Origin of the sequence: Paenibacillus filicis (assembly GCF_038070315.1) — a bacterium.
In the GTDB taxonomy this organism is placed as follows: domain Bacteria; phylum Bacillota; class Bacilli; order Paenibacillales; family NBRC-103111; genus Paenibacillus_G; species Paenibacillus_G filicis.
Map to the genome: position 1 here is coordinate 401,888 of NZ_JBBPCC010000001.1, position 57,671 is coordinate 459,558.

Genomic DNA, 57,671 nt, shown 5'->3' on the forward strand with positions numbered 1-57,671 from the left:
GACTTGTAGCCCTGATCCAGCAGCCACTGATACGCCGTTACAGCATCGTTCAGCCCATCGGGATAAATGTTATTTGGCAGCCCGCGATAATCGACAAGCAGCGCCTTGTAGCCCGTCACTTTCAGCAAGGGAACCGGCATCGCGCGGAACGTGCCCAATGTCGCCCGGTTATAGCCGCCACCGTGCAGGAACAGCACGACTTTGTCTTTGTTGGAATCTTCTTTGGACATCCATTCGCTCGGCACGCCGTTCGCATCCACCGGGGTGAATTGGAATTCACTGTTTTTGCCAAAAAAACGGTCGTTGATTGTCTGGTTGATCTTATCCGTCTCTTCCTGGTTGTGCTCGAGAATAGACTTGCCAAACGTATCGACGAAGTTTTCGATACCTGTGATCTTAGGAACACTGAGCAGTTGCAGAACCTGCAGCTTATCCGCCCACTCCGCCGCTCTGTCCGACATCTCCGTGACAAATAGCAGGTTATTTAAGAGGTTCAGCGGCACATAGGTCTTGGCAGGTGTGCCATGGAGCAGCGGAGCGGCCTCCAGCTCGACCGGCAGGCCGTTGATGACGGCGTTTTTGCTGCCAACCGTGACCTTCACTTGATCCTTACCCTTAGTCAATATGACGCTTGTATCCGCCGGATTCCACTGGATATGCTCGTCGTCATTGGCTATGCCCAGATGAACGAAAATTTCGCGCAGTGGAATGAATAAAACACCATCCACTTTAATCGGTGTGTCCTGCACCTGGAAGAAGTCTCCATTATCGATCATTCTGGCTTTCGTGTACGTGACAATGTTTTCTTCGGCAAAACCAGCGGTTGTCAAACTAAGCGACAAGAAACAAGCTAGAAGTACACGAACCGTCTTCTTCATCATACACACTCTCTTTCTTCAGCATATTGAGCTGCATTCGACAAAGATTGCAGCTGTGCTTACAGAAAAGAGTATACCGGTCCACACTAATGTCAGCCTAAAGTCAATCTTAAAATTCTCTAAGGATTCTGCGGAAGCTTGATAACGAAAACCGTCGCTTCCTGCTCCGTCTCCTCTAGACGGATCGTGCCGCCCATCTTCTCGGTAATTTTCAGCGCGATGGACAAGCCGAGTCCTGTGCTGCCTTCCCCCGACCGGGATTCGTCCCCTGTCACGAACGGGTCGAACACCGTCTTCCTAAGCTCGGGCGGAATCCCCGTCCCTGTGTCGGCAATTTCGATGACGGCATGTGCTGCCGAACGCTTTAGTTCTATGCGGAGTCTCGTACCGGAGGGATTATGTTTTAACGCATTGGAGATCAGATTCAGGATGACCCGTGCCAGCGGCTCGGGATCGTAGACGGCATAGATGTCCTCATCGGGTATATGAACCTGCAACGAGAAATTCCGCTGCTCGATATCTCCATATACCCCCGCTACGACTTCGCGTAAATACTCGCCAAGCTCATGCCGTCCCAGCTTGAAATGATAGTCCGGCGACTCCAGCGTCAGCAGCTCCAGCATGCTCCGGATCAGCCGGGTTACCTGATTCGATTTTTTGTAGACATAGTTCAAATACCGCTTTTGCTGCGCTTCATCGCCGGCCCGGCCTTCGAACAAAGCCTGTGCATATCCCTGGATACTCGTAATGGGCGTATTCAAATCATGTGACAGATCGATAAGCATGCGCTGCTTGCTTTCCTCCAGCTTCTGCTTCTCCAGTGTCGTCTCCTCGATAACCTCGGCCATCTTGTTGAAGGTATCGCGGATTTGGCCGAACTCCTTCTCGGCCTCGATCGATATCCGGGCCCCGTAATCGCCAGACATCAGACGCTTCAAGCCTTGCGATAACGCCAGCAGCGGCTTCTTCATCCGGCGTGAGATCCAGTAGCTGTATAGGAAGATCAGGAACAGCAGTGTCCCGAGCCAGAGGAGGAAGTAAATCCCGAGCCGCTTGGCAACATGGTCCACGAACACTTTATCGTTCACTCTGATGCTCAGCATGACCCGTTCCCGAGGAATTTTGAGCAAGAGGTAGCCGATATCTCCCTTGTCCTCAAGCGGGGTCATCGAAGCAAAGTATGTCTGATTCGCCCGGTTTTCAAGCAGCACATACAACTCCGCATCCGTATAATGAAGCTGGGAATCCCGCTTCACCCCCATGGAGGAGACGACATTCCCTTGCGAATCGAGCCGTTCCAGCCACCCTCCCTGATCAGTCAGACGCTGAATATCCGCGCGGTTATCCTGCAGATCGGTATACATCCAGGCTTCCAGCTTCAGCTGGTTGTCCACCTGCCTGCTCTTATCGTTGAATATCGTAAAATCAGCGAGGACAATAACAATGAAGAGAAGCAGCAGCAGCACAAAGAGAAGATGAAAGATGAAAAAATCAAAAATCAGCGAAGTATGGAGCTGCTGCTTCCTTCTAAGATTCCACAGTCGTATCAAGCTTGTATCCCAACCCTCTGATGGTTTTGATGTAGACGGGTTGCCTTGGATCTCCTTCAATCTTGTCCCTCAGATTGCTGATATGCACCATAATCGTATTGTCATCATATGCGTACTCGTCCCCCCAGATCAGCTCGTACATTTTCTTCCGAGTGAAGACCCGCCCCGGATTTTCCATGAACATGACGATAATCTTATATTCGGTGGAAGTCAGCGATACGGATTTACCCGACCGGTATAGCGTGCAGCTATCACGGTCTAAGTCAAGCTCCCCAATCGTGATCCGGGCCTCGCTTTGGGAATGGTCTTCGAATCAAATTGATGCACGCGGCGCAGCAGCGCCTGGACCCTTGCCGCAATCTCAAGCGGGTTGAAGGGCTTGGCTATATAATCGTCGGCCCCCAACCCCAATCCGAGAATTTTGTCATGATCGCGGTTCCTCGCGGAGAGGAAGAGGACAGGAAAGTGGTGAGTCTCCCGTATTTTCTTGATCAGTTGAAAGCCGTCCATCCCGGGCAGCATGATATCCAGAATCGCACAATCGATCTTTTTGGTCTTGATCTGGTCCAAGGCTTCCTGGGCATTGCGGGCTTCGAAAATCCGATATTCCTTCTCCAGATACAGACGCAGCAGCTCCGTAATCTCCGGCTCGTCCTCCACAATAAGAATGCTGTGTCTCATCCTTGAGCCCTCCTTCAAGTATGCCGGGTTAAGCAGCATTAACCCTTTTGCCGCAACAGCCAAGCTTTTTACCTTATTGTACCAAACCAAGCTGATCACAATCTAACGTGAATCTTAAGGTTATCTTAAGAGCGAAAAACAAAAAAACGCCCGGAAACCCGGGCGTTTACATGCCTCTTGCCTTTGCGGCGCCTTACGCATATCTAAACTTCTACGCGTATGCCAATCGCCCTTGTAGCCGTAGTCTGCACGCCTTAGACAATGACAGCCGTTCCGCTGGCGGCAACCATCAGCATGCCTTCGCGAATGACCTCATAATCAATATCGATGCCGACAATGGCATTGGCTCCAAGATCCGAAGCTTTCTGGGTCATCTCCGCAAATGCCTTATCTCTCGCCTCCTGAAGCTTGCCTTCATAAGCGCGCGAGCGTCCCCCTACGAGATCGGTAATCGAAGCCTTTAAGTCCCTGAGAGCGTTAACTCCCATAATGACTTCGCCAGTTGCGATACCCAAGTACTGCTTAATCGGGGCACCTTCAATAGTTGGTGTCGTGGTTATAATCATATATATATCCTCCTCGAATGATTCTCTCTATATAGCGGTACACTTTTTGAGATTCAGTGTTACTCTTCTTCCACCTTAAAGCCTTCCTTCTCCAGTAATGGAACCACACCCTGTTCGCCCAGCATGTGCAGCATGCCAACTACAACCATATACGTTTCTTTTTTATCACTATTCAGATACCCTTTAATCTTCTCGGCCATTTCGACGTTGCGGTCAGCTATCAGGCCTTTATAATATTCAGCATCCCAGCCTTTAGTGGTGAACTCCGTCAAGGCGTGTTCATCGCCTTCGATCCACATCTTATTCAGATCATCGATCCCAATATCCGGAGAAGGAGGAGTCACCGATTTCGGATCCAGGTTTTGAAGCAGCAGCCTTTCCTGCAGAGCGTCGGAGAAGCTGTTGTTCATTTTCATCTGAGATTCCATGGTTTCCAGTGAAACAACCGGCTTCTTCGCTTCATTGGCCTTCTCAATCAAGTAATTGTCAATCCCTTTTTCCGGTTTGTAGCCTTCTTTGGCAACTTGAAGGTTCATGATCTGTTGCGTGACGAACCACGTCTTGAAGATATCGAAGCTGTTTTCCGGAATGCCATTTGCTTTCAGGACTGCTGTAACTTTATGATACGTTTCTACGGAGATATGATCCTGCAGTTTGGTTCCGTCTTTATAAACACCCCAGTCCAATACCTGTTTTTGTAATTCTTCGGGGGCGACCGTCGACACGTCGACCTCTACGCCCAAGTGGTCCGCAGCTTGGAACGCATTCTCAATCTCAGGACGCAACGGGTACATGCCTTCAGGTACATGATGGATGGAACCAAGCAGATATACCGTGTTTCCTTTATTCTCTACCTTCCACAGAAAGCCGCGGCTTCCACTAGATTGCTGCTTAGAGGTAAGCGAAACCTGACGCAGGGATTGGTTCCAGCCCACTTGATAGCCTACCGTTTCAGCGACAAAGCGGAGCGGCACATACGTGACATTCTGGATGAGTTTTGGGGCTTCTTCCAGCTTGATGGCTTGGCCGTTTGCACTGGCATTTGTGCTGCCAATTTGAAGGGTGAACGAGAGATTCTCTTTGGTTCCGCTTACGGTCCGAGTCGCTTCATCCCAATTCACTTGGACATTCAGCTTTTCCAGGATCGGACGCATCGGAACGAGTGTCACCCCATTTTCTAGGATCGGTTCGGTCGGGCCGAACTGGATTTGATCGTCGTTGAGCCGTATGGACAAGGGATTCTCAGCTGCTTGAGCAGAAGAGAACGCAGAAGCCGAAGCCAACAACGATAGGGAAAGAACTAAAGCGCTCATTTTTTTCATCTGCATGTAAGCTCCCTTCTAGTGAGAGGATAAGGACAGTTTTCTTGAAGACCCCCTTGCAAGTTGCTCGAGGTATTATCCTCAACTCCTATCCTACCAGCCTCATTGAAACGGAGCCTAAACGAATCGATGAACATCCGCTTAATTTTTCTCTTGCCGTTTAGGTTCTGTTAAAGTAAACCCGAGAACGATGACTGCGGCGGACCAGAGCTCTATTCCGGGTGCTGAGAATACGGAAATCGGCCGTTCCTTGGCTGATTCGAACTTGATGATCGAAGTGCTACTGTTTCTCTGCCTTAAAGCCTTCCTTCTCCAGCGTTCGAACGATACCGTAGTCGCCCAGCATGTGCGAAAATCCAACGACGACCATATGCGTTTGTTGCTTATCACTGTTCAGATAGGCTTTAATCTTCTCGGCCATGGCTAAGTCGCGATTAGTCAGCAAGCCTTTATAATATTCGGCATCCCAGCCGGAAGATTGGGTGGATTCAGCCAGGGCGTCATAATTGCCTTCCTTCCATATTCTAGCCAGATACTCTGCCGATACATCCGGAGCAGGGGGAACGACAGAATTAGGGTCCAGATTTAGAAGCAGCAGCCTTTCCTGCAGAGCATCGGAGAAGCCATTATTCAGCTTGTAATTGGAGTCCGCACTTTCCAGTGAAATAATAGGCTTACCGGCTTTATTGGCCTTCTCAATCAAGTACTCATCAATACCCATTCCCGGTTTCAAGCCATCATTTGCAGCATTTAGATTACTAAGCTGTGTGTTCACGAGCCAAGGCTTGAATTTATCAAAGCTATGTTCCGGCATTCCCTTTGTTTTCAAGAACGCTGTTAGTTTTGTATACGTTTCTACGGAGATATGATCCTTAAGTGTGGTTCCATCATTGTAAATACCCAGTTCCACAATTTGTTTTTGTATGTCCACAGGATCTATTGTCGACAAGTCGACCTCTACGCTTAAATCATCAGCAGCCGTGAACGCATTCTCAATCTCCGGGCGCAGCGGGTACATGCTTTCGTCGGCCACATGGATGGAACCAAGCAGATAAACGGTATTGCCTTTATTCTCTATCTTCCACAGAAACCCGCGGCCTCCTTCGGATTGCTGCTTGGAGGTAAGGGTCACCTGACGCAGCGACGGATTCCAGCCCACTTGATAGCCAACCGTTTCAGCGATAAAGCGGAGCGGCACATACGTGACATTCCGGATGAGCTTAGGCGCTACTTCCAGTTGGACGCCTTGGTTGTTTGCCATGGCATTCGCGCTGCCAATTTGAAGAGAGAAGGATAGGCCTTCTTTGGCGCCTCTGGCGGTCTGGGTCGCTTCATCCCAATTCACCTCAATATCCAGCTTCTCCAGAATCGGACGCATCGGGACGAGCGTCACCCCATTCTCTAGGATCGGTTCTGAGGCTCCGAACTGGATTTGCTCCCCATTCAGCCTGATGGATGAAGGCTTCTCTGCCGCTTGAACGGAAGAGAATGCAGCAGTGACTAAGAATAGGGATAGCAATAAAGTACTTATTTTTTTCATAATGTATAAGCTCCTTCTTATTGGAATCATATAAAGCCGAAATAAAACGAATGCTGTTATGGTTCATGTTGGTTCTTATTCTGCTTGTGCAGACGGTTGGGGAATGAGCAGATGACCCAGCACTTCAAACAAGTAGCTCTTAAAGCTCGGTTCAAAGCTGCCCGGGAAATGCGGGTCCATCTCCTCCCCCATGATTCTTCCCGTCTCGCTGAAAGCCAGTTCTTCCAACGGTTGTCCCATCAACTGATCGAATAACCCCTTCAGAGTAAGGGCATGCTCCTGTACAAGCGGATGCCCCGGCTCCAGCCCTTGCTTATGCATAACGAGCAGATCATTAAGCCCTATCATGAGCTCACTTTCCAAGCTAGGACCACTCTTAAATATAGATTGTACGAATGCTTCCGGCAGCCGCTCGGCGATCCATTCCTTCATCTTTCCCTCGTGTTGAATGGAATGAATCATCAGCATAATGAGCTCGGGGTCCATCGTATGGTTTTCCTTCACGATCGCTCTTACGCGTTCAATCGTAGCCACCACGTGCTGGATATGCTGCTGCCTCTGCAGAAGCAGTTCATACTGCATGTCCAATGAAGTCAGATAATCCTGATTGTCCTGCTTCAAATACTTGCCGATCTCGTCCAAGGAATAGTCTAGATATTTTAAGTTCAAGATTTGATGGAGCCGGAATAAATCCTCATCGGTATAAATCCGATGCCCCTGCTCATTGTAGGCGCTTGGCTTGAGCAGTCCCTTGCGATCATAATAGCGCAGCGTGCGTTCCGTCGTTGAGGTCCGTTTGGCGAATGAACCAATGGTATAATACGTCTTACTCATCCTTCTCAGCTCCTTTCTAGCGCCAGCATAACACCTGACGCTGCGTCAGGCGCAAGTATTCTTTTGATTTTGCCGCTCACAGAGAGTCATAGCCAAACCTGCCCAGAGGTAAGCGTCACCTGACGCAGCGACGGATCCCAAGCCACTTGATAGCCTACAGCTTCAGCGACAAAGCGGAGCGGCACATACGTGACTTGCTGGATGAACTTTGGCGCTGCTTCCAGTTTGACCGCTTGGTCGTTTGCCATGGCACTTGTGTTACCAATATGAAGGAAGAAGGAGTGAGCTTCTTTGGCGCCGCTGACGGTTCCTGTTGCTTCATCCCAACTCACCTCTACACCCAGCTTCTCCAGAAGCGGATGGATCGGGACGAGCGTTGCTCCATTTTCTATGAACGGTTCGGACTGGCCGAACTGGATTTGTTCGCCGTTTAGCCATACGGACAAGGGCTTCTCTTCTGCTTGAACGGAAGAGAATGGAGGAGTAATAAACAATAAGGACAGTAATAGAGCACTCATTTTTTTCATAGGCATAAAAGCTCCTTCCAGTTATTGAATCGGTCACTTCAACAAGAAAAGAGCCATAAAACCAAAATTCTCATATCGAATGAAGTTGTTAAGACAACATTCCATGGAGAGATTCTGGCATGACTCCCTGTCTGATTAACAAGCTTCCGAATATGTTGCCAAATCGAAATTCTGTTCTCTGGAGCAATGTACATACATCGCCTTCTTTGACATCAAAGGTTGAGTAGAAATCATCGGTATTAGCAGCAACAACATTGACCCTAACTTTATTGGGCGCATGTGCATCGATGGTTAACAGCAATTGTTCCAGTTCAGGACGAGTCTTCTGTCTCCAGATGGTTGCCCATGATTGGTAGAACTCCGTAAGATTTGCATCTGGCAATTGTTTTGTCGCTTCAAGAGCAACCTTGAGTCCGCTAATGTCTGCAATATTTTCAGGTACAGTTGTCATTTGACTTCGAATGTCTTGTAGTCTTCTCCCGTCCACCACTTCACCAAATTTCCAAACTCATCATAAGCAGCTTATTTCGGTAAATTCCAATCATGTTGTTAACCATGCCCGTAACTTCTTGCTTGGCTTCTTTTCCAAAGTATGTCTCACCATAATAGTTTCCAACCACATACTTGAATCCTGAATTTACGATATTATAAACCGTTTCTTCAGTTGCTGTCATTTTCTCTTGACCAGACAGCGCTCTGCTCAATTGAATGGATGCTTTTACAAAATCATTGGATAGCATAGATTCAGGTGCAGGGGCTTCGATGTATAGGGCGTTTTTTGTTGCATCTTTCATGTATCTTTCACATCTCCAACACTATTGCTCGTACATGCGATGCAGAAATCATAACAGCTGCACCTAAAGTCATGAGACCGAGCGTTTTCATTCTTTTCATTGCTTTTTATTCCTCATAGTGTTAGTTCTATGAAGAGAGTTGGGTTATGGTACAGGAGCCACCTATTTGATCTACCTAATGTGGAGGTTCCACATTTCCTAATCTTACTAGCCTCACTGAAACGGAGCCTAAACGAATGGCTGAACAATAGCTTAATTATGTTCCCGGCAGTTTACGTTCTGTTCAAGTGATTATGCTACGGCATCGGACTTCTTATTCATCCACGCATCGGCCAGGTACAATCGCCTCGGAGACCACTGCCGTTAACGTATCGAGATCATTTTTCTCTTAAACAATCCGGGCAAAGGCTTTATACTGAAAAGGCAAAAATAATAGGTCTTGCAGCATACGGACTATCCATGAAGGACGGTATCTGCGAAAAAGCCAGAAAGGAACCTAGAGTGAACACGATCCAATTGACCCGTAAAAGCTTCTCACGCAAGCTGATCGCCAGTCTCGCGGTTATCATCTTGTTCACCTTTGCCGTTTCCGGCTACATTTCATACAAAATTCATCTCAACCTGTTCACCGAGGAAATCAGTGAGCAGTTCTCCAAGACCAACGAGCAAGCGGCGGCTCGACTTGATTTGCAAATTCGGGACATCTACAGGATCTCGAACTTCATCGTCTTCCACCCATATGTTCAACAGGTACTCGAACGCTCGGCCCAAACTGATCTTCGGGAAACGTACACCCAGCTGTCCGATCAGGATGAGCTTAATAAGCTGCTTTTTCAGGTCAAATACGACGAGCCGAAGCTGGCCTCCATGTACTTGTACGATACCAAGGATAATGGCTTTATTTTCGGCAGCAGCAATGCGTACTCCACACATCTGACCAAAGAAGCGTTCCTGCAGATCAAGGACTCCCTTAAGGGCTCATTCGGGAATCTCATCTGGTTCCCGCTGCAGTTGCCTAACCAAAACCTGGATTCGGGATACCAGACATTTTTTGTTGCGGCCCGGCAAATGAAGACTGTACAGCAGAATCCGTACGGCATCATGGTCATGCTGTTCGATCAGACTCTCATATCCGAATATTTGATCGACTTGGTAAAGGATGCACAAGCAAACGTGTTTCTCTATGATAAAATGGACCATCCCATCTACAGTGATATGGCCAATCTGGATGCGGCACCGCCGCCTGGCGACGTGACGAACCATAATGTTGGTGACGTGGACGGCAAACCGTATTTATACGCCAAGAGCCGCTCCGGCGTCGTTGACTTTACGTTAATTAGCCGGGTTTCGCTAGACTCGTTGCAGTCACGAAGCGGCATTATTTTTCAGGTGAATCTGCTCATCGGCCTCGTCAGCCTGCTTCTTGCCGGTGTCCTGGTCACCTTGGCCAGCAGCCGGCTGCTGCGCCCTCTCCGTGAGCTCGTTCAGGGAATGACTCGTATGAAGCAAGGCAACCTGCAGACCCGGTTGGCGGTGCGCACGGACGATGAGCTTGGCATCATGGCACGCAGCTTCAACTCGATGGCTGAGCACCTGGACACACTCATTAAGGAAGTGTACGAGCGTCAGCTCAACGAGCGGGAAGCGGAGCTTACCGCCCTGCAGGCTCAGCTAAACCCCCATTTTTTACATAATACACTCGATACGATTTACTGGATGGTTTACCTGAAGGACGATCGGGAAACGGCCAAGCTTGTCGTGTCCTTGTCCGACATGCTGCGCTATGCGCTGGAGCCAGCCGAAACCGACACCACGTTGCATCATGAATTTACTCAAATCCGCAACTATTTGACGATTCAAAATCAGAGGTTCGGACACGAGCTTGAGACGATTGTTCACCTCGAGGAGGGAATCGAATCTGCTCCGGTGCCCCGCTTGATCTTACAGCCGCTGGTTGAAAATGTGTTCGTCCATGCCTTCACTGACATGCCCACCGCTCAGGTGCTTGTGATCCGCGCTTACCGGGGGACGGCGACGAACCCCGATACGGACCAAGCGGCACCGGCGATCATTGTCGAGATTATCGATAACGGCAAAGGCATGGATGCGGAGCAAATAAGGTCGGTGCTTAGCCATGCTTATGCTCCACGGGAAAAAGCCGATCTGGATGAGGTCACTTCCGCAACAGACAATCGAAAGCGTAAACAAATAGGGATCCGAAACGTCATTAGACGACTCAACCTGCTCTATCGGGAGCCCTACGGGCTGCGCATCGAGTCGAAGCCGGGAACGGGTACAAAATTCCGCATGTATTTGCCGCCAGGAGGAAAAGCAGATGATAGGCAGAATCTTGATTGTTGATGATGAGCCGCTTATCCGCAAGGGGCTCACAAAGTTGATCGAATCGAACGACCTCGGCTGGAGCGTGGTGGGAGAAGCCAGCAACGGTCAGGAGGCGCTGGAGCAGCTTGAAGAGCTGAACCCGAACCTGGTGCTTAGCGATATTCGGATGCCGGTGATGGACGGGCTCGAATTGACCCGGCACCTCTCGGAGCGCAGCCGCGAGACAGCGGTCATCATCCTGACCGGCTATCGTGACTTCCAATACGCTCAAGCGGCGCTGCGATACGGCGTAGAGGAATTTTTGCTCAAGCCGTGTCCGGAGGAGGAGATATTCCGCGTGCTTCAGCTAGCCTACAGACAGTTGCGAATGAAAGTCGAGCAGCGGCAGCGTGAGGAAAGAGATCGGCGCGATCGGGAGGATCATGCGCTGCGCTCGGCCCTCCTAAGGCTGCCTCAGCCCGCCGGTGAGCCGCCTCAGGCGATGGAATGGCTGCAGGGTCAGGACTTCTGGCTGGTGAGCGTGGAGACATTTCAGCCAGAAGACAAGCTGTATCTGGCCGAGGATATGGACCTGCTGCAGTTCGCAGTGGGCAACATCGCAGCAGAGCTAATGGTGTCCCGTGGCAGCGGACGATGGATGACGGTGGAGTACGGACGGTTGGCGTTTTTTCTGGAGCCGGACGATGGTGATGCGGTGTTCTTCACGAATCTACGGGAGACGGTACTCCGCTTGCTGGGGCTTCCCCTCATCGCGTTGCGGCTCGGCACGGTAAAGACCTCATCGGATGCGGAGAAGTTGTTCAGAGTGCACGGAGCCGCTTCATCACTCCGGCAGACTTCCCATAGCAAGAACGAACAGATCGACGAAGCAAGGGTACGGGCAATTCACGCGGAAATTACGTCGTTCCTGCTGCTTGGCAAACATACCGAGCTCGGGGCTTTCTTGCGGCGCAGCTTTGAAGACAATTCCACGGTTACACTTGCTCAGCGGAAGACGGATGCACTGTGTCTGTCCATGGTGATCCGCGAGGTGCTGCGCAAGGAGTTCGACGCGGAGCAGGATGTGGGCGACATCGGATCCGAGCTTGGGGAGCTCCGGCTGCTGCCGTCGTATGTTGCGGTCGACGAATGGGTGTCGGGGCGAATCGCCACGCTAGAGCGAGCAGCGGCGCATTGGCTGGAGGAGCGAACCAGCGGACTCGCCGAACGAGCCATCCGATATATGGAGCAGCATTACATGGAGGAGTGCAGTCTCACGGCGGTATCCGCTCACGTACACCTGAATCCAAACTACTTCAGCAATCTGTTCAAGAAGCAAACCGGGGAAAGCTTCAGCGGCTATTTGGCAAAACTCCGTGCCGACAAGGCCAAGATGCTGCTCGCCAACACGGATATGAAGATTACCGAGATCGCCCAAGCGGTCGGGTATGCGGATTCGAACTATTTCGCCACGGCGTTCAAGCAGTCGGTCGGCCGCTCGCCGAGCGAATACCGCAAGCTGCATCGCAGTTGAACATAACTCCCTTTTCGGAGAACGGAAAGGGAGTTTTTCTTATTCCCAAATGCCCGTGCCCTGCTATACTTCCTGTAGAAATTCAAGATATATCCGTAGAGATCGAAGGTTTCCCACGGTTAGCTCACTTTATAATGAAGAGGTGAAGAAACAGAGAGGAGCAACAACGTCATGGCAACCGCCCCGATGACTACAAGACCTGCCGGGACGCAGAAGTCACCCCCATCTGGCGACGAACTGCAGCACAGCGCAAGACTAGCCGCACGCCGCCGAAGAATGAAAGCGAACATTCCGTTGATGCTGCTTTTCATTCCCGGACTGCTCTACTATGTCCTATTCAAGTATATCCCGATGGGCGGCCTCATCATTGCCTTCAAGGATTACAACTTCTTTGACGGCGTGTTTGGCAGCCCATGGGTCGGCTTTAGCAATTTCGAGACAATCTTCAAACAGCCTCAGACGCTGAATGTCATCCGTAATACTATCGTGCTAAGCCTGCTGAACGTATTGGTCGGATTCCCGTTCCCGATTCTTCTTGCGATCCTGCTGAACGAAGTTCGGAAAACATGGTACAAAAAAACGATTCAGACCATCGTATATTTGCCTCACTTTTTCTCTTGGGTAATCATCGGAGGGTTCATCGTAACCTTATTCTCTACAGAATCCGGTACGATCAACCACCTGCTGAAGGAGTGGCTGGGTAAGCCGTTCCCGTTCCTATTCACTCCCGGTTCCTGGATAGCCATCTATGTAGGCTCGGGAATCTGGAAGGAAATGGGCTTCAGCGCCATTATCTACTTGGCGGCGCTCACCTCCATCGATCCGAGCTTGTACGAATCGGCCAGTCTGGACGGGGCCAACAAGCTTCAGCAAATCCGGCACATCACCCTACCAGGCATCAGCACGACGATCGTGCTGCTCTTCATCCTCGCGATGGGACGCATCATGGAGGTCGGCTTCGATCACGTCTATGTCCTGCAGAATGCAGTCGTCTCCAATGTGGCGGATGTCATCAGCACCTTCCTATACAGGGTCGGCCTGCAAGGAGCACAGTTCAGTCTCACCGCCGCCATGGGCTTGTTCGAATCGATCGTGGGCCTGATTCTGGTGCTCAGCGCCAACGCCTTAGCCCGCAAGTTCGACCGGGGACTTTGGTAAACTAGGAGGAACAACCATGAGAATATCCACAGGAGAAAGATGGTTCTACGCCATCAATAACATCGTTTTAGCTCTGCTAGGGCTTACCTGCTTGTTTCCGCTGATCAACACGATCGCCGTCGCTTTCAGCGATACATTAGCCATCGAATCAGGACGCGTCACCTTCTATCCAATCGGCTGGAATACGGATGCCTTCACCTCTTTGTTTCAAGGTACGAGGATCGTATCCGCCTTTCAGAACAGCGTCATCATCACCGTGGTCGGCGTCATCCTGAGTATGCTGGCAACGATCATGACCGCTTATCCGATCTCCCGACGTATTTTTTACGGCCGCCGCTTCTTCACGCTCGCGATGGTTTTTACGATGCTGTTCTCCGGCGGCCTCATTCCAACGTATCTCGTCGTAAAGTCATTCGGCATTATGAATACTTATCTAGCCCTCTGGCTACCGGCGCTCGTGAGTACGTACAACATGCTGGTCATGAGAACCTTCTTCGAGAACATCCCCGAAGAGATTGACGATGCCGCCAGAATCGACGGCTGCTCGGAGATCGCTTACCTGATCCGCATCGTATTGCCGTTGTCCCTGCCGGTGATCGCAACCTTGACCTTGTTCTACGGCGTGGGCTACTGGAACATGTTCATGAACGTACTGATCTATATTCACGATACGAGTCTCTTCAACTTGACTGTGCTCGTGCAGAATATGATCCAGAGTCAGAATCTGCTTCAGGAGCTGGTTAACAGTGGCGTAACGTCGGGGGTTCAAGCACAGGTCGTGCCTGAGTCATTAAAAGCAGCCGGTGTGCTGGTCGTCGTATTGCCCATGCTGGCGGTCTATCCATTTGTCCAGAAATTTTTCGTAAAAGGCGTCATGCTAGGTTCCGTCAAGGGCTGAGCTGAACTCATACAATCCAATAAAATGAAATGGAGTGGGTCTACACGATGAGAGAGAAACAATGGATGGCTGGGATGATGGTGTTCACACTGGCAGGAGGCACGCTGCTTGCCGGCTGCTCGAGCTCCAAGTCCGGGGCAGGTACAGAGCCTGGAACAGACGGAGCTCAGAAAGAACCGAAGAAGGATATCACGGTATCGATCTACGACCGGGGCAATGTGTCGCCTAATGAGGGAACGATCGAAAACAATCGTTGGACCAAATGGGTAAATGAGAACGGACCGGCCAACGTGAAATTCGTGGCGATTCCGCGCACCAAGCCGGAAGAGAAGATTAATGTGCTGTACGCATCCGGAAGCGCGCCGGATTTGCTGTTCGAGTACTCCCCGAATGTTAAGGATCCGCTTCAGCAGCAGAAACAGTTCATGCCGATTGATCAGTTGATCGACAAAACCAGTACAGAATATAAGAAGGTGCTGCAAGAATATCCTGCTCTAAAAAAAGCAGGCATGAAAAGCGATGGAAAGCTGTATTATTTTGGACGAATCAACTGGGTCGAACCGAACCGCGGCGTTTTGATCCGGACAGATTGGTTGAAGAAGCTGGGTCTCTCCATGCCGAAGACGACCGATGACTTGTACGAGGTTATCAAAGCATTTACGGAACAGGATCCTGACGGCAATGGCAAGAAGGATACGTATGGCATCTCGCTAAGCGGCAATTCTTCCTTCAGCTTGAAGCAAATCTTTGGGGCCACCTCCAAGTGGGTGGTGAAGAACAACGAGCTCGTGCTCGATTGGGACCGCCAGAAGGCGTATTACACCATCGTCAAGCGATTGTATGATGAAGGACTGGTCGATAAGGATTTTGCCACAGACACCAACGGAGCTAAGTCTAAGCAGGACTTTATTACGGGGAAGACCGGTATCTACGGCATTCTCACCACGGATATTGTGAACGATACCTTGCTCGGGACCATCGATCCGCTCAAGAAAAACGTGCCCGAAGCCGAGGTAGCGTTCTTGCCGTACCCGAAGAGCCCGTTTGGCTCCTTCGTGCCGACTTTAAAAAATCCGGTTCAGATGACCGCCGCTGTCAGCGCGACAGCGAAAAACCCGGATGCCGTTATGAAGTACATCGATTTCATGCTCAAAGAGCCTACAACGAAAGCGTTGGAGTATGGAATAGAAGGAACGCACTATAAGATAACCGATGGGTGTGCGGAAATTATCGACGCCAAAAAATCGAAGACAGAAGTTTCCGACCTCACAGTCGATATGAGAATGCTGGAGAATAACGGAAACAGCTTCAATGCATGCAAAGTACCGCTTGTCGCATACAAGAGCGACCCGCGCAAAGACGAATACCAGAAAGCATATGAGTCGTTCCGGGATACTTACTTGACGTTCGACCGAAGTTACCCGGAACTGACCCACTCCGAGCATATGCCATCTTCACCTAAGGACCTTAACACCATTGAAGCCAATTCAGACAAAGCAAATGGCGATATTTGGTTAAAGGCCATTGTTAGCGGTGATAAGTATTCCATCGACCAAGCATTGAAGGATACTCAGGATACTTGGTCCAAGTCCGGCGGCAAGCAAGTGGAGGAGTGGTACAAGAAGTGGTATGAGTCTGATCGCTCTAATTCGATTCTGGCTAATGATATTTTCGACATTGCCAAGAAACAGAACGCGGAGTATAAACAAATCGTGCAAAGCCTAAAATAAGCGTTAGGAGATGGGGGAAGTCCCCCATCTCCTTTTATGTCACAGCTCCATACCCGGTCTTTCGCCTCTTGTTCAAAACGTTCTCCAACCGCGTTGTTAACCCGCAGCATGACTTTACCAAATCGAAACTCGGTCCTCCGGAGCCATGTACATCGCATCGCCTTCTTTGACATCAAAGGTCGAGTAGAAATCATCCGTGTTGGCAATAACGGTGTTGACTCTCACCTTACTCGGCGGATTAGGATCGATGATTAGAAGTAATTGCGCAATCTCAGGACGAACCTTTTGTCTAAAGACGGTTGCCCAGGATTGATAGAAATCTTTCAAATTGGCATCCGGCAATTGTTTGGCCGCTTCCAGCGCAACCTTGATGCCGCCAATATCTGCGATATTTTCGGGTACGGTCCTTTGTCCATTGATGGTTTGGCCCATATACTCGACTTTATTGTATTGGTCAACAAAAGCCTTAGCTTTTTCTTCGAATTTCTTGTAGTCTTCCGCTGTCCACCAATCGACTCTATTTCCAACCTCATCGTATTTGGATCCGTTAGTATCAAAGGCATGAGAGAGCTCGTGCCCAATAATCGCACCTATGCCGCCATAATTCCAGCTAGCGCTTTGATTTTTATCATAGAATGGCGCTTGAAGAGCTGCGGCAGGAAGCGAAACGGTGTTGGCCAGCGGTCGATAGGTCGCATTCGCCGTATTGGCTGATATGGTCCACTCATTCCGGTCCATGGGTTGATCCATTTTTGCAAGATCGTTTTTATTGAGGATAGCCTGGATGACTGTATGATTCTCATATAAAGACTTATTCTCATCCACTTTAAACGACGCATACATGTCACTCAGCTTGTCTGGATAGCCGATTTGGATGTTGATGTTATCCAGTTTTTTAATGGCTCCTTGTTTGGTGCTCTCAGACAGCCAGTCATTGTTAAGCAGCTTCTTTTTGTAAATTCCAATCATGTTTTCAACCATATGCTTAACATCCTGCTTGGCTTCTTCTCCAAGGTAGGTTCTGCCATAATAGTCTCCGGCAACATCTTGGAAAGCCGCATTTACGATATGATAAACCGTCTCTTCCGTCGGCGGCATCTTATCTTGACCACCTAGCGCCCGGCCCAGTTGAGTTGATTTTTCTACAAACTCATCGGACAGCATAGAGGCGGATTTTAATACAAAGGTGGCATACGTCCAGCTTTTGATTTTTTCCCAATTCTTTTCGTTAATAAACTTATCCAGATTTTCAAAGTAATCCAGTTTCATCAATGAAACCGTCTTTGGTTTTTTACCGGTAGCATCTACCACAAATTGTTCAAGGTCGATATTTTTACTATAACCCTTTAACTCTTCCATTGTTTTTGGATTGTAGAACGTCTCAACTTTAGTTTGATCTTCAGCGCTCATGATAAATTGCGCATATTCTTTTTCAAAATCTACAGCTTCGCCGGCAATACGATCCGCATCTTCTTTGGTTTCTCCTACCATCGTAAGCAGCTCCGCCAGCATGTTCTTGTACACGCCTAACAGAACGGGGCCTTGAGGATTCTCTGATGTAAAGAAGCTCTTATCAAGTGGCGGCTTAGGAGAGTTCATATATAGAATCTCTTTATTTGCATCCTTCATGTCAGACAAGATAGCGAAAGTAAAGGGCAAAGAGAGGCCTCTATCATAAAGATCTTTTTGATTTTTTGCAAAATCCGCCAAGCTGTTTATCGATTTTATTTTTTCGATATCCGGCTTAATCGCTTCATAGCCCTGTTTGCTGAGTGTTTCCCGATCTGCAGCAAGCTTATAGAATTTAATCATGTTGCCGATCTCGTCATCCGTTCTGTCGCGTCCATCAGCCGCCATTTTGGCCATATCCTTGGACAGCTGCTTCTGTACGGTATCACCGAGGTCGCTAAAGCCGCCCGCTATGACTTTATCTGCCGGCAATTGCGTGGACTCCAGCCATTTCGCATTGACAGCTTCATAAAAGTCGTCTTGCAGCCTCGCCTGCTTGGAGATTAGGTTAACCTTGCGCAGCGATTGGTTCCAGGCTACTTGGTAGCCGATCGTTTCAGCAACAAAGCGAAGCGGCAAATACGTGACATTCTGGATGAGTTTTGGCGCTACTTCCAGCTTGACGGCTTGGCCGTTTGCTATAGCATCCGTGCTGCCGATTTGAAGGGACAAGGAGAGGCCATCTTTGGCGCCGCTAACGGTTCGACTTGCTTCATCCCAGTTCAATTGGACATCCAGCTTCTCCAGAATCGGGCGCATCGGGACGAGTGTCACCCCATTTTCTAAGACGGGTTCAGACTGGCTGAACTGGATTTCCTCGCCGTTCAGCCATACGGATAAGGCTTTATCCGCTGCATGAACTGAAGGGAATACCGTGGCAAGTAAGGATAGGGAAAGAATGACAGCGCTCATTTTTTTCATCTGTATAGTAGCTCCTTCCAGTGGGATGATAAAATTGTGTCGAGATCTGGGGCTTTTTGTGACTCGAATCCTTTTCTCACCTCCTATCCTACCACCCCCATTAAAACAGAACCTAAACGGATAGTTGAACATCAGCTTAATTTGGGCCCCAGCCGTTTAGGTTCTGTTAAGGTGATCATGCTATGATGGAAATGGGTGAAAATGATGACAAGTCTATCCGATATTAAAATCGCCATCGTCGACGACGAGCCTTCGATTGTCACGATGCTGCAAATGGTGCTTCGCAGGGAAGGGTTTTATCAGCTGTACGCAGCTTCCACCTGCGCAGAAGCTCTCGAGTTAGCGAAGAATGAAACCCCTGATATTATTCTGCTCGACATTATGCTTCCCGACGGCAGCGGACTGGAGCTCTGCTCCAAGCTCCGCGAATACGGGAATCCGCATATATTATTTTTGACTGCCAAGGCCTCAGATCTTGACGTGCTGAGGGGCTTCGCCATGGGCGGGGACGATTATATTACGAAGCCCTTCAATCCGCTGGAGGTGGCCGCGAGAATTCAGGCGCGCATACGCCGACTGGATCCTGAGGCTCCAGCCGTCAGTCCGGTGAAGCGGCCCGAACCGGGCGTGTACCGATACGGCCGCTTCACCGTCAACGAGGCGGAGGGCGAGCTGATTGTGGAGGGACAACCCGTTCCTTGCCCGGCGCAGGTGTTCCAGCTGCTGCTGCACTTCTGCAAGTATCCGGGCATCGTATTTTCCAAAACACAGCTCTACGACAAGGTGTGGGGAATCAACGGGCAAGGCGATGACTCGACCGTGATGGTACATATCCGGCGCATCCGGGAGCGGATCGAGATCGATCCCGGCAATCCGAAGCTGCTGCTTACCGTACGCGGACTTGGCTACAAGCTGGTGAAGGAGCCGCAGGAGCAATGAAGATCCAGCGGCGCATGGCCTTCCACTTCACGTATCAATTGATTTTCTACGCCGTCCTGATTGTGGCCATTACACTGGTTGCCTGCGTCATCTTTTTCCAGAACATGACGAATAATGAGATACGCCGGAACTTTCCGGTGGGTGTCGTGCAGCAGATTGCACAAGAAGCTCAATACAAGAATGGGGAGATTAAGATCTCCCCTGAATGGGACAAGCTCATCGAGGAAAAAAGAATGTGGCTGCAGGTGGTCAGTGCCGAAGGAGAAATAATCTACGCGGTCAATACGGCTCTGCATCCTGAGCTGCCGGCCTCCTACTCCATCGCCCAACTGCTCGATATTCAAGAGACGCGGTCGCTTGACACGTATGCTGTACACACTCAGCTGAATTTTTCTTTCCAGGAGCCGCTTCTGTATATGCTGGGCTATCAGAATCCTGACCTGGACCAGCTCATGGCCTGGTTCAATGCTTACGGACAGCAGGGAATCGTGCGCAGCGACGCGGTTCCCCTCTTGATGCAGCTGCTGCGCGAGAACGGCAGCTATCTGCAGGTGATCGATTCCGAGAGCCATATCGTACAAGACATCGGCCATGGGGCATACGTTCAGAAGGAGTATAGACCGCTGGATATTCTGGCCATCCAGCAATCGCCGAGCAACTATGACACGAATATTGTCACCCACCGGGACAAGCTGAGCGGAATGACTTGGATCCTTTATACGGCCCAAGCGGCAGGAGCACCTCTAAAGCATCCTGTGATGGATTCAGCCTCACGTGGACTTGCCTGGTTTGCAGGTCTGATCCTGCTCTTGGCTCTGCCGCTCTCCATCTGGCATGGCTACCGCTACGGTCAGCCGCTGATTCTGTTCGCAGGCTGGTTCGAACGTATGAGACGGGGACAGTACGACCAGGTGCTGACCGCTAAGGACATACGCAAGGTATTCCGACGCAACGGCGCGATGCGAATCAGCTACAGGCTCTATAAGGAAGTGATCGAATCCTTCTATCAGATGACCCATCAATTGGCTGAGACGGAGAAGGAACGGGAGCGACTGGAGAAGGCGCAAGCGGAGTGGATGTCAGGAATCTCACATGATCTGCGAACCCCCCTGGCCACGATTCAAGGCTATGGGTATATGCTGGAAAGCTTGCCTGAGCAATGGAGCAAGGAAGAGATGCGCGTCATGGGCGCGACGATTCGGGAGAAGGGGGATTATATGCTGGAGCTGATCTCGGATTTCTCCTTGATTCATCAGCTTAAGCAGGGTGATTCCATCATGAAGATTCGAGAGATTGACTTGGTCGAGCTGGTGCGCTGCTCCGTCCTGAAGTACGTCAACGACGCGACGATGTCGGAGTATCAGTTTCACTACGTTGGGGAGGAGCGTCCCCTGCTGGTACAGGCCGATGAAACCTGGCTGCAGCGGCTGATGGACAACTTGCTGTCCAATGCCGTCAAGCATAACCCGCAGGGCGTGATCGTCACCGTCTCCGTCGGCAGGATGAACGACAAGGCCTACATCCGAGTCATCGATAATGGCAAAGGAATGGACAAGGAAACGCTGCAACATTTGTTCAACCGCTACTACCGGGGCACGAATACGGAAGAATCGACGAATGGCTCCGGGCTCGGGATGAGTATCGCCAAGAGCATCGTGGAGGCGCATGGCGGCGTCATCCAGATTCAATCCAAAGTGTGGCAAGGCACGAAAATTGAAATCCAACTGCCCTGCTGAGCGTTTGCCTGGGAATGAATTTCCCTATAAGCGCTCAGCGGAGCAAATCATGTTTGCAGCGTGTTATTCCTTCTCATGGTTGCGCAGACGGCCGTGGCTTCTTTAGTGATCATGCGCCACCGTGATCACGACATTCCCCTTTTTTCGCCCGGTTTCCACATAGCAATAGGCTTCGGGAATTTGCTCCAGCGGATATCGCCGGTCGATGACCGCCTGGAGCTTGCCCGCCTCCACAAGTTCTTGGAGGATCACCATGTCCTTCGCAAGCACCTTGACGATTCCCTGCCCTTGAACGGTCAAATAGATTCCACTCGGCTTCAAGGCTTTCTTGCCGATGGATTTCGATATTTTCCCCAGCGCGTCGAAGACGACATCGTAGCGTACTCCGCTTTCCGTAAAATCCTCTTTCATATAATCGATCACATGGTCGGCTCCCAAAGATCTCACCAGCTCTGCATTCTTGCCACTGCACACCCCGGTTACTTCCGCTCCATAGTACTTGGCCAGTTGGACCGCAGCCGTTCCCACCGATCCGGATGCTCCATAGATCAGAACCTGTTGTCCCTGCTGGATATGGGCATTCCTAAGAAAACCGAGTGCCGTCGTTCCGCCAAAAGGAATAGCCGCTGCCTCCTCGTAGGTTGTGTTAGACGGCATCCTCGCCAAGATTCCTTCTTCAGACATGCAGATATACTGGGCATGCGCTCCGAAGCGCATCCCGCTAAGCGCATAAACCTTGTCGCCCTTCTTAAACTTCGTGACTTCCCGGCCTACGTCCTCTACTTCCCCGGCCAGTTCAACGCCCAGAATGGGGTTGCGCGGTCTGCGGATACCGAGGAAAAGACGCATGGGAATCCAGAAGGTGAGCGGGCTATTAAACGCCCTCACCCGGCAGTCCCCGGTAGCAACGGTGGTGGCATGAATTTTGATCAAGACTTCTTTAGCTTTAGGCATGGGCTTCGCGACCTCACGAAGCTTCACGACGTCCGGTGACCCATAATTCGTACATATCATCGCTTTCATCTAGATTCCTCCATAGGTCGATTTGCACTTAGTATAGCTACCTGTACGGGAGGATCTATAGCTACTAAAGTATGGTTTTGCAAATCTCAGAGTAAACCCAGATTTCGGGCACGCGCTACGGCCTCCGTTCGCCGTTTGACCTGCAGCTTGTCGAAGATGATCCGGTTATGCCCTTTGACCGTGGTCAGTGCAATGAAAAGCCGTTCGCTAATCTCACGGTTCGAGAGCCCTTGAGCAATCAGGTTCAGAACCTCCAGCTCCCGCTCGCTCAAAGGCTCGATCAGCGAGTCGAGGATGGACTCCGTCCGTGACCCAGTTCTCGGCTGGGCAGGCTGCGGCGGGCGACCGCCAGATGCTATCTCATCCTTGGGCTCAGCAGCTTCGAACGCCGCGAGTACCTTCTTCAAATAGTCCGGCATCGATCCGTTGGTCAGCGCTTCGCCGAGTGCTCTATACATCGGAGCCCCTTCGTCGAGAAAGATACGGATCAAGCCGCCGGGATCAGCTTGGGCGAGAACATCCCTCAGCACTTGTGCAGCCTCTGCCGTCTCGCCATGCGCATGCAGCGCGACCACCCTCAAAGCCATCGCCTGAAGCCGCTCGTCCCTCCACTCGTTAGTCTCCGCTTGCCTGAGTACCGGCTCCACCGCCGTAAGCGCCGCAGACGGATCTGCTTGTGCCAGATAGATGCGAGCAGAGGCGAGAGGCAGATCGTACTTCTCCGTCAGATGAGCAGCAGCAGCCAGGTTGCCCTGACAAAGCAGCACCTGAGCTCGGACATCCGCGATAGGACGGAACTGGTTTGCAAAATTCTGCTGCCGAGTGACATAGTCCGCTTGGGCTATGCGGGCTGCCGCGCCGCTCACGTTTCCCTGAGTCAGCTCCAGCCGGGCCATGAAGACTTCGCCAGCCACCGCTCTATCGATCTGTTCCAGCTGCTCCGCTAGTTGAATGGACAGCCTGGCATACCCTTCAGCCGCAGGCAGATCATTCCAGGCATAGCTGATGCGGGCCAGGCCCAGATAGGCCTCGCAGGCGGCTGGCAGCGGCGGATCTCCGGCCAGCTTCAGCACACGCCGATAAGTCTCGGCCGCGGCATGGAGCTGAAGCCCGCCTTCCTGAATAAGACCAAGGCCCAGCGTGGCCATCATCGTGATGATGACATGCCCGATCCGCTGGCTGATCGTTAAGGCCTCGGCATAGGCCTGCCCCGCCGCCGCACGATTTCCCTGAAGCTGATAAGCATACCCCATGGACCAGGTAATGGCCGTCCGGACAGGCAGGTTGTCCGGGTGCAGGCAGGCCAGGGCGCGACGCGACTCCGCCAGGATGATCTCGGCCTGGTGCCGGCTGACAGCCAGTGTCGCACGAATAGCTGCAAGATGGCCCAGAAGATCTCGAGTCTTGTCGTCCCTCTCCGTTGCTTGCAGGGATAGCTCGGCAGCCTGCAGACTCTGCTCAAGACCGGCGGTCTGCCCCAGCATCAGCCGTCCCGAGGCATAGATCACCTGCAGCGCTGGCCTTGCCTGCCACTCCTCCGTAGGGAGCGAGTCCAGCCAGCTTAATACCGGGGCTAACGCTCCTCTGAAATGCAACGGAACCCCAGCCCCCTCCACCAGACGAGCGGCGCGAGGAATATCAAGGGCCGCAGCTGCATGGTGGAAAGCCTCCAGCTCCTGTCCCTGGCCTTCGTACCACTTGCTCGCACGAGCATGCAGCTCGGCCACGCCTTGCTCCCCTTCTCCTGTGGTCAGGTCCAGGCTATGGCGCAGCCGCTGCCGCAGCAAGCCAGCGAAGAGATGATGATACCGGTACCATCGCCGCTCGTTATCCAGCGGGACGATGAACAGATGGGCTTGCTCGAGAAGCTCCAGGGCTTCTTGTCCGGAACCGGCGCCGATGCCGAAACCAACGAGACGCTCCCCCGAATCCCGGCCCATCACGGCCTCACAGAGCGGACCGCATAGCCGGTCGAGGATAGACGTTTGCAGCAGGAAGGACTGGATGCCTTCAGATTGCCGGCCCACTACTTCTTCCATCAAATAATCCAGGACAAAGCGATCGCTCCCTGCGAAGGATTGAATGAAGCCGGAGGCATCCGGCTGCTCCTTGATGGATAGCGCAGCTAGTTGCAGACCGGTAATCCAGCCTTCCGTGCGGGCTTCCAGCAGAGCGATGTCCGCCGGCAAGAGGCTGAGCCCCATCGCTCTGCCCAAAAACTCCGCCGCCTCCGGGTAGGTAAACCGCAGGTCCGCCGCGCCCACCTCCGTCACCTGGTCCCGGACACGCATGCGCGCCACCGGCAGACGCGGCTTCTCCCGGGTCGTGATGACCAGATGCATCTGCGGCGGCATGCGCTCGAGCAGCAATGCCACAGCCTTATCGATCGCTTCGGCCTTGATCTCATGATAATCATCGAGGACGAGAAGGAAAGGGTCCGGAACCGCGCAGATTTCATGAAGCAGAGCCGTGAGGATCGATTCGATAGGCGGCGGCTGAGGCGAACGCAGCAGCGCCCATACTCCTTCATCCCGCACGGATCCGATCTGCTGCAGGGCTGCCACAAGGTAAGTCAGGAAACGTGCGGGATCATTATCCCCTTCATCCAGCGAAACCCAGGCCGCCGGGCGGTGGCATTGGGCAAGCCACTCGCTTGCCAGCGTCGTTTTCCCGAAGCCGGCTGAAGCCGCGATGACCGTCAATCTGCGGTCTATCCCTTCGTTCAACCGCTCGATTAGTCTCGGCCGGGCCACGACCTTGGACCGGGACCTTGGGATAAAAAGCTTCGTCGATAAAATGGGCGTGGACATCATCATACACCACCGTTCTTGGCCGTCCAGACAACGGCTGGATACGTGTTATCTTGTACCGCTAGGTTCGACAAGGTACATACGATTTCCTGTTGGTTCCGTTTCCTTGCCTGTGACCGTTAAACACGAGAAGCCTCCCTTGGCCATACATAGGGAGGCTTCTCGATATTCCGTCTGCTAGGTTATTTTAACCAGACTGTAGTTTTTCTTTCCCTTGCGGATAATGATGAACCGTCCGCCGATCGCCTGCTCTTCCGTGACTTCCAGCGCGACATCGCTCACACGCTCCCCGTTCATGGAGATCGCACCATTTGTAATATCCTCGCGCGCCTGGCGTTTGGAAGGCTCGATGCCCAGATCGACCAGCCAATCGATGATATTCTTGGATTCCCGTGTCGCCTCGAAGGTCGGCATCTCCTTGAAGCCCTGCTCGATCTCATCGGCCGTCAGCGACTTGATGTCGCCGGTGAACAAGGCTGCGGTGATGCGCTTGGCCTGCTCCAGCAGTTCCTCGCTGTGAACGAATCTCGTCATCTCCTCGGCCAGCGTCTTCTGCGCCTCGCGCTTGTGAGGCTCCGTCTGCACCTTCTCGGCCAGCTCATCGATTTGCTCTTTGGAAAGGAACGTAAAGTATTTCAAATACTTCACGACATCGCGGTCGTCGGTGTTGGCCCAGAACTGATAGAATTCGAATGGCGTCGTTTTGCTCGGGTCCAGCCAGATCGCGCCGCCGGCTGATTTGCCGAACTTCGTGCCGTCGGCCTTCAGCATCAGCGGAATCGTCAAGCCGAAAGCCTTGGACTCGGAGCCTTCCTTCTTGCGGATGAGATCGAGGCCACTCGTGATATTGCCCCATTGGTCGGAGCCGCCGATCTGCAGCTGTACGTCCTCATGCTGGTACAAGTGCAGGTAATCCAGCGCCTGCAGGATCTGATAGGAGAACTCCGTAAAGGAAATTCCGCTATCCAGCCGGCTCGCGACGACATCCTTGGCCAGCATCGAGTTGATGCTGAAGTTCTTGCCGAAATCGCGCAGGAAGTCGATCACGTTGATCTTATGCGTCCAGTCGTAGTTGTTGACCAGCCGGATCTGATTGTCGCCTTCCGTAACGAACAGCTTTTTCATCTGCTGGGTCAGCGCGTCCACGTTCGCCTGAACCTGCTCCAGCGTCTGCAGGGAACGCTCGGATTGACGTCCGCTTGGGTCGCCGATCGTACCGGTCGCGCCGCCGATCAGAATAACCGGACGATGGCCGGCAAGCTGGAAGCGCTTGAGCACCATGAAGGGAATCAGGTGACCGATATGCATGCTGTCGCCTGTCGGGTCTACCCCGCAATACAGAGAGACTGCCTTCTGCTCCGTTAATTCCTTCAGACCCTCGGCATCCGTTTGTTGATTGATGGCGTCACGCCATTCCAATTCCTCGATAATATTCACTGTTAACCCTCTCCCTTGATTATCATTGTGCGGGAACAACAAAAAATCGCCCCCTTGTCTATCGTAGACATAGGGACGATTGTATAAACCGCGTTACCACCCAGATTGCACGCATGAAAACGCGCCTCTCGCGCGTATCACAGGTGCCACTCTCGGCGAGTTATCGTTCGCCATCCCGCCCGGCATTACCCGGGTTACTCCAGAGTGTACTTCGCGCAAACTTAGTGTGTACCGGGTTCCAACACCCCCGGCTTTCTGGGACAGGGACTAAGCGGCTACTGGCTCCTTCAACGTATGCATATCCAGATTACAGTCAGTATAGAGAAATAAACCAGCTGTGTCAACTGCCACGCGGGAAGCGATCCTTGCATCATGGGAAGCGCCGGATGAGCCCTCTTCTAGCGGCTTCCTGGACCGCGGCAAGCCGGGTAGAAACCTCGAGCTTTCCATAAATATGAATTACATGCGTCTTCACCGTTGCCAGACTGATGCAGAGCCGTTCGGCGATCTCCGGATTGGTCAGTCCCTTGGCCAGCTCGGCCAGTACCTCCAGCTCTCTGGCGCTTAGCTGTTCCCTGGAATTCTCCGCTGTTCGGTTCTCGCCGGAGCATAGCTTAAGCGCCAGCTGTACAAATCCCCGCTCCCCGTCGTTCAACTGGGCGGCAGCGGACCTGGCATAGGGCTCCAGCCAAGGAGTCAAAACAGACCGCTCCAGAAAAAAGGGCTGCAGGATACGATGCTCGTAAGCGTAGTAGATCGCTTCGCGCAGGCTGTTGTGTACCGTCCTTTCCTGAGCCGTGCCGCTTAGCGAGAGCAGGCGGATTTTGAGCAGGCTGGCCTCCACCAGCCGGAGCCGGTTTTGATGCGCGCGGGAGAAGGACAGCACGCTTTCCGTTTGCCGCAGCGCTTCATCGAACTCGCCCCTGTCCCCGGCCAGCCCGGCGAAGAGCTGCAGCGCTGCCAGAGAGGCACGCTGCTCCCCTTGCAGGCGGAAAGCCTCCACGAACCGCTCCGCCAGCTCTGCACTCAGCCTGCCTCTCGCGTACATGGCCGTGAGCAGACGGTCCAGATGCAGCAGATCGTCTGCAAATCCCCCCTCTACCATGCGGCTTACGATGGCTGCGCCTTGCTCTCCATCGCCGAATAGCAGATCGTATTCCGCTTGATGGTAGTCATAGCCCACCTGCACGGCCAGCGGCGGCATCTCCTCCTCACTCAATATCAACCGGATGGCATCGAGTGTTTTTCTTGCGTTCTCTTCATCCATCTGCTTGTGATAAACGCCCAGCGTCCCCACGTAATAGTTGTAGCCAAGGGACTTGGTCAAAGGCGACGAGCTCAGCAGAGCCTCCATCCGTGCGTAAACGGCCAGACTGTCATAAAGCCTGCCCGCTTCTTCCATAAGCTGCGCTTTGGACGAAAGTCCGAAAAAAGTCATATAGACGTTGCCCCTGCACCCTCTCTCCAGAGCGCGCCCGGCAAACTTCTCGCTTTCTCGGTATCGCCTTTCCTCCAACAGGACGTTCGAGCTCACGATGAGCAGCAAAGCCTCCGTGACAGGACTTAAGCCTAATCCTTCGATCTGTTCCAAGGTCAGGGGAACCGGCTGAGGATGGAGCCTATCCAGGCTCCCATGAATATACGGATACAGGTAGTACAGACCCCTCGACACTTCTTCGTCCCCATACCTCTCCTGAATCGCGCGGCCGATCTCTTCGGTTCGGGAGAGCCGAAGATTGCTAAGGTTAAACATGAGGCACTGGATCGCTAGATTCCGATCGGACACGAGCTCCTGCAAGGGCAATCTGTCGATATGCATCCAGGTTTCGACGGTCTCGCTCATCGTACGCAACAGAGTCTTCACACCGTCATAATCCCGGATGGCCCACAAATGCCGCAGCGCCTCCTCATGTTCCCTCCGGCTGGCCAGCACGCGAGCCGCCGCTTGATGAAGCTGAACCTGCATGTCTCCGGGAAGCGCGGCAAACTGCTGCACCAGGTAGTCTCCCAGAATCGGGTGATACCGGTAGATCCCCTTATCTTCATCCACGCAGACGATAAACAGGTTTTGGCTGATAAGCTTGCCAACCATCGCAGGGAAGTCGGTCTCCGGCAGCAGACTGGCGCATAACTCCTGATCCCAGTATGTCAAGATGCAGCTCACCGTCAGAAATCGGCGCTCCTCCCCGCTCAGCAGCCGGAAAATTTCGCGAGTCAGATACTGCGCCGTAATCTCGCTGCCTGCACCGCGGAGCAGCCCCCGGTCGACCCCGCCTGCGGCTGCCACAAGCTGAAGCCCGCCGATCCAGCCTTCGGCGAGGTCATTCATCTGCCTAAGCGCTTCCTCGCTGGCCTGAAGCTGTAAGGTTTCCTTTAGAAATCGCAGCCCTTCCTCCGCTGAAAACCGCAATTGATGGCCATCCAGCAGCAGAAATTGCCCGGAAGCCGCCATCTCCCCAAAGTAAAAACGGGGCTGCTCGCGGGACAGCATCACCAGATGCAGGTTATCCGGCATCGATCTTAGGAAATAATCGATCGAGTCAATCAGCTCCTGGTTTTGAATGCAGTGGATGTCATCCAAGACGAGGTAATAAGGCTGATCCCCGCCAAGACGATTGATGACATGAGTGAGAACCCGCTCGATCGACGAGGCTTCTATGTGAGAACGCAGCAAGGACAGGATCTCATCCCGATCATCGCCAAGAAACGGGCTCGCGGCTGCTATCCAGTAGTGCCAGAAGGAGATCAGGTTGTCGTTCGCTTCATCCAGCGAGAGCCAGGCGGCCTCGGTCAGGCCGTTCTCCCGGATGTACGACGAGAGCAGCGAGGTTTTCCCCATGCCCGCCGCGCCCATGACATAGATGACCTTCATCTCGCAGGCACGCTGCAGGTGGGCGAACAGTTCATGCCTGACAATATAGCGCTTTCTGGGGGCAGGCATCTTCAGCTTGGTCGACAGCAGGATTGGATCGTTGACAGCTTTCATCTCCTACAAAACCCTTCCCGGAATAGAGTGAGTTAGTCTGATTGTATGCGGGAGATGCCAGGTTGACAAGCGCTTTATCGGGCTCTCTCGTACCTGCTCTTAAGCTTGGCAGCTGACAGCGCGATAAGCAGTATCGTGACCAGCGCCATGTAAAGCAGAGGCGTCCAGTCGCTTAGATACGCATGCTGCTCCATCTGACCCGCAGCCTCCAGCAGCTGTCTTTGCGGAAATACGGAAATGATGCGCTCCAGCAAGGGATTGTTCCCGCTGAAGGAATAGAAGCTGCCCGAGAGAATCGAGGTAAGCGCCAGCACACTGTTGCCGAGCATGGTGGCATGGTCCGCTTTGTCGAAACAGGCGTACAGGAACAACGCCAACGAAATGCCCCATATCCCGATCATCCCTAGAAGTAAAGCATACTGACCAAGCGTAAATCCGATATTCACCCCAAGGATCTTGAGCACACTGAGCGTGAGATATACAGGCAGGAGCATGGACAAGCCATACACGAATTGAGCGGTCAGATAGCCGGTCAGGGTAACCGGTGAGACGGCGATCCTCGCAATCAGCCCCTTTTCCTTATCGTCAGCGAAGGTGAATACATGCATGAACGATCCCATCAGCAGGAACATCATCAGAAATCCCAAGATATTCGATCCGATGCCGCGGTCTCCCGTCTGTGCAGGCGGAGCTTGGTCCGGATGCCTCAGCAGCTCCAGCAGCATAGCTTGGTACTCGTCATTCTTGAGCGTAGTGACTTTAAAATCTCCAGAGTCCGGCCGGCTGACGAATGCGTCGTACTGGTGCTTAACCAAGGCGGATAACGGAGGCTGCTGCGACATCACTTCCACCTGGAGGTACGCGGAGCTGACTGGTGCTGCCCCTGAAGGGTCTATCCAGGCCAGATGCCCCTTCACCTGCTGCCCGCCGGTCACATATATCGCCAGCAGAATCATCCCCAGCATCAATGCCGTCATCACCAGAGCCAGGGGAAGACGTGTCAGCAGGCGCGCATAATTGTTTCGAATCACCGTTATCATAAGTAGTCCTCCGTTCTGAACAGCAGCCGGCAGCCAAGCAGGGACAGCAGTGACAATCCTACACTACCTAACCATACCGGCCAGTAAAGGGCGCTAGCCCCGTCCACCACCATCGCGAAGAAGGCATCGTTCAGCCACTTGACGGGCGATAGCTTGGATAGAAACGCCATCGTTCCCCCCAGTCCCTCCCAGGAAAAAAACGTTCCGCCGAGAAAAGCCCCGAGACTGATCACACTGCTGAGCAGCGTGCTAGCACCTTCCTCAGACCGGTACACGCAGCAGAACAATATGCCGAGCGCGCAGGCTGCAAATTCTACGGGGATCATCAACAGCAGGATCAACCCGGCAAGCCGACCGTCGATAGGCAGACCTAGCAGCCACACAAGCCCACTCATCACCAGCAGATGGCAGATCGTATTGAACACAAACGACGAAATCATCTTCGAAAAATATATCGAGAAGCTGCCTGCCGGGGAATGAATGATGCGCAGATTCGGCCGCTTAACGTCGCGTTCCATAAAGCAGTTGGTCGCCGTCATCGCTCCATTCAGCATGGCGTACACGAGGATACTGACCGCATAGTAGCGATAAGCGTCCAAGGACTGCGCATAGGCGCCGCTAGTGAGGAACCCCATACTCAAGATCATAAGCACCACGAAAATCGTATTAAACCCGATAAGTACCGGACTCTGGATCATATTCTTCATATCCATCCTGACAATTCCCATCCAAGCGTTCATGTGTCTCCACCCTCTCTGACTAATCCCGCAGCTTGCGGCCGGTCAGCTTGAGAAATACTGTCTCCAGGCTGGCTGTCCGGCTCTCGATATTGCGAATCTTCACACCCTGGTCCGTCAACAGGGAGATGATGCGGTCCAGATTTTCGATATCCTTCAGCGAAACCACCTCGATCCGGTCCTCCTTGATCTCCACGAACTTTACTCCCTCCACGCGGTAAAACAGCTCTTCCTGGATATGGCTGCCGGGTTCGAGCTCAATTCCGTACTGCTTCTCTCCCTGAATTTCTTCCTTGAGCGTCTCCTTGGTCCCCTCCGCGATGATATGACCATGATCCATGATGATGATCCGGGAGGCGATGGCCTCCACTTCCTCCATGTAATGCGTCGAATACAAGATCGTCACCCCATTGTCCCGCAGCTTTCGAATGCACTCCAGGATATGGTTGCGGGACTGGGGATCGATGCCTACCGTTGGTTCGTCCATGATGACAAGCTCCGGCCTATGCGCGATCGCGCAAGCGATATTCAATCTGCGCTTCATCCCTCCCGAGAACGTCTTCACCTTGTCATGCCTCCGGTCAGCGAGTCCTGCCAGCTGGATCGCCTCTTCTACTGCATGGGCCAGCGCAGATCCCCGAATTCCATACAGTCCGGCGAAAAAAAGAACATTGCGCTCCGCGGAAAGCTCCTCGTACAAAGCCAAATCCTGCGGCACGACCCCAAGCTCGCGCTTATAGCTGCGCAGCTGCTTGCTGATAGGGACGCCCTTGTACAGAACCTCGCCTTCGCTGCTAGGCAGTGCTCCGGTCAGGATATGGATCGTCGTGCTTTTTCCAGCACCATTCGGACCAAGAAAGCACAAAATTTCCCCTCGTTTCACTTCGAAGCCGATTCCTTTCAGAACCTGACGCTTTTGAAAAGCCTTACTCAGCTTGTTGACCTCTAAGATCGTTTCCATCCTCATCCCTCCTGTTCCTCATGGTACGGCAGCCGAGGCATAAATAAATCAACCGTCCGGTTGAGGGCGGCGGTTGATTTTTAAATGAGCTGATGAGCGTATGAATGGACGAGCTGTTAGCCAGGACTGGCAGCAGTCTTGTAAACGTGTATGGATTTACCCATAAAAGTGCTATAATAGAAGAATGCCATTCAGTCCATTCATGGGAAGGAGAAACACATATGAATACCAAGCAATTGGATCAAATCCGCACGGGAGAGGGCTTTATCGCAGCCTTGGACCAAAGCGGCGGAAGTACTCCTAAAGCACTGCTGCAGTATGGCATTCAAGAAGACCGCTATTCCAACGAAGAAGAAATGTACACCCTGGTGCACGAGATGAGGACGCGTATTATCAAGAGCCCCGCGTTCGATGCCAAGCACATTTTGGGTGCGATTTTATTTGAAAATACGATGGACCGTTCCATCGACGGGCAGTTGACGGCTGATTACCTTTGGGAGAAGAAGGGCATCGTGCCTTTTCTGAAGGTAGACAAGGGACTAGCCGAACTGCAGGATGGGGTTCAGCTCTTGAAGCCTATTCCGGACTTGGAGGACCTGCTGAAGCGTGCCGTCGAACGGAACATCTTCGGGACGAAGATGCGCTCGGTCATCAAGGAAGCTAATCCAGAGGGCATCCGGCAAGTCGTCGAGCAGCAATTCGCCATCGGCAAGCAGATCGCCGCGTTCGGACTCGTGCCGATCATCGAGCCGGAAGTCGATATCGACAGCCCGGATAAGGCTGCTTCGGAGAAGTTGCTGAAGGACGAGCTGTTCTCCCAGTTGGCCGCTCTCGGCCCTGACGTCAAGGTCATGCTCAAGCTCTCGATCCCGACAGAAGATAATTTCTACCGCGACTTGATGGACGAGCCGCATGTCGTCCGTATTGTAGCCTTGTCGGGCGGCTATTCCCAAGAGGAAGCCAACGCCAAGCTCGCTCGCAACCATGGCTTGATCGCCAGCTTCTCGCGCGCCTTGTCCGAGGGCCTCAGCGACGGGCAAAGCGACGCAGAATTCGACGCGCTGCTATCCCGCACGGTGCAGGATATCTACGAAGCCTCCATTAAATAAAAAACTTCAGCAAAAAGTCGACCCTGTTCAAGGGTCGACTTTTCTTGGTTCAAGGGGTGATGACTTAATCCAAAACCTTAAACTTCTGAACGGAGCTCTGCAGCTCAATGGCCATATCGGACATGTTGCGTATAGCCGTGGTGATCTCCTGCATGGTCGCGCTTTGTTCTTGGATGGCGGCAGCCACTTCCTCGTACCCGGCCGATTGCTCCTGTGTGACGCCCGAAATTTTTTGCATCGAATTGGTAATCGTTTCGAACGATCTATCGGCTTTGACGAGCGCGGTCTGCAGATGATCCATCCGGCTGGAGAAAGCGGAAATGCCATTGAAAATAACCTTGAAATTCTCATACATTTCACTGATCCAGACTTGCCCCTGCTCCACCGCCTGGTAGCCCTCGGTGATGCTCTGCAGCACGAGCTCGCTATCGCTTTGTGTGCCGGAGATGAGCTCGGTGATCGAGCTTGTAGCTCTCGTCGACTGCTCGGCCAGCTTCTTGACTTCGCCCGCCACTACGGCAAATCCCTTCCCCTGCTCGCCGACCCGCGCCGCTTCAATAGAAGCGTTCAACGCGAGCAAGTTCGTCTGCTGGGCAATCTCTGTAATGATATGAATAATTTCCCCGATCTCTTTGGAGCGGCTTCCGAGCTGCAGCGCTGCCTCCTGGGACTGCTTCATTTCTTGCTGAATGACGTTCATCTGATGCAGCGTCTTCTCCACCAATTGCTGTCCGTCTGCCGACTGCGTCCCGACAGTGTGTGCCATCTCCTGCATCTTCCTGACCTCGGTCGTGACCTCTGTCAAGTCCGCGTTCACCTCGATAATCGAGGAAGTGCTCTCAGAAATGGAGGAAACCACCTCGGCAACTCCTTCGTTCATACTGTTCATCGAGGCGGCAACCTGTTGGGAGCTTGAGCTCATCTCGTCCGAGGAGTGGTACAGTTGCTCACTTGTACTCGTGATGATCTGAGACGATGACGAGATTTGCCGGATCAGCGCCTCCAGATTTTGGCGCATATCGGCAAAAGCGTACGCCAGCTTGCCAATTTCGTCCGTTCGCCGGATCGAGACCTGCTCGGTCAAATCTCCAGCTGCGACCTTCTCCGTCGCCTTCATCAGGCGGATGACCGGTTTCGTCACACTGCGGCTGATGAAATAAGCCATCAGGCTGCCCACGGCCAATACAATCACCATGATCACGAAGGTCGTCCAGAACATGTCCTGCTTCGTTTTCGGTACGATGGAAGCATCAAGATCGATGCCCGCCAGACCTATATTTTGTCCTTTGCCGTCTTGGAGTGGCACGAAGATCGATTTATGAACGCCGTATTCATCTTGGTAAATCGTACTGAACATCTGTTTGTTATCCTGAATCGTGGCTTTCATCTCTGGCGAAAACGTATAATCCGAGCCATAATCATCATCCACGCCGGTTAAGATCAGGATCTGCTCTTTGCCTTGGGCTACTGTCAGGATATATACATTCTCCAGCGTATGATCGGTCTTGATTTGCTCCAGCTGCTTCTTGATCTTGGTATACGCCGGGTGGCTTTTACCCGTAATCTCATACGCGTGCTCTGGAATGGAAGTCAAATATTGCGAAACCGATTGGATCGATGTTGTGAGTCTTAAGTCGAATTGATCCTCCAGCTTGTCTGTCAGCTGTTTGCTGATCATAAATTCGGACACGGAAAAGACGGCGCAGATTAGCAGCACCAATAGTAGAATGCTGCTCATTATCTTCACCGAGATCCGCCCGCGAAACCTGTTCCCTATCGTAGTCTGACCTTGCTGTAGCAACTCATTACCTCCCGCTTGTCATAGGTGCTTGGGCATATTCTTCATAAACCTGTGCGATGTGTTCCTTCAAATACTCAACAATATCGTGAACATGCCTCGTCTCCGTATATGGAGAGATGACGAAAATCTTGGTCGCATATAAAGCAACAGGACCTCCATCCACGGTCGGCACCATCAGATGCTTCTTCGTATCGCCGAAAAAGATCCGGTCGCGTCCACGTCCCAGGATTTCAAACAACCGCTCGTTAAACCGGTTGTTTCTATCGATTTCCTGAAGAGTGCATCTCCCCGAAACTTCCGACTGAAAGCCTGGCCGACTATCCGGATAAATCCGGAATAGCGTAACGATCCCGGGATTGTCGGGATTCGCGATCTCGATCTGAGGAATTTGCCGGATCAGGGCTTCCCGGAACGCCAGATTCACCTCGACCAATTGAGCCAGCAGCCGCTGATAGCCTTGCATGCCGAACGCCAGCAGAGCGCTGTAGATGCTGATGGAGCTGGCCATACGCGAGCATTCCAGCGTGTATCCGGTATGATAGTCTCCATATCCCCGATGTCCGACATAAGGCGTTTCATCCGGATGCAAATCGACGAGCCTAAGGTCCGCGGCATCCTTAACCAGGAATAAGCTTGTCAAGTATGGAGTCTGCCCGAGCTTCTGAAAATCGAAGCAAAGCGAATCCGCATAATGCAAATGTCTCATCCTGCTCCCAATGGCATGCAGTGCCTGTGCCACATCGGGCTTCAGTTCCAGGGGATTGGCTTCAAAATCGTAGTCGTTAAAGAACGCAAAGAATCCGCCCAGCGCGGAATCCGCATGAATATGCGGTCGGCGCAACCCGTACCTGAGCGCTACTTCCGCAGAAGCCGCGTAGATGTGCTCCACATCGTCTATGCCCATCGCATCCGTCGTTCCTGTCGTCGCCACGATGTAAACCGGGATGCCGCCCCGTGCGATGACCTCCTCCATTTTGCGGCGCAAATCGTTCACATCCATGGAGCTATCGGTTGTCGTACGGACCTTGATCAGGTTGTCGCTGCCAATCCCGCACGCTTCCATCGATTTGAACAAGCTGTAATGGGCCGAGTCGGAGCAGAACGCATACAAGTGATCAGGAACGCCTTTGCGTAAAGCATCGGGAGCAACTTTAGCTATCGCAAGCCGCAAGCCTGAGAATACGGCCCCTTGCCCGCCCCAGGTCGTGTAGCCCCCGCTTTTCAGTGCATCGTACCCGATGAGCTTGGACATCATGCTGATGACTTTCACTTCCGCTTCAGCTCCGGCAGGCCCGTACACGTCCCATAGATTATTTCCGTTTACCATAAATGCCGCAATCATGCCCAGAATTCCGGGGGTGCTCGCCATCGGCAATATATTCGTCAAAAAATATTTCGTGTGATACGGGTGGTTATGCAGCAATTTCAAAAGCTCGGTATTGACTTGCTCCAAAGGTATGCTATCCGCTGGAATCGAGCTGCTTCGAATGAGATCATTGTAGAAGTTTCCGGCTCGTGATTTATCTCCTTTCAAATTAACTCCGTCGGGATTTTTGAGTTCATCCACCCCTTTGATAATTTGTTCGATCAGCTCCAGAAGCATGTGGCGCCCCTGCGGGTTGCCATCCTCACTTGGGAATAACTGCTGTACAGTCGCAAGACTTCTCTCTGTCATGGCTCTCTCTCCTCTCTATTAGTCACGGTCTACCCGAATAATAAAAAAAGGTGAACATGGGACGGAATGCCCACACTTCACCAATTACGACCATGCAACTGGCTGACTTATCCTGGGGGATGAAGTCCCTATAGCTTTGCGTCCCTATCTTTCAATAGGTTTGCCTGACTATTTAGTTTGCAAGAGAACTATATTTCGGCAAAAAATGACAAATTGCCGCTTTCCAAGTTCGAGATAAAGTATATTATATTCCCAGAAAGAAGGCAACATAATTTACCATAAATTTAACTACCTGTATAATTAGTATTTTTGTACTGCTTGGATCGAGCTTACACCAGGAAACCCAGTCAAACCTGCTGCTGAATAAGAAATGCTTTAAATTAAAGTTTTCTATCAATTGATTGAATTTATCTATTTTACCGTTTATTGACTATTTCAAAGCGGCAGTGTTACTATTACGACATTAATCCCTATATTTCGCATAGAATTAATTATATTTATTCGTAGAGGGATTAAATAGGGAGGAAGCATCATGTCATTTCAACTAGTTATGGCCCAGCTAGGGTCGACGGACGACAAGCAGGTTAACCTGAACAAGGCGGAACAAGCACTAAGTGAAGCTGTGGGGGTCCATCACGCGGATATTGTCGTTTTTCCCGAGGTTTTTATGAGCTATTTTGCCGTAGGGACGCCACGAGAGGTCAAGCTGCAGGACGCGGAGAAACTGGACGGCCTTTTTGTAACGGGCATGAGGGAGTTGTCCAGGAAATACGGCGTTTGGACGATTTTCGGGATGAGAGAGCCCTCCGAGGATCCACAGGATGACCGAGTTTATAATTCTGTAGTCATTGTGGATGCGGCCGGAGAGATTGTGAGCACATATCGGAAGACGCATCTATACGATGCATTCGGGGCCAAGGAATCTGTCAGTATTAAGCCTGGAGATTCATTGTTCCACCCAGTTAAGACACCATTCGGCACGATCGGGCTGCTGGTCTGCTATGAGCTGCGATTTCCGGAGATATCCCGCTACCAAGCGGTACATGGAGCCGATGTAATCATCGTGCCATCTGGCTGGGTCCGGGGTCCGCTCAAAGAAAAGCATTGGCTCCATCTGGTGACCACCCGAGCGCTGGAGAACACCGCTTTCGTCGTCGCGTGCAACCAGGTCAATGATTTCTATATTGGACAAAGTCTTATTGTAGACCCGATGGGCGTGGCTGTGGCGCAAGGGGATGAAACGGAGTCCTTGATTCCTTACCGCATCGACCTGGACCGGGTGCAGGAAGTTCGGACGAAGCTTCCGTCCCACGTGCACTTGAGACCCGAACTATACCATGCGAAGGTTGGGAGCGAGACTCATGTTTAACGTTCAACCGAGAGTAGAAGGCGTCACACAGCCATTGCTGGACTTGTACCGCGAGATTAGCCCGTCCACGATCGGACATCTGACTGACTTCGGATTTGTCAAAGGGCTGCAGCCGTTGGCAAGACCCCTCCGCATCCTAGGTAATGCTCTGACGGTACGCATTCCTCATATCGATTCGACGGCTATACGTCATGCTTTAGAGCTTGCCCAGCCTCATGATGTGATCGTCGTGGATATGTCCGGGGATGAAGATCGGGCTTGCTGGGGTGAGTTTATCACCTACGCAGCGATAAGCAAGCAGGTTGCCGGCGCTGTGATTTCGGGCTGCGTAACGGATGTTCGCGCCATTGAGAAGGTCGGATTTCCGGTATTTGCGAAGGGAATCAGCGCATTAACGACCCGTTCTCTGCAGCTGGAGGGGGAAGTGAACACGACGGTTAGCATCGGCGGGGTAAGCATTCATCCCGGTGATTTGATCGTGGGCGATGATGATGGGATATTCGTCATTAACCCAAGAGATGCCCATGACATCGGGAGCGTGGCGCTGGACAAACAGGCCAAAGAAGCTATCCGCAGGAAGGAATTGGGCTACGACCTATAACCAGATTGAAGTAAACCTAATCACGCTACTGTGTTGTACATAGACAAGGGAGGATTTCATATGAATAGAAAACTTCGATGGAGCATGGCCGGCCAGATCGCGCTCGCCATGTCCTTGCTTTTATCCGCCTGCAGCTCTCCAAATGCCGCATCCACTCCTTCGTCGTCTCCCGCTTCAGGGAAAGCGGCAGAGGCCGTGAAGGCCAAGCCTCTGACCATTGCTTTGACCGGAGATGCAACAAGCCTGGATCCGCAGAATGCTTCGGATTCCATTTCCTCTCTGGTGACGTATCAAATCTTTGACCGGCTCGTTACGTTTAACGACAAGCTGGACATCGTTCCCCAATTAGCGGAAAGCTGGACCCATTCCAAGGACGGCAAGGAATGGACGTTCCAGCTGCGCAAAGGAGTGAAGTTTCAGGATGGTACACCGCTGAATGCCGAAGCCGTCAAGACCAGCTTTGAGCGCGTTGCGGATAAAAGCAAAAAACTGTCCCAATATACGCTCGTAGGACAGTTCATCGACAGCATAACGACCAATGGCGAATCGGAAGTCGTCTTTCATCTGAAGGCTCCGCAAGCCGCTTTGTTAAATAATCTTGCCGTGTCCCCCAGCGGCATCCTGAGTCCCAAATCCATTAAAGAAAATGAAGCGGGAATCTCCAAAAACCCGGTAGGCACCGGTCCTTTCCAATTGAAAGCATGGACGCCAGGGAATGAGCTCGTGCTTGAACCGAACCCGCATTATTGGGGGGATAAGCAGCAGGTAAGCTCGGTTACGTTCCGGACGGTTCCCGAGAATTCGGCGCGCGTCATTATGCTAGAATCCGGAGAAGCCGATGTCATCGAGAAGGTTCCGAATTCTGAGGTCGCAAGACTGGAAAAAAACAGCTCGCTGACGGTCCATTCCAGACTGACCAATCGTGTATTGTATATCGGAATTAACACGACCAATGCTCCGTTTAACGATGTCAAGGTTCGCAAGGCGTTAAATGCAGCGATCGATCGGGATACGTTGATCAATAAGCTGTATGAGGGACGCGTCAAGCCGGCAACTTCCTTCATCGCTCAACATACATTCGGCTATAGCAACGTGGGCCAATATACGTTTAGTCCGGAGCAAGCCAATCAATGGCTGCAGGAGGCCGGTGTGAAGCCAGGCACGCCGCTGCGCATTATTTTGGCAGGCAACACCGTTCAAGACCGGCCTGCCGCAGAATTTGTTCAGAACAGTCTGCAAAAGATAGGCTTCAAGGCCGAACTGAAGGTGCTTGAATTAGGCGCTTATCTCGAAGCTCTCAAAGATCCTAAAAATTATGATTTATTCGTAAGGGGAGCCTCCTCCACAACAGGGGATGCGGATACTTTGCTTCGGGACAGCTTCTTCTCGACCAGTACTTCCAATTATGCTCACTACACGAATCCGGAGGTAGACAAACTGCTGAAGGAAAGCGGAGAACAGGTCAACAAAGAAGAACGGCAAAAACTATACGCCACTGTGCAAAAAATCGTCAAGGAAGACGCTCCGTGGATTCCTCTGCATGAAGATTTGGCATATGTCGGATTATCCAAGAAAGTCCAAGGCATTACCTTCCTTCCGACGCTCTTCTGGGATTTGCGCAATGTGAAGGTTCAGTAAGCACGGAGCTGGCGGGATTCGGGACCAAGGAGGTGGCGCAGCTTGTATAGTTACATAGGAAAACGGATCCTGCAGATCATTCCAACCTTGCTGGGGGTTTCTATCTTTTGCTTTACCCTGATTCATCTGATCCCCGGCGACCCTGCCCATCTGATCGCCGGGATGGATGCAAGTCCGGGTGAGGTTGACATCGTCAGAGAACGGCTGGGGCTTGATATGCCCCTGTATGAGCAATATTGGAACTATCTGTCCCACCTGCTTCGGGGAGATTTGGGGATTTCGTTAAAAACGGAACGACCTGTGCTTCAAGAAATTATGACGAGATTCCCCAGTACGATCCAACTGACGGTGATGTCCACTATAGTGACCATCATCATCGGATTATTGGCCGGTATCGTGGCGGTCACTAAACCCAACGGAGGCAGGGACCACGCAGCCATGCTGTTCTCGCTAATCGGTATATCGATGCCCGTGTTTTGGCTGGGTATTATTCTTATTCTTGTTTTCTCGTATTATTTCCCGATTCTTCCATCCGGCGGCAGCAGCCAATTTAAGCATTTTATTCTCCCGTCTCTCGTGCTCGGTGTCTCGTCCTCCGCCGTGCTGGCCCGGCTTACCCGATCCAGTATGCTCGAGGTGATCCATCAGGATTATATCCGGACCGCACGAGCCAAGGGAGTCAAGGAACGGCTCGTGATTTACAAGCATGTGCTTAAAAATGCGCTTGTCCCGATCATTACCGTGATCGGGCTTGAATTCGGAAGCTTGCTCGGAGGGGCTGTCTTAACCGAGACGGTATTCTCCATGAATGGACTGGGCCGGTACATCATTCAATCTATTCAATTTCGGGATTACTCGGCCGTACAAGGTAGCGTTCTGTTTGTAGCTTCGATCTTTGTCGTGATTAACTTGATCGTTGATTTATGCTATGCGGCTGTAGATCCTACCATCCGCTATGAACGGAAAGGGGCGTAGCTCATGCAAGAGCCTCAGATCGCAGCCCCCTCCGCTCCCCGTTCCGAGGATAGGCCTCTCCTATCGGGACGCCCGGGATGGATGAAGGCAGCAGGCCGGCTGCGCCAAAATAAAAAAGCGATGGTCGGCTTCTGGATGGTGTCCGTATTCATCCTGGTCGCGGTATTCGCCAAGTGGATCGCCCCTTACGATCCGTTGGAGCAAAACATGGACATGCTCTTGAAGCCGCCTTCGTTCCACTATCTATTAGGCACGGACGAATACGGACGTGATATCCTGTCGCGTATGATGTACGGCGCGCAGATCTCGCTCATGATCGGTATTGTCGGCATGCTGGTCTCTCTGATCCTGGGCATGGCACTCGGTACGATTTCCGGCTATTTCGGCGGTGCGGCGGACATGATTATCATGCGGATTATGGATATTCTCATGGCATTCCCAGGTTTTTTGCTGGCGCTCGCCATTGTGAGCGTATTAGGACCCGGCATGACGAATTTGATGATCGCCATCGGTATTTTCTCCGTGCCTTCCTTTGCCCGCATCTGCCGCAGCTCCGTCCTATCGCTGAATCAAAAGGAGTTTATCGAGGCAGCCAAATCCATGGGCTCCGGCCATATGCGCATTATTTTCAATCATGTGCTGCCGAACAGCCTGGCTCCGATGATTGTGCTGTCCTCCTTGCGCATCGCCACTGCGATCCTCTCGGCATCGGGTCTAAGCTTTCTCGGCATGGGCGCTCAGCCCCCCACTCCCGAATGGGGCATGATGCTCAACACGGGAAGGGAATTTCTGCGATCTGCGCCTCATATCAGCCTGATCCCCGGATTAGCGATTATGTACGTTGTCCTGGGGTTCAATCTGCTTGGCGATGGTCTGCGGGATGCGCTTGATCCGAAAATGAAGCTCTAACGAGGAGGAAGTGCTTTTGGCACGTAAGCTGCTTGAACTGGAAGGCGTCAAAACGTACTTTTACACCGAGCATGGCACCGTTCCCGCCGTGGATGGGATCGATTTGGTTATTCATGAGGGAGAAACCGTAGGCATCGTCGGGGAGTCCGGATCAGGCAAAAGCGTGACCTCCCTGACGGCGATGAGGCTGACATCCGGAAAAATCGTTGAGGGCAAGATTACCTTTGACGATAAGGATATCTTGTCTTTGTCCGACAAGCAGATGCGTGAAATCCGGGGCAACGAGATGGCGATGATTTTCCAGGAGCCGATGAGTTCGCTGAATCCGGTATTTACGATCGGGGAGCAAATCGGCGAGGCGGTCAGGATTCATATGAAATACAGCAGGTCCCGTGCCCGAGAACGAGCCGTTGACATGCTGAAGCTGGTCGGTATCCCGCGCGCGGAACAAATCGTGGATGAGTACCCCCACCGCTTGTCCGGCGGGATGCGGCAGAGGGTAATGATCGCCATGGCTATGGCCTGCAATCCCAAGCTGCTGATCGCGGACGAACCGACAACCGCGCTGGATGTGACGATTCAAGCGCAAATCTTGGATTTGATGAGAACCATCAGGGAAAGCCACGGAACTTCTATTCTACTGATTACGCATGATCTGGGCGTTGTCGCCGAGATGTGTGATCGCGTAGTCGTGATGTATGGCGGGAAAGTGGTCGAAGCCTGCGACGTCCAGACCTTGTTTGCGAGTGCCAGGCACCCGTACACGCAAGGATTAATCCGGTCTATGCCGACACTCGAGACGGATGAACGGCGGTTATACTCGATCAAGGGAAGCGTACCGGCCCCGGGCAGCCTGAAGCAAGGCTGCAGCTTCGCCCCTCGCTGCGAGTATGCGACGGATCTATGCAGGACCACGATGCCTGAGCTTGAGCCCCTCGCACCGGACCATAGCGTCAGATGCTGGCTTACGGTCCCCGGCAAGGAGGATAACCATGAAGCAGCCCTTACTTGAGGTTAGAAATTTAAAAAAATATTTTCCGATCCGAAAAGGGATTCTCAACCGAACAACAGGCTATGTCAAAGCGGTGGACGGATTGAACTTCTCCATTTACCCAGGCGAAACGCTCGGCTTGGTCGGTGAAAGCGGCTGCGGCAAATCGACCACAGGAAGGACGATGCTCCAGCTGCTGAAGCCGACCGAGGGCGAGGTGCTTTACGAAGGTCGCAATCTCGTCGGTCTGCCCTTTGGCGAGCTGCGGCAAATCCGCAAAGACATGCAGATGGTATTCCAGGATCCCTTTGCTTCCCTGGACCCTCGTTTTACAGTCGGGCAGTTGGTCTCCGAACCGCTGGACATCCACCGGGTTCTCCAACGGAAGGCCAAGACAAGGCGTGTGGAAGAATTGCTGGAGGTTGTGGGACTGAGTGGACATTATGCGAACCGGTACGGGCATGAGTTCAGCGGAGGGCAGCGCCAGCGTATTGGGATTGCCCGGGCTTTGGCGCTTAATCCCAAGCTCATTGTAGCCGACGAACCGGTTTCGGCATTGGATGTTTCTATCCAGTCCCAGATCATTAACCTGATGCAGGATTTGCAGGAGCAATTTCAATTAACGTATTTGTTTATCGCGCATGACCTGAGTGTCGTCAAGCATATCAGCACCCGTGTCGGAGTCATGTACCTCGGGCGGATTGTAGAGCTGGGAGCTAAGCGGGATTTGTTCGATGCTCCGAAGCATCCCTACACACAGGCTCTCCTGTCGGCTGCGCCTCAGCCGAATCCGCTCCTGCGAAAAGAGCGCATCGTGCTGCAGGGAGATGTGCCCAATCCGGCCGACCCGCCTTCCGGCTGCGCGTTTCATCCACGGTGCCAGGCCTGTATGAGCATCTGCCGAACCGAGCAACCGGCGCTCAAGGAAGTCGATGGCCGGTATATCGCTTGCCATCTATACCCTTAGAACAACCAGTCCACTACCCCAAGGAGGAGTGAAATCATGGCCACAACCAGACGGTTAAAAGAAATGAGCTGGACGACGTTCGTCGAGCATAAGAAACATACGGACCTGGTCATTATCCCGACCGGCGCTATTGAAGTTTACGGCCCTCATCTGCCTCTCGGTTCAGATACGCTGCTGGCCGAAAAATTGGCCGAGCTGGTGGCTGAACGTGTCGGGGGCATCGTAGGACCGACGCTGGAGGCCGGCGATTCCACCGTGCTCAGTGAGTTTCCGGGCACGATCACCATACGGCCGGAAAGCTTCAAGGCTTATCTGGGAGATGTGCTCGACAGTCTTGTGAAGTGGGGCTTTACCCAAGTTCTGTTTATTAACGGACATGCCGGCAATGTCCCCTTGATTAATCAGGTGGTTAACCCTTATCGAAATGTCAGCGACCTCCGGTTCGCTCAGATCGATGGCTGGCGATTGGTCAAATCGCAGGAAGATCAGATCCTGGAGCCCGGACCTTGGACGCATGGGCATGCAGGCGAGGCAGGGACCTCCGTGTTGCTACATCTATACCCTCACCTGGTCGATGAGTCTCAGGTGAAGGATGAAGTACCCGACCATGCAGATCTCTTCCCGGAAATCATCAAGTATGACCGGCTTTCGAGCAAGACCCAGTCCGGTGTCATTGGCTATCCCTCCCGGGCGACACGCGACAAAGGCGAGGCGCTTGTACAAAAATCAGTGGACAAAATCGTCAGTTTTCTTCATGAAACCTGGGAGATCGCCCCTCTTCAACTGAAAAAGGAAGGCTCTAACGCGTAATCTGACTCCGGCCTGAAAAAACCGGCAAAAGCGGTATCGCTTTTGCCGGTTCGTGTTTTCTCCGCTTGATTTTCGATTATTCTGCCGGCAGCTCGACAATTCTGCCGGTAATCACCCCCTCAGTATCCCTGGAGAATTGAAGCGCCCAGTAGCGGCGACCGTTCCCGCTAAAGTGAACGGCATCCGAAAAACCAGTCTGTCCCTCCGAAAACAACTCGCTGATCGTGAGATTAACCTTCCAATCGTTATACGCATACTCAAATCTGCCTTGACCAACTTTGGTTACTTCTTTGACGGAATCCGGGATGACCGTGCCGGACGAAATTTTATTCCGCAGCTCTTCCATTTCGTTCCTCAATTGCTGTTCAGGATCTTCAGCAGAGGCAGCCAGAGCCGCATTTTTTTCCGTCGAGGGCTCCTTCAGCAGCTGCTGCAGATACGCTTCGGCCTTCGCATGGTCGGCCTTTGTCATGTCCAAGGGAAGGTCGAAGAGAAGCGCCACTCCTCCCTTGTAATCCGGCCTCAGGGTAATGTCCCCTGTATGTTCATCATAAGCAAATGCCTCCCGATCAAAGAAGCTGCCGCCGCTGCTGACAGCCAGGTACACCCCTCTGTCGGCGAACATTTCCATGCCGTCGCATTCAATCAGCCTGTACATGATGCCGTCCACGACCATCTCGCTGTAACCGCCATGCATCGTCATGATGTTTACCTGCCACGGCTTCTGGCCTCTAATCAGAGGTGAGACGAAGAAAGGCTCCTTCCCGTACTCAGGATCACTCGTAAGGGGCATGAAGCTTCCATCCTGTCTGGCGATCGATACGACGGCATAGGTTTTCTCAGGATGAATGTCGTGTGCTCCCCCGTCCCAATCGCGAAGTCCCGCTCCCGAGACGATCCCGTGCAAGGTGATGCGGTAATCGCCTGATGCGACGGATTGATTGATTTCGATGGCTTCGCTGCTTGCGAACGCTTGGGCCAGTGCCTTCTCTCCCAAGTGCTCGGCCACCTGCTTGGAAGTAAATAGCTGCGCAGCCGCGAAGGCTGTTATCGACATGACTAGCGTGCATAGGGCAACCAGCAAGCCTGCAGATATTTTCTTTCTCCTTCTGGAAACTCGCTTCAATGGATTTCCCTCCTTATACCGCTGGAGAATGCTGTGGTTCAAGGCTTCCTCAGGCTCCTCTGCCGATAGAGCTTGCGTGAGCGCCCGATCCCATTTCTCGGAATCATTCATAGGACTCCACCTCCAATATTTGTTTCATGGACTTTCGCGCTTGATGAAGTCTGCTTTTAACGGTACCTGACGGAATGTTCAAGGTGGACGCGATCTCATCGACGGACATTTCTGCGGTGTAATACATGTAGAGCGGAATCTTCAGCTTGTCGTTCAGCTTGTCTGCAGCAGCTTGGATCACATCGCGAAGCTCTCGAGACAGCACGACTTCCTCTGGCGTTGCCTCTCCTTCAGACTTACAGATCTTGTGTACGTCCTCATTGAGCTCAGCGGTAGGCGCAATTCTCTGCCTCCAGGCGAATTTCCGGCGGTTGTTGTTGCGTAAGCGGATCGCGATGGAAATCAGAAATCCCCTCGGATTATGATTCACGTCTAATTTGTGCAACACTTCCATCGCAGTTAGAAACGTTTCCTGATAAAGATCATCCGTATCCGCCTTATTTCTCGTAAGCTTGCTGCAAAATCCGTAGATCGCTCGGCCATGCAGCTTGATGAGCTCGTCTAACTCTTCAATATCCAAGTAGCTACTCCTTTCCAAATGGCCATTCACCTCTATATTGTCATAACCTGGCGAGAGGTTCACTAGATGGGTAGGCCTCGTAACAATTAGGGAACCTTTAAGCTTAGATTCAGGCCATCTTAAGTTTACCGCCTTACACTGTTGTTGCCCTTTGTACCATACGATGAAAAGAAAGGGTAGAAGGAATTCAGGAGGATGGAAGATGAATTACACAAAAATCGGAGCAGCCGGCGTCCTGCTCACTCTCTTGTTGAGCGGCTGTGGCACACAGGCGGCCACTCAGGATACCCCCAAGTCAAACGGAGCAACCCAAGGAGCTGCCGCACAAGCGGATTCCGCCGGACAGAACAAACCGGACAGGCCTCAGATGAATGAGCAGCAGCGGGAAATGATGACAACCTTCCAGTCGCTTATCCGAATGGATAAAACGGATGGACTCGCCATCACAAAGGAAGAAGCCCAGCCGATGCTGGCCGTGGTCCAGGATAGCATCACTAAGGGTGAGCTGACCAGCGACGCCCACGCGAAGCTAACCGAGAAGCTGACGGCAGATCAGAAAAAATACTTGGACGACAGCGCGGCCAAAATGAAAGAGCAAATGGACAAACTGAAGCAAGACGGCAACAGCGGCGGCCCGAGACCAGGCGGCCAGCGCCAGCAAGGGCAGGCTCAAGGCGATGCGAATGCAGCCAAGCCTCATTCTACCGATGCCAATGCCGGTAACGGCGCCAGCGGACAGCAGGACAAGGGCGGCCAAGACCGTGGCCAACGCGGCGGCGGCAACGGCGGTGGATTCACCGGCGGCAAAAATCCGAGCGAACAGCTGGTCGAGCTGCTGCAAGCCAAGCTGAAATAGTACGCTAATATGCCATACATAACCGGAACCTGTATGGCTTGCTAGTCCAGCAATCGAGCAGGACGGGGATACAAGCTCCGTCCTCTCACACTAATGTACATAACTTCGCTTCCTAGACATGCAAAGAGGCTGCCTCTTTGTTTAGAGACAGCCCCCAATGAATCCCACCCAAACTGCCGCCTATCATGGTTCATTAAATAATTGGCGTCAAGCCCAGCCGTCCCATCGGATAAACTAGGCGTTGTCGGGTGATGCATCCGAGCCATAGAGCTGACCGCAAGCTGCATCGATCTCGGAGCCGAATTGAGTTCTGACCGTAACCTGGATTCCCTTGGACTTTAGCAGTTGAACGAACATCCGGACATGATGACGATCAGATTGTCTGTAGCTTCGGGGCGTCGCTTCGGTCCAATTATAAGGGATTAAGTTCACATGGTAGAGATGCTCCCACGATCCTCTCCCACGCAATAAATGAGCAACAGCTTCCGCATGCCCGGCCGTATCGTTGATCCCCCTGAGCAGGATATAAGCGATGTACACCTTTCTCCCTGTTTGCTGGATATGTGAGTCCAGTGCTCTCATCACTTCCTGCAGCGGGAAGTGGTCATTAATAGGCATTAACTCGCTACGTTGGACATCGAAGGGCGAGTGCAGCGAGAAGGTTAGGTTCACTTGGGGGAAGTCCTTCGTCAATCTGTGTATGCCCGGCAGAATGCCTATGGTAGACACCGTAATTCTTCGGTGGCCTAAGCCAAATAGCTGCGGGTCCGTCAGGATGTCCAGCGCATCGAATAGGTGAGGATTAGCAAGTGCCTCTCCCATCCCCATGAAAGAAACACTGTCCAGGGCATGGCCGCTCAAGTGAAAATGCAGCAACTGGTCCGTTATTTCATCGGCCGACAGATTTCTCTTCAAGCCGATGGTGCCGGTCGCACAAAATCGGCAGCCAAATCCGCAGCCGCACTGAGACGATATGCAGTATGACTCCCACCCGCCTTTGTAGCTTAACCTCACCGCCTCTATACGCTCGCCATCTGCTAACGCAAACAAAATCTTGCTGACTTGCTCTGATGTCTGCTCTACGACCGGGGTAACGCTGGATAGTTGAGGCCCAAGCTCACGGCTCAATTCGTCACGTAATCGTGCAGGCAGCATCGTCATCTGTTCAAATTCACCGATCTTGTGCTTAAACACCGCGTTTGTGATTTGAGCATATCTATAACCCGGCTGCTTCAGGCTCAATAAGATTTGCTGAATCTTTTCATACTTCGATTTTGATTTCATGAATACTCCCTCTAGCACGGAGAAAAACGTAAAAACACCCATTTACCGGAGCTTTTGCGTTTTACTTGATCCAAACTATAGGAGGGATCACACAAAGCCATGAGACAGCTTCGCTAGGTGTCTCTGTATATAGAAGGATACATCTCCGGCACCTGCTTCATTTTTTGGTGAACCATGTCAGCGATCTGCTGGAGTGACAGGCTCACCTGATCATCGACAACTTCTTCCATCACGTCATCCTCCTTCAAGTTATGAGTTAGAGCTCAATAACCTTGGTTGCAATGTTCTGGCAAAACTCACGGTCATGCTCCACAAACAGAATCGTGGGCGAGTATTCAAGCAGTAGCTCTTCGATCTGCATCCGGGACATGATATCGATAAAATTCAACGGTTCATCCCATATATGCAAATGTACGTTCTCACATAGACTTCTGGCAATCAGTACCTTTTTCTTCTGCCCGCCGCTATAAGCCGAAATGTCCTTCTCGAATTGAATTCTGGAGAAATCGAGTTTTCTTAGGATCGATTTGAACAGACTTTCATCAATCCCATGCTCCTTGGCGTAGTCCGTTAAATTCCCCTGTAACTGTGAAGTATCCTGCGAAACATAGGATATCTTCAGCTGACTTCCCTTCCGGAAGGTACCCGTATAGGGGATGTTCTGACCGCAGATGAGCTTGATGATACTTGATTTGCCGGAGCCGTTCTTACCCGAAAGCGCAATTCGATCCCCCTGCTCAATCGTAAAGCTGATATCGCGGCAAACTTCCTTCTCCCCGTAATCAATCGAGACATGGTCAAGCTCGACCAGTTGATGTTTATGAAAAGCTAGCTGCGAAATCTTCAAGGCTTCCGAGGTTTCGATATTATGAAGAAGCTTGGACCTGTCTTCAATCGCCGATTGCTGTCTTTGCTCGATGGATTTAGAGCGTTTCATCATTTTGGCTGCCTTATGGCCAATATACCCTTTATCCACCTTGGAGCCGGAATTTCTGGTGCCGTTCTTCGTCTTCTCCACTTCGTGGGACCAGTTGCTCGTGCGCTGCGCTGCATCCGACAACCGTTTGATGTCCTTCTTCAGCTTCTCGTTCTCGGCCAGCTCGAAGTGATCCTGTCTCTGCTTGTTTTCCCACCAGTCAGAGAAATTGCCTTGTTGAATCTCGATGCCGGTCTTGTTGATGGACAGGACATGATCCACGCAGTGATCCAGGAAGGACCGGTCGTGAGACACCAGAATAAACCCGCTTTTGCTTTTCAAGTAATGACTGACAATTCGCCTGGCATGCAAATCCAGATGATTCGTAGGCTCATCGATGAGCAGAAAGCTATTTTCTTTGAGAAACAAAGCCGCCAGCAGCACCTTCGTCTGCTCGCCATTGGACAAGGATTCGAACGGCCGGTATAAAACATCCTCCGAAACCTGGAGCAGCGACAGCTCGCGCATCAATTCCCAGAGCTGATAGTCCGGAACCATCTCCTCGATGATATCCAGCGTTAGATTTTCCTTGTGCTCCACTTGGAAAGGAAAATATTCGAAGCCGACCTTGGCGGAAATCGTGCCGCTGTATTCATACTCACCAAGCAGCAGCTTGAGAAACGTGGTCTTGCCTCTGCCGTTTCTTCCCGTAAAGCCTAGCTTCCAATCGGTATCGATCTGGAAATTGACGTTTTCGAAAATGTTATCGTAGCTGCCGTCGTAGGCAAACGTCAGGTTGGTTACTTTGATTGTTGACATAGAATCCATCCCTCCTGGTTGAAAAAACAAAAAGAGCTACAAGAAAGTTACCTTCTTGTAGCTCAAATAAATACGGCAAATCCAGCCCAAAAAAGGGCAGGACATGCCTATTCCGTTTGAGTTGAAAAGAATAAGTAACTTTCTTGCCCATAAAAAAATAAAACAAGCGAGATTTTTCGCTTTGACCCGTTTTATTCTTTTACATCATCAGCAAGAAATCCTACATTATTCTCTTCAACTCCTGTCATTAAGTTACAGTCATCTTATCATACCCACTTTATAAATTCAATCCTGCGGATAGGTCTCTCTCAGGAACTTGACCGATTGACGGATTAACGCCTGCAAGACATCCACGTGAATATCGGCTACTTTATTGATATAGACACAGCCTTTACCTGAGGTGTGTTTGCCGAAATTCTCCAGCAGCTCCTCCCGCTTCGTATCTCCAGTGGCAAAGTACAGACTGATCTTCGCTTTTCTCGGGGAAAAACCCACCAGCGGCGCATCTCCCTCGTGACCGGACTCGTATTTGTAATGGTAGGAGCCAAATCCGATAATGCTAGGTCCCCACATTTTGGCCGGATAGCCTGTCGTTTCCGTAAACATATCTAACAGCCTGTAAGCATCCGCGCGCTTGCCCGAATTCTCGATCTGCTCGATAAACTCGATGACACTATGATCGGTTTCTTTGGTTTTCAGCTCGTACATAGAAAGAATCCCTCCTATACTCGTCCATATTTCCGGCTTTCTTCCCGCTTGCCGACTATGTTATGATTAAATAATACGAACATGTACCGCGGTACCGCAAGTCGCAGGAAAGGAGACATGCGCTGTGACTACCTTATCAGACCAACAGTTCTCAAGAATTTCACGCGCACTGGCTGAGCCCCGGCGCTTCCAAATGCTCAAAGAAATCGGTGCTTCGAAAGATCCGTTAGCTTGCAGCGTCCTGCAAGAAACCCACGATGTAAGTGCACCTACGATCTCTCACCATCTCAAGGAACTGGAAACGGCAGGCCTTATTCGAGGGATACGCGAAGGCAAGTTTATGAGCTATGTCCTTCAAGAAGAGGTGCTGCGCGCCTATCTGGATCAGCTCTCAGACATTATATAATCGGCCTACATCCTAATCGTATCATATCGCTTTGTTCGAGGAGCCATTCGGCTCCTCTTTTTTTATGGCTTGACGAATTCTTCATCAATATGATACTTTTACAACTGTCTAATTGTTTGAAGAGAAAAGGAGATGCCTCGACATGCCAAGATCCAAATCACTCATGGTTTTCATCCTCGCCTTCGGTATCTTCGGCATCATTAATACCGAGATGGGCATTATAGGCATATTGCCGCAAATCGCCGTGAAATATGGGATTTCCGTATCCCAAGCAGGCCTGCTTGTTAGTCTTTTCGCGCTGGCCGTTGCGATTGCCGGACCCATTCTGCCCTTGCTATTCTCCGGAGTCAATCGCAAGGCGATTATGCTCTGTGTCGTAGGGCTGTTCGTGATCACCAATGTGATTGCCATTTTTGCTTCTAATTTTACCATAGCCCTCATAGCTAGAATTGTCCCGGCCTTTTTTCATCCCGTTTATTTCTCGGTAGCCTTTACTTCGGCCACCAGCTTTGTCAGTAAAGACCAGGCTCCCAAAGCGATAGCTCGGGTCTTCATGGGCGTTACGGCAGGGATGGTCATAGGCATCCCGATCACGTCATTTATCGCAGATGTCTCGACCATTGAAATGGCCATGCTGTTCTTCGCTGTAGTTAATGCCTTAGCGTTTATCGCGATTCTCCTATTCGTTCCGTCTATGCCTGTTATGGAAAGAGTATCTTACGGTACGCAGCTAAGCGTACTGAAAAAACCCGTCCTTTGGTTAAGTATGATAACGGCCGCATTCGTCTTGTCAGGCATGTATGCCGTCTTCAGCTTCTTTGCCGAGTACTTGGATAAAGTCACCCGCATGTCTGGAGGCCTCATCAGCCTGATGCTGGTCTTATTCGGTGGAGCGGGCATTATCGGTAATTTGTTTGCCGGTAAATGGCTGAGTCAGCATGCGGCTAGAACGGCGCTCTTGTTCCCTTTTGGATTAGGAGTCATCTATTTGCTGGTTTATCTCATGGGTGCGTTCACCATGCCGATGGCCGTTCTTATCCTCTTGTGGGGCGTTCTTTTCACGCTTGGACTCAATATCTCTCAATACTGGATTACATCAGCCGCTTCAGAAGCGCCTGATTTCGCCAACGGCTTGTTTGTCGCCTTCGGCAATCTGGGTGTCACGATAGGCACCTCCGTTGGAGGACTTTTTGTCTCAGGCATGGGAACTGAGCACGTCGTGTGGAGCGGTATCTTATTTATGGTGCTATCCTTCGTAACGATTGCGCTCAGAACCTCGATGTACCGTACCAAGCAGGTGAGCTCTGGTTAACGATTCACGGGATCATTCGATCCATCGGGCACGACCTATCACGCCATAAAGATGACCGCAGTCATAAGTGACTGCGGTCATCTTTATGGCTTTCTAACAGGTTGTTACAACCATGCCTGGTTAAGCTTGGTATCCCTAGCAGCTGCAAGCTATTCATCAAGATTCAGACCCATCTCCTGATACATCGTCCTCTCCAGATAGTCATGCAAGTAAAACCGCGACCTCACAAAATGCTCAGCCATATCCGCCGGCTGGAACCGCTCCAGCACGGTCTGCATCCGGGGGCGCACAGCCTCCCGGCCGCGACGGTTTCTCTGATAGTTGTTCAGCAGGGAACGCCATTCGGCTTGATCCCCAGGATAGAGCTCCCAGCGATACACATATTTATGGATCGTCCGCGACCGGTCCGTCGCCTCCTCGAAGCTATGCATGATTTCAATTAGCTCAGCATATTCTCGGTTCTTGCGAACCTCGTCCATCAGCTTCCAGATGATATCGTAATAGTCCTCGATACGATAATGACCTAGCTTGCCGTGACCGACCTCCGGGCTAATGCCATGGAATTGATGCAGGAACCGGTCAATAAACGTGTCCGTATCGCTGCCGCGGTTCCAGCACAGGTCGGCATGGAGCAGCATCGGATACCAGGTTGTCTCGAACACGCCGTATGGAACCCCCAGGCTGAACGGCCCCGTCCAATTCGTCGCCACGCTGCAGTCGATGCCGAGCTTATCCGCTGTCTTGTTCCATTGGAGCAGGTTATCCACCCGGTTCGCAATGACCGGATAATTCTGATGCTCCGCCCCGTCGAAGCTTCGGACAGCAGGAGCCCCCATCACTCGGATGCCCAGCTCACGAAACTTGGCTGTGAGCGCCGATACTTCCGCATCGATATTTCGCCCGTTGTAGATCCAGATCATGGCTACACTGCGTTTATCGAGATGCTGGAGTTCCTCTAAGGGACACTTATCCAGCATGTCGTGCCAGAAGATCGGCGTCTTGCCCCGGCTGGCTGCATGGTCAATCAGGAGATTAAGGAAAGAGATAAAGGCCCTCTCCCTGACTCCCTCGAAACGCTCCTGGCAATCCGGACATTCGCAGAGACTGTACACCTCGTCACAGCCGAGATGAATGTAGCGGGAATCGGGATGGCGATCCATGATCTCGCCCAGCAATCCCTTGATCAGCTCAAACGACTCTGGCTTGGACGGACATAGCTCGCCCGTCGACTTCTCGGTTTCCCTCAGATGCTTATAGTTCTCATGTCGCAGCACATATTCCAGATGACCGAAGCTCTGCTGCAAAGGAATGATTTCGATGAAATACAGGAATGCCGTCTGCTTCAATTGCTCCAGCTGCTCCGCTTCGATCGCATGCTTAGGATGAGCCAAATCCGGATAAGCCTCAAAGGGGAACTTGTCCTCGTATTCGATCAGTACCGAATTGATTTTGTAGCGGGCGGCATCCGCCAAGTAGGCATGCAGCAGCTCAGGCTTGGAATAAGTTTGGCGCAAATCGTAATTCATGCAGCGTAGAGCCGTATCCGGCCAATCGACGATCTCGACGGCCGGAATCGCTTCATACAGCTCTACCAGCTGCAGCAGCGTCTGCAGCCCGTAGAACAGACCTGCCGAATCCAGCGCCTGGATGATGATCCCGGTGCCATCCGCTTGAAGATGATAACCTTCGCGCTTGCCGCTGAGAAGACGAGCAGTCTCCTCCATGATCCCCGCATGGTCCTGTCGAGCAGCGCTGTCCTCCTGGTCGCGATCCACCGAGTCTATGCGAATAGCATAACCCTCGCCACCAAGCTTCTCGCTGAACACTAGCCCAGGGAATAGGCGGCGGCAGTGCAGCTCCAGCCGGGGGTCGGCCCTCTCCATCATCAGCGTGACTCTTGGCTCTTGGGGGAGGTGAAAGCTGTCTCCGGGTAAAAAGCTTAGCTGCTTGACTTGCGGTATGAAAGCGATCATATGTAATCCTCCTCGGTCTGCCACCCTTGTGTCATCGTCGTTCTCAATCATATTCGCCGCTCATTTCCTGTAAAATGCCGGCCTTGCAGCAGTTCAAAATCCGCAGGCGCCCTGCGACCCGGTCAACTTGTACAAGATCCGCTGGAGCGCCCACCTTAAGACCTTGCTCCTGAGGCAATCCGAGCATCGCTGCTGGATGCAGGGACGCACAGTCCCAGGCATCCTCCAGTGACGCCAGCCCTTGGTCCGCAAGATAAGCGACTTGCTCCTTCAGCAGCCTAGCAGAGCCTGCCAGCAGCTTCGGATGATCGGCCAGATGCAGCCTTCCTTCCTCGGTCAGCACCACATCCCCTCCGATATGAGGGTGGTAACGGCCTGGCGGCATTCCGCTGAAGGATACCGAATCACTGACGACAATTGCCCGTTCGCCCTTCATCCGCAGGATAACCTTCAGTACAGCGGGCGGGAGGTGGAAGCCATCTGCGATCATGCAGCCGTACAGCTCATCGGCAGCCAGCTGCTCCCACAGGTAGTTCGGATGCCGGGGAAGCGTCAGATGCGTTCCGTTACCCAGATGGGTGGACATCACGGCACCGGCCGATACCGCTTCCCGAATCTGCTCAGCGGTTGCTCCCGTATGCCCGATGGAGACAATGACGCCGCTCTCCGCGCAGCGCGAGATGAAGGACAGCGCTCCCGGCCATTCGGGAGACACCGTCACCATGCGAATCCTCCCTTCCGCTGCGTCTTGCCATCTGCAGAAGGCGGACCAGTCCGGCGGACCGACATGCTCAAGCGGATGAGCACCCCGAGGACCGTCCTCCGGAGAAATAAACGGACCTTCCAGATGAATCCCGACTATGCAGGCCGCAATGGCCGGATAGCTGCGGGCTGCTCCAGCAATGGCGCCCACAGCTTGCTCGATCGCCTCCGGGCTGTTCGTGATGACCGTCGGACAATAGGTCGTCACTCCCTCCCGGAGCAATGCTCTGGTCATCCGCAGCACCGTATCCGGCCTAAGCGGAAGCGTGTTCATATCTAGACCGAAACAGCCGTTCACCTGCAGATCGATCAGACCGGGAGCAAGCCATGATAGGCTCCCGGCTTGGTTCGAATGGGCGGCAGCGAAGATATCGAGGATCCGCCCGTTCTCGATATGCACGAAGATAGGCTCTCCTGTTCGATAATGCAATCCTTCCAGAACAAACTTGGTTTCCTTAACCATACAGCCGTCCCCCTCTCATCCTGACCGTTACCCGAGCTGACCAAATGAATCGGTATCCAAGTACATCGTCGCTCTCGGATGCGTACGCAAGATGGAAGCCGGGCAGGCCGTCGTAATGGGACCATGGACCGTCTGCTGTACAGCATGCCGTTTTTTGACGCCAGGAACGATACCATACAGCTGTTCCCCGGACATCAGGGCCGGAATAGTCAACGTGATCGCATGGGTAGGCACTGCCTCGAGCTCAGGGAAACAGCCGTCATTCACCTGCTGCTGCCGGCATGCCCTATCCAGCTCAACTGCCTTAACGAGACGGGGGTCCTCGAAATCCGCTACCGGAGGATCGTTGAAGGCGATATGTCCGTTCTCCCCAATACCAAGACAGACGATATCGATCGGTCCTTCCCGAAGCATAGCCGAATAACGCGCACATTCCTCTTCGATGCTGCCCGTGCTGTCCAGAAGCTCCACTCTTCCGGGCTGCACCAGGCTGAACAGGCGATCGTTCAAGTAGTTGCCGAAGCGCTGGGGAGCCGACTCGGACAGTCCGATATACTCATCCATATGAAAAGCGGTGATGCGGGACCAATCTATCCCTCTTTCTTGCACGAGCCCTTGGTATAGCTCATCCTGCGATGGAGCCGCGGCGAATACCATCCGCACCTGCCCCTTCGATGCCAATAGCTCTCTCAGCCTCGCTCCAACCTGTGCTGCTGCAGCCGCTCCCATGGCTCTGCGGTCTTCATACACGTTGACCCGCAGCTTATCCGCTACATGCGTCATAACCGGCTGACACTCGTTAGTCATACCTGCCTTCCATCCTCTCTGCGGGTTCAATCTTAGCCTTACTTAATGATCCGGGCATAAGCTCCCTTGTACGTATTCAGCAGCTTGTCAACGCCGAGATTTTTCATCTCTCCCACATATTGATCCCACTCTTTCAAGCTTCTGGAGCCGGTAATGAACTTGGCGAAGTTCTCGTCACGATGCTTTTGTATCGCTTGACCCGTAAGCGAGATGACTTCATTTTCGCTTTCCGTAAAGGCAGGGCGCGGCTGCATCGCAGGCGGGTCATACTTGGCTGCTTCCTTGTACGCATTTTGCAGATCCTTGGAGAACAACGACAAGTGAGCGTTG

The 57,671-nt window shown here is 52.2% G+C and carries 47 protein-coding genes, 1 pseudogene and 1 riboswitch (2 of these 49 running past the window's edge); of the genes and pseudogenes, 19 read left to right on the forward strand and 29 right to left on the reverse strand.

What is annotated here, in order from left to right; genetic code table 11:
* The 10 genes and pseudogenes from WMW72_RS01895 to WMW72_RS01940 form a co-directional block, all read right to left on the reverse strand.
* Positions 1-881, reverse strand: partial view of an alpha/beta hydrolase fold domain-containing protein gene (locus WMW72_RS01895; protein ID WP_341413707.1) — the 5' portion only. Its footprint begins 484 nt before the window's first position; the window shows 881 of its 1,365 coding nt (coding positions 1-881); the start codon lies at positions 879-881; its stop codon lies beyond the left edge, outside the window.
* 116 nt (positions 882-997) lie between these two features.
* On the reverse strand, positions 998-2,428 hold the full coding sequence (locus tag WMW72_RS01900; protein ID WP_341413708.1) for a sensor histidine kinase: 1,431 nt from the start codon (positions 2,426-2,428) through the stop codon (positions 998-1,000).
* A pseudogene (locus tag WMW72_RS01905) lies at positions 2,406-3,109 on the reverse strand (response regulator transcription factor). The gene WMW72_RS01900 and the pseudogene WMW72_RS01905 overlap by 23 nt, the downstream one beginning before the upstream one ends.
* Before the next feature lie 254 nt (positions 3,110-3,363).
* Positions 3,364-3,675: a YbjQ family protein gene (locus WMW72_RS01910; RefSeq protein WP_341413709.1), complete on the reverse strand. Its 312-nt coding sequence runs from the start codon at positions 3,673-3,675 to the stop codon at positions 3,364-3,366.
* A gap of 59 nt (positions 3,676-3,734) precedes the next feature.
* Complete coding sequence (locus tag WMW72_RS01915; RefSeq protein ID WP_341413710.1) at positions 3,735-5,003, reverse strand: TraB/GumN family protein; 1,269 nt, start codon at positions 5,001-5,003, stop codon at positions 3,735-3,737.
* Positions 5,004-5,277: 274 nt separating this feature from the next.
* Entirely contained in the window at positions 5,278-6,537 is a 1,260-nt protein-coding gene (locus WMW72_RS01920; RefSeq protein ID WP_341413712.1) for a TraB/GumN family protein, read from the reverse strand.
* Between the two features lie 75 nt (positions 6,538-6,612).
* Entirely contained in the window at positions 6,613-7,371 is a 759-nt protein-coding gene (locus WMW72_RS01925) for a MerR family transcriptional regulator (protein ID WP_341413713.1), read from the reverse strand.
* Positions 7,372-7,457: 86 nt separating this feature from the next.
* Positions 7,458-7,898, reverse strand: coding sequence for a copper amine oxidase N-terminal domain-containing protein (locus tag WMW72_RS01930; protein WP_341413714.1), 441 nt, complete (start codon positions 7,896-7,898; stop codon positions 7,458-7,460).
* 88 nt (positions 7,899-7,986) lie between these two features.
* Positions 7,987-8,349: a M13-type metalloendopeptidase gene (locus WMW72_RS01935; RefSeq protein ID WP_341413715.1), complete on the reverse strand. Its 363-nt coding sequence runs from the start codon at positions 8,347-8,349 to the stop codon at positions 7,987-7,989.
* A 40-nt stretch (positions 8,350-8,389) separates the two neighbouring features.
* Positions 8,390-8,692: a hypothetical protein gene (locus tag WMW72_RS01940; RefSeq protein ID WP_341413716.1), complete on the reverse strand. Its 303-nt coding sequence runs from the start codon at positions 8,690-8,692 to the stop codon at positions 8,390-8,392.
* A gap of 501 nt (positions 8,693-9,193) precedes the next feature.
* On the opposite strand from WMW72_RS01940, the gene WMW72_RS01945 reads away from it, so the two are divergent.
* From WMW72_RS01945 to WMW72_RS01965, 5 genes are all read left to right on the forward strand, one after another.
* Positions 9,194-11,053, forward strand: a complete 1,860-nt coding sequence (locus tag WMW72_RS01945) for a sensor histidine kinase (RefSeq protein ID WP_341413717.1) — start codon at positions 9,194-9,196, stop codon at positions 11,051-11,053.
* Positions 11,028-12,548 (forward strand): response regulator, encoded by a 1,521-nt coding sequence (locus WMW72_RS01950; protein ID WP_341413718.1) that lies wholly within the window; start codon positions 11,028-11,030, stop codon positions 12,546-12,548. Before WMW72_RS01945 ends, WMW72_RS01950 begins: the two co-directional genes overlap by 26 nt.
* Positions 12,549-12,824: 276 nt before the next feature.
* Positions 12,825-13,706 (forward strand): ABC transporter permease, encoded by an 882-nt coding sequence (locus WMW72_RS01955; RefSeq protein ID WP_423227509.1) that lies wholly within the window; start codon positions 12,825-12,827, stop codon positions 13,704-13,706.
* A gap of 16 nt (positions 13,707-13,722) precedes the next feature.
* Complete coding sequence (locus WMW72_RS01960; protein WP_341413720.1) at positions 13,723-14,604, forward strand: carbohydrate ABC transporter permease; 882 nt, start codon at positions 13,723-13,725, stop codon at positions 14,602-14,604.
* Positions 14,605-14,651: 47 nt separating this feature from the next.
* A complete protein-coding gene (locus WMW72_RS01965) occupies positions 14,652-16,334 on the forward strand; it encodes an extracellular solute-binding protein (protein ID WP_341413721.1) in 1,683 nt (560 codons plus the stop codon).
* Between the two features lie 114 nt (positions 16,335-16,448).
* Here WMW72_RS01965 and WMW72_RS01970 read toward each other — a convergent pair whose 3' ends face one another.
* Positions 16,449-18,764, reverse strand: a complete 2,316-nt coding sequence (locus tag WMW72_RS01970) for a M13-type metalloendopeptidase (protein ID WP_341413722.1) — start codon at positions 18,762-18,764, stop codon at positions 16,449-16,451.
* A gap of 204 nt (positions 18,765-18,968) precedes the next feature.
* Between WMW72_RS01970 and WMW72_RS01975 the strand changes: the two genes are divergently transcribed.
* Entirely contained in the window at positions 18,969-19,703 is a 735-nt protein-coding gene (locus tag WMW72_RS01975; protein WP_341414087.1) for a response regulator transcription factor, read from the forward strand.
* Positions 19,700-21,439: a sensor histidine kinase gene (locus WMW72_RS01980; protein WP_341413723.1), complete on the forward strand. Its 1,740-nt coding sequence runs from the start codon at positions 19,700-19,702 to the stop codon at positions 21,437-21,439. Before WMW72_RS01975 ends, WMW72_RS01980 begins: the two co-directional genes overlap by 4 nt.
* A 102-nt stretch (positions 21,440-21,541) precedes the next feature.
* Here WMW72_RS01980 and WMW72_RS01985 read toward each other — a convergent pair whose 3' ends face one another.
* The 7 genes from WMW72_RS01985 to WMW72_RS02015 all read right to left on the reverse strand — a co-directional run bounded on the left by WMW72_RS01985 (position 21,542) and on the right by WMW72_RS02015 (position 32,433).
* Positions 21,542-22,462, reverse strand: a complete 921-nt coding sequence (locus WMW72_RS01985; protein WP_341413724.1) for an NAD(P)-dependent alcohol dehydrogenase — start codon at positions 22,460-22,462, stop codon at positions 21,542-21,544.
* Between the two features lie 86 nt (positions 22,463-22,548).
* A complete protein-coding gene (locus tag WMW72_RS01990) occupies positions 22,549-25,215 on the reverse strand; it encodes a winged helix-turn-helix domain-containing protein (protein ID WP_479724849.1) in 2,667 nt (888 codons plus the stop codon).
* Between the two features lie 234 nt (positions 25,216-25,449).
* A complete protein-coding gene (gene tyrS, locus WMW72_RS01995) occupies positions 25,450-26,709 on the reverse strand; it encodes a tyrosine--tRNA ligase (protein ID WP_341413725.1) in 1,260 nt (419 codons plus the stop codon).
* A 370-nt stretch (positions 26,710-27,079) separates the two neighbouring features.
* The gene (locus WMW72_RS02000; RefSeq protein WP_341413726.1) at positions 27,080-29,695 is read right to left on the reverse strand and encodes a helix-turn-helix transcriptional regulator; all 2,616 of its coding nucleotides are present in this window, start codon (positions 29,693-29,695) and stop codon (positions 27,080-27,082) included.
* A 74-nt stretch (positions 29,696-29,769) separates the two neighbouring features.
* A complete protein-coding gene (locus WMW72_RS02005; protein WP_341413727.1) occupies positions 29,770-30,735 on the reverse strand; it encodes an ABC transporter permease in 966 nt (321 codons plus the stop codon).
* Entirely contained in the window at positions 30,732-31,475 is a 744-nt protein-coding gene (locus tag WMW72_RS02010) for an ABC transporter permease (RefSeq protein ID WP_341413728.1), read from the reverse strand. The genes WMW72_RS02005 and WMW72_RS02010 overlap by 4 nt, the downstream gene beginning before the upstream one ends.
* A 19-nt stretch (positions 31,476-31,494) precedes the next feature.
* Complete coding sequence (locus WMW72_RS02015; RefSeq protein WP_341413729.1) at positions 31,495-32,433, reverse strand: ABC transporter ATP-binding protein; 939 nt, start codon at positions 32,431-32,433, stop codon at positions 31,495-31,497.
* A 221-nt stretch (positions 32,434-32,654) separates the two neighbouring features.
* On the opposite strand from WMW72_RS02015, the gene WMW72_RS02020 reads away from it, so the two are divergent.
* Positions 32,655-33,542 (forward strand): fructose bisphosphate aldolase, encoded by an 888-nt coding sequence (locus WMW72_RS02020; RefSeq protein WP_341413730.1) that lies wholly within the window; start codon positions 32,655-32,657, stop codon positions 33,540-33,542.
* Positions 33,543-33,606: 64 nt separating this feature from the next.
* Here the strand turns inward: WMW72_RS02020 and WMW72_RS02025 are convergent, their stop codons facing one another.
* Entirely contained in the window at positions 33,607-35,280 is a 1,674-nt protein-coding gene (locus WMW72_RS02025) for a methyl-accepting chemotaxis protein (RefSeq protein WP_341413731.1), read from the reverse strand.
* Between the two features lie 67 nt (positions 35,281-35,347).
* Complete coding sequence (locus tag WMW72_RS02030) at positions 35,348-37,018, reverse strand: pyridoxal phosphate-dependent decarboxylase family protein (protein ID WP_341413732.1); 1,671 nt, start codon at positions 37,016-37,018, stop codon at positions 35,348-35,350.
* Between the two features lie 90 nt (positions 37,019-37,108).
* Positions 37,109-37,193: riboswitch (cyclic di-GMP riboswitch) on the reverse strand.
* A 357-nt stretch (positions 37,194-37,550) separates the two neighbouring features.
* Here WMW72_RS02030 and WMW72_RS02035 point away from each other — a divergent pair.
* Genes WMW72_RS02035 through WMW72_RS02070 form a run of 8 tightly spaced genes read left to right on the forward strand, consistent with a single transcriptional unit; the run spans position 37,551 to position 45,278 of the window.
* Entirely contained in the window at positions 37,551-38,387 is an 837-nt protein-coding gene (locus WMW72_RS02035) for a carbon-nitrogen hydrolase family protein (protein ID WP_341413733.1), read from the forward strand.
* Positions 38,380-38,988: an RraA family protein gene (locus WMW72_RS02040; protein WP_341413734.1), complete on the forward strand. Its 609-nt coding sequence runs from the start codon at positions 38,380-38,382 to the stop codon at positions 38,986-38,988. Before WMW72_RS02035 ends, WMW72_RS02040 begins: the two co-directional genes overlap by 8 nt.
* 60 nt (positions 38,989-39,048) lie before the next feature.
* A complete protein-coding gene (locus WMW72_RS02045) occupies positions 39,049-40,626 on the forward strand; it encodes an ABC transporter substrate-binding protein (RefSeq protein ID WP_341413735.1) in 1,578 nt (525 codons plus the stop codon).
* Between the two features lie 42 nt (positions 40,627-40,668).
* The gene (locus WMW72_RS02050; protein WP_341413736.1) at positions 40,669-41,601 is read left to right on the forward strand and encodes an ABC transporter permease; all 933 of its coding nucleotides are present in this window, start codon (positions 40,669-40,671) and stop codon (positions 41,599-41,601) included.
* 3 nt (positions 41,602-41,604) lie between these two features.
* Complete coding sequence (gene nikC, locus WMW72_RS02055; protein WP_341413737.1) at positions 41,605-42,510, forward strand: nickel transporter permease; 906 nt, start codon at positions 41,605-41,607, stop codon at positions 42,508-42,510.
* A 16-nt stretch (positions 42,511-42,526) separates the two neighbouring features.
* Entirely contained in the window at positions 42,527-43,522 is a 996-nt protein-coding gene (locus WMW72_RS02060; protein ID WP_341413738.1) for an ABC transporter ATP-binding protein, read from the forward strand.
* Positions 43,503-44,468 carry an ABC transporter ATP-binding protein gene (locus WMW72_RS02065; protein WP_341413739.1) on the forward strand — a complete coding sequence of 322 codons (966 nt, stop codon included), beginning with the start codon at positions 43,503-43,505 and terminating at the stop codon, positions 44,466-44,468. Before WMW72_RS02060 ends, WMW72_RS02065 begins: the two co-directional genes overlap by 20 nt.
* Positions 44,469-44,504: 36 nt before the next feature.
* On the forward strand, positions 44,505-45,278 hold the full coding sequence (locus WMW72_RS02070; protein ID WP_341413740.1) for a creatininase family protein: 774 nt from the start codon (positions 44,505-44,507) through the stop codon (positions 45,276-45,278).
* Between the two features lie 76 nt (positions 45,279-45,354).
* On the opposite strand, the gene WMW72_RS02075 is transcribed toward WMW72_RS02070, so the two are convergent.
* Together WMW72_RS02075 and WMW72_RS02080 are read right to left on the reverse strand one after the other, a co-directional pair.
* Complete coding sequence (locus WMW72_RS02075; RefSeq protein ID WP_341413741.1) at positions 45,355-46,515, reverse strand: hypothetical protein; 1,161 nt, start codon at positions 46,513-46,515, stop codon at positions 45,355-45,357.
* Positions 46,508-47,035 (reverse strand): RNA polymerase sigma factor, encoded by a 528-nt coding sequence (locus tag WMW72_RS02080; protein ID WP_341413742.1) that lies wholly within the window; start codon positions 47,033-47,035, stop codon positions 46,508-46,510. Before WMW72_RS02080 ends, WMW72_RS02075 begins: the two co-directional genes overlap by 8 nt.
* 202 nt (positions 47,036-47,237) lie before the next feature.
* On the opposite strand from WMW72_RS02080, the gene WMW72_RS02085 reads away from it, so the two are divergent.
* Positions 47,238-47,891, forward strand: coding sequence for a hypothetical protein (locus WMW72_RS02085; protein WP_341413743.1), 654 nt, complete (start codon positions 47,238-47,240; stop codon positions 47,889-47,891).
* A gap of 234 nt (positions 47,892-48,125) precedes the next feature.
* Here the strand turns inward: WMW72_RS02085 and WMW72_RS02090 are convergent, their stop codons facing one another.
* From WMW72_RS02090 to WMW72_RS02100, 3 genes are all read right to left on the reverse strand, one after another.
* Entirely contained in the window at positions 48,126-49,175 is a 1,050-nt protein-coding gene (locus WMW72_RS02090) for a Cfr family 23S rRNA (adenine(2503)-C(8))-methyltransferase (protein WP_341413744.1), read from the reverse strand.
* Positions 49,176-49,431: 256 nt separating this feature from the next.
* Positions 49,432-50,910: an Lsa family ABC-F type ribosomal protection protein gene (locus WMW72_RS02095; RefSeq protein WP_341413745.1), complete on the reverse strand. Its 1,479-nt coding sequence runs from the start codon at positions 50,908-50,910 to the stop codon at positions 49,432-49,434.
* A gap of 285 nt (positions 50,911-51,195) precedes the next feature.
* Positions 51,196-51,618 carry a DUF1801 domain-containing protein gene (locus WMW72_RS02100; protein ID WP_341413746.1) on the reverse strand — a complete coding sequence of 141 codons (423 nt, stop codon included), beginning with the start codon at positions 51,616-51,618 and terminating at the stop codon, positions 51,196-51,198.
* A 124-nt stretch (positions 51,619-51,742) separates the two neighbouring features.
* On the opposite strand from WMW72_RS02100, the gene WMW72_RS02105 reads away from it, so the two are divergent.
* Together WMW72_RS02105 and WMW72_RS02110 are read left to right on the forward strand one after the other, a co-directional pair.
* Positions 51,743-52,024 carry an ArsR/SmtB family transcription factor gene (locus tag WMW72_RS02105; RefSeq protein ID WP_341413747.1) on the forward strand — a complete coding sequence of 94 codons (282 nt, stop codon included), beginning with the start codon at positions 51,743-51,745 and terminating at the stop codon, positions 52,022-52,024.
* A 142-nt stretch (positions 52,025-52,166) separates the two neighbouring features.
* Positions 52,167-53,336: an MFS transporter gene (locus WMW72_RS02110; RefSeq protein WP_341413748.1), complete on the forward strand. Its 1,170-nt coding sequence runs from the start codon at positions 52,167-52,169 to the stop codon at positions 53,334-53,336.
* A gap of 149 nt (positions 53,337-53,485) precedes the next feature.
* On the opposite strand, the gene WMW72_RS02115 is transcribed toward WMW72_RS02110, so the two are convergent.
* The 4 genes in view from WMW72_RS02115 to WMW72_RS02130 are tightly spaced (at most 43 nt apart) and all read right to left on the reverse strand, a layout consistent with a single transcriptional unit that may run on beyond the window.
* Entirely contained in the window at positions 53,486-55,309 is a 1,824-nt protein-coding gene (locus WMW72_RS02115) for a glycoside hydrolase family 20 zincin-like fold domain-containing protein (protein ID WP_341413749.1), read from the reverse strand.
* Positions 55,310-55,352: 43 nt separating this feature from the next.
* Positions 55,353-56,534: an N-acetylglucosamine-6-phosphate deacetylase gene (locus WMW72_RS02120; protein ID WP_341413750.1), complete on the reverse strand. Its 1,182-nt coding sequence runs from the start codon at positions 56,532-56,534 to the stop codon at positions 55,353-55,355.
* A 27-nt stretch (positions 56,535-56,561) separates the two neighbouring features.
* Positions 56,562-57,341: a glucosamine-6-phosphate deaminase gene (locus tag WMW72_RS02125; protein WP_341413751.1), complete on the reverse strand. Its 780-nt coding sequence runs from the start codon at positions 57,339-57,341 to the stop codon at positions 56,562-56,564.
* Positions 57,342-57,379: 38 nt separating this feature from the next.
* Positions 57,380-57,671: the end of an extracellular solute-binding protein gene (locus WMW72_RS02130; RefSeq protein WP_341413752.1), read on the reverse strand. The gene runs 1,262 nt beyond the window's last position; 292 of the gene's 1,554 nt are visible here — the last part of the coding sequence; its start codon lies off the right edge, out of view — the gene reads right to left on this strand; its stop codon occupies positions 57,380-57,382.

Coding starts and splice junctions, on each gene's coding strand:
- WMW72_RS02085 (WP_341413743.1), top strand. CDS start 47,238: ATGAATTACACAAAAATCGGAGCAGCCGGCGTCCTGCTCACTCTCTTG.
- WMW72_RS02030 (WP_341413732.1), bottom strand. CDS start 37,018: ATGACAGAGAGAAGTCTTGCGACTGTACAGCAGTTATTCCCAAGTGAG.
- WMW72_RS02040 (WP_341413734.1), top strand. CDS start 38,380: ATGTTTAACGTTCAACCGAGAGTAGAAGGCGTCACACAGCCATTGCTG.
- WMW72_RS01980 (WP_341413723.1), top strand. CDS start 19,700: ATGAAGATCCAGCGGCGCATGGCCTTCCACTTCACGTATCAATTGATT.
- WMW72_RS01985 (WP_341413724.1), bottom strand. CDS start 22,462: ATGAAAGCGATGATATGTACGAATTATGGGTCACCGGACGTCGTGAAG.
- WMW72_RS01910 (WP_341413709.1), bottom strand. CDS start 3,675: ATGATTATAACCACGACACCAACTATTGAAGGTGCCCCGATTAAGCAG.
- WMW72_RS02010 (WP_341413728.1), bottom strand. CDS start 31,475: ATGAACGCTTGGATGGGAATTGTCAGGATGGATATGAAGAATATGATC.
- WMW72_RS02110 (WP_341413748.1), top strand. CDS start 52,167: ATGCCAAGATCCAAATCACTCATGGTTTTCATCCTCGCCTTCGGTATC.
- WMW72_RS01960 (WP_341413720.1), top strand. CDS start 13,723: ATGAGAATATCCACAGGAGAAAGATGGTTCTACGCCATCAATAACATC.
- WMW72_RS02035 (WP_341413733.1), top strand. CDS start 37,551: ATGTCATTTCAACTAGTTATGGCCCAGCTAGGGTCGACGGACGACAAG.
- WMW72_RS01975 (WP_341414087.1), top strand. CDS start 18,969: ATGACAAGTCTATCCGATATTAAAATCGCCATCGTCGACGACGAGCCT.
- WMW72_RS02020 (WP_341413730.1), top strand. CDS start 32,655: ATGAATACCAAGCAATTGGATCAAATCCGCACGGGAGAGGGCTTTATC.
- WMW72_RS02120 (WP_341413750.1), bottom strand. CDS start 56,534: ATGGTTAAGGAAACCAAGTTTGTTCTGGAAGGATTGCATTATCGAACA.
- WMW72_RS01935 (WP_341413715.1), bottom strand. CDS start 8,349: ATGACAACTGTACCTGAAAATATTGCAGACATTAGCGGACTCAAGGTT.
- WMW72_RS02065 (WP_341413739.1), top strand. CDS start 43,503: ATGAAGCAGCCCTTACTTGAGGTTAGAAATTTAAAAAAATATTTTCCG.
- WMW72_RS01950 (WP_341413718.1), top strand. CDS start 11,028: ATGATAGGCAGAATCTTGATTGTTGATGATGAGCCGCTTATCCGCAAG.
- WMW72_RS02090 (WP_341413744.1), bottom strand. CDS start 49,175: ATGAAATCAAAATCGAAGTATGAAAAGATTCAGCAAATCTTATTGAGC.
- WMW72_RS01930 (WP_341413714.1), bottom strand. CDS start 7,898: ATGAAAAAAATGAGTGCTCTATTACTGTCCTTATTGTTTATTACTCCT.
- WMW72_RS01925 (WP_341413713.1), bottom strand. CDS start 7,371: ATGAGTAAGACGTATTATACCATTGGTTCATTCGCCAAACGGACCTCA.
- WMW72_RS02005 (WP_341413727.1), bottom strand. CDS start 30,735: ATGATAACGGTGATTCGAAACAATTATGCGCGCCTGCTGACACGTCTT.
- WMW72_RS02095 (WP_341413745.1), bottom strand. CDS start 50,910: ATGTCAACAATCAAAGTAACCAACCTGACGTTTGCCTACGACGGCAGC.
- WMW72_RS01920 (WP_341413712.1), bottom strand. CDS start 6,537: ATGAAAAAAATAAGTACTTTATTGCTATCCCTATTCTTAGTCACTGCT.
- WMW72_RS02045 (WP_341413735.1), top strand. CDS start 39,049: ATGAATAGAAAACTTCGATGGAGCATGGCCGGCCAGATCGCGCTCGCC.
- WMW72_RS01940 (WP_341413716.1), bottom strand. CDS start 8,692: ATGAAAGATGCAACAAAAAACGCCCTATACATCGAAGCCCCTGCACCT.
- WMW72_RS02115 (WP_341413749.1), bottom strand. CDS start 55,309: ATGATCGCTTTCATACCGCAAGTCAAGCAGCTAAGCTTTTTACCCGGA.
- WMW72_RS02125 (WP_341413751.1), bottom strand. CDS start 57,341: ATGACTAACGAGTGTCAGCCGGTTATGACGCATGTAGCGGATAAGCTG.
- WMW72_RS01955 (WP_423227509.1), top strand. CDS start 12,825: ATGAAAGCGAACATTCCGTTGATGCTGCTTTTCATTCCCGGACTGCTC.
- WMW72_RS02075 (WP_341413741.1), bottom strand. CDS start 46,515: ATGAATGATTCCGAGAAATGGGATCGGGCGCTCACGCAAGCTCTATCG.
- WMW72_RS02100 (WP_341413746.1), bottom strand. CDS start 51,618: ATGTACGAGCTGAAAACCAAAGAAACCGATCATAGTGTCATCGAGTTT.
- WMW72_RS02025 (WP_341413731.1), bottom strand. CDS start 35,280: ATGAGCAGCATTCTACTATTGGTGCTGCTAATCTGCGCCGTCTTTTCC.
- WMW72_RS02070 (WP_341413740.1), top strand. CDS start 44,505: ATGGCCACAACCAGACGGTTAAAAGAAATGAGCTGGACGACGTTCGTC.
- WMW72_RS01915 (WP_341413710.1), bottom strand. CDS start 5,003: ATGCAGATGAAAAAAATGAGCGCTTTAGTTCTTTCCCTATCGTTGTTG.
- WMW72_RS01965 (WP_341413721.1), top strand. CDS start 14,652: ATGAGAGAGAAACAATGGATGGCTGGGATGATGGTGTTCACACTGGCA.
- WMW72_RS02000 (WP_341413726.1), bottom strand. CDS start 29,695: ATGAAAGCTGTCAACGATCCAATCCTGCTGTCGACCAAGCTGAAGATG.
- nikC (WP_341413737.1), top strand. CDS start 41,605: ATGCAAGAGCCTCAGATCGCAGCCCCCTCCGCTCCCCGTTCCGAGGAT.
- WMW72_RS02015 (WP_341413729.1), bottom strand. CDS start 32,433: ATGGAAACGATCTTAGAGGTCAACAAGCTGAGTAAGGCTTTTCAAAAG.
- WMW72_RS01970 (WP_341413722.1), bottom strand. CDS start 18,764: ATGAAAAAAATGAGCGCTGTCATTCTTTCCCTATCCTTACTTGCCACG.